Genomic DNA, 54504 nt, shown 5'->3' on the forward strand with positions numbered 1-54504 from the left:
GCCGATATCCACGTCAAAACCGGTGAGTTTGCCGTCAGGGGTTTTCATCGAGAATGGCGGGTAACCGGCTTCGATACCGATGCGGATCGGCTTGGCGTCTTCGGCCACAGCGGTCAGGGACAACATCGACAGTGCCAGGGCACCGAACATCACTAGCTTCTTCATTTATTACTCCTGTGTGCGGAGGTTCTTATTGGCAGCTTTCGACTCAGCGTTCGGTCATGGCCATATAGCGGCAAAAAACCGAAGTGGCCGGCAGTCTATGGCGGCGCGCACAGGGTAAATTGTTTTCAAGCGACAATTACTTACAGAAATTCGGCGCACTGATTGACCAAGGTCAACAGGTGCGCCGTCGTGGTGCAAAGGCTGTAGGACAAGCCCTCAATCGGTACAACAATTATCGTGATAACTGACTCAGCAGTCGCAGCTAATGGGGGTTTTTCCGGTTTGCGTCACGCTCAGTTCAAACCCTTCGTCCAGCCACCCCGTCACGCCGCCGATCATCTCTTTGACCGGGTAACCCAGCGCCGCCAGCTTCACCGCAGCCTTGTTAGCGCCATTGCAATGCGGGCCGGCGCAATAGACCACGAACAGCGTGGTTTTCGGGTAACTCGCCAATCCATCAATCGTCAGCAGCCGCGTTGGAATATTGATCGCGCCCGGTACATGACCTCGCTCGAAGGCCAGTGGCCCGCGCACATCGATCAGGACAAAGTCGACCTCGCCGGCCTCTTGGCTGCTGAACACGTCGGAACAATCGGTTTCGAAGGTCAGACGGTTGCTGAAATGCATCAGGGCAATCGCCGACGGGGCGGCAGGAATTTCGCGAACCAGGCTGGTCATGCGTTGTTGCTCCTACATCTGGGTGGGTATGAACAGACTTTATCCAGCCAGCGCTTATCGCTACAGTGGCGAACAAGACACTCACCGGGAATTTTCCGCCAAATGCCCACATCACCAGGTTTGGTCGCCATTCTGGTCTACGACGGCCTCTGTACTTTCGAGTTCGGCATTGCCGTGGAGATCTTCGGCCTGGCCCGGCCGGAGTTCGATTTCCCGTGGTACGAGCATGCAATTGCGGCAGTCGATCAAGGCCCGATGCGCGCCATGGGCGGAATTCAGGTGCTGGCTGACGGGGGGCTTGAGCTGCTGGCCGAGGCCCGCACCATCATCATCCCCGGCTGGCGCGACCGGAATGCCTCGGTGCCTGCGCCATTGATCGACGCACTGCGTCAGGCCCACGCCCGAGGCGCGCGGCTGCTGTCGATCTGCTCTGGCGTTTTTGTACTGGCAGCCAGCGGCTTGCTCGACGGGCACGGCGCCACCACCCATTGGCGCTACACCAGCGAACTGGCACAGCGCTTTCCGGCGATTGCGGTCGATCCAGACGTGCTCTACGTCGACTCAGGCCAATTGATCACCTCGGCGGGCAGCGCGGCCGGCATCGACGCCTGCCTGCATCTGGTCGCGCGGGACTTCGGCACGCAGGTCGCCAACTCGGTGGCGCGACGCCTGGTGATGTCGCCGCAGCGGACAGGTGGTCAGGCGCAATTCATTCCGACCCCCGTCAGCCAGACACCGCGCAACGATTTATCGCGCGTGATGCAGTGGGCCCGCGAGCGCTTGCATGAGCCGTTGGAGGTGCGTGACCTGGCGAGTGAAGCGGCGATGAGTGAGCGGACGTTTTTGCGGCGCTTCACCGAGGCCAGCGGCCAATCGCCCAAGGCGTGGTTGCAGCATGAACGCCTGGCCCGGGCGCGGGAGTTGCTGGAAAGCACAACGCAAAACACCGAGCAGATCGCCGAGCGCTGCGGTTATCGGTCGGTGGAGAGTTTCCGGGTGGCGTTTCGCGGGGTGGTCGGGGTGCCGCCGTCGGTGTATCGGGAGCGGTTTGGGGGTGGGGTCGGAGCCGATTCTTGAAGAGATTTTGAGAGTTTCTTCGCGAGCGTGCTCACTCCTACAGTGGATCTGCGGCGTGATCGGTTCATGTGGACAACGTTGAAAATCAGCTCACGAAGATATCCCTGTCTGGAGCCGAATATTTGGAAATCCATAAGGGGCTTGATTTATATCGAATCCGATATAACCTGATGATCAGGTGATTTCTGCCATGCCTTGCAACACACCGCCGCATCACGACTCGCGCTGAGCGATTAGGCTTTTCCTGTCAAAACAGGAGAAGTCGATGCCAAGTCACAAGGATGTGGTGTTTGTCGGGACCGAGCTCAAGGATCTGAAAGCTTTCCCGATCGATGCTCGCAGAGCTGCGGGATTTCAGTTGGATCTATGTGCTGCACGCCATGCACAAGACCACCCGCAAAACTGAAACGCGAGATATCGAATTGGCACGCGCCAGATACCAGGAGATCATTTAGCCATGAAGGATCATCAAATCGCTTCCGAGCGCTTCTCCAGCGTCTGGGATGCACTGGAAGATACCCCGCAGGAGGCCGCCAATATGCGTTTGCGGGCCAAACTGATGCGCACACTTTGCGAGACCATTCGCGCCTGGGAGCTTCCACAAAAGGATTCAGCCAGACGACTGGGGATCAGTCAGCCACGCCTGAACGATGTACTCAACGGCAAGATCGACAAGTTCTCTCTGGATGCGTTGGTCAATCTGTCAGCCGCAGCAAAGTTGGAGGTGGACATCTGCTTCCCGCTGAACCCACCGGTGCAGTGGGCCTGACAGTCGCCCGCTCACAGAGGCATTGCATCGAACCAGCGGAAATTGCTCGCGAAGACGTCGACACATTCACCGCCGAAAGTCTGAGAGGATAAACGGCGTATGTGCCCTGAGATAAACCTCCACAGCATCCAGCGAGTTCAGCGGCTCGTTGGATGACTCGATGCTGCCCTTGTCGTCGTGACTAAAAGGGAAAACGAACGCCGACGCCAGCCTCAATCCTCCCGCGTCAAAACCTCCAGCAACTCAATCTCGAACACCAGATTCGAATTCGGCGGAATCTTGCCCATGGTTCGCTCGCCATACCCCAGATGCGCCGGCACCAGCAGTTTGCGTTTACCGCCCACCTGCATGCCCATCAGGCCCTGATCCCAGCCCTTGATCACGCGACCAGTGCCAATCACACACTGAAAAGGTTTGCCTCGGCTGTAGGAAGAATCGAACTCGGTGCCGTCTTCCAGCCAACCGGTATATTGAGTGGTGATCAGCGCGCCTTTAACGGCAGCTTTGCCCTCGCCCACCTGAAGATCGATTACCTGCAGTTCATCATTCATCACATTTCACTCTATGGATCAGCTCGCCGCCGTTCTCCCAAAATTGCCGGTCAATGGCAACCATTAAGCGAAGATCAACGGTTGGGTAATCAGCTCAGTTCATCCCGCAGGCCAAAAACGAAGCCATTGAAGGTGTGGGTGCAGCATTGGCAACTCGGCGTCATCTCTTCACCCTTCAAATCCGGATTGACGATGTTCAGGCGTTTTTGCTCATCGACGTAGAGACCGTTAAAGTAGCTCGACTCACCCAGGCGCACGATGTCCTTACGGTCGTCTTCATGAATGGCAACCATCCAGAAGATCGGTTCCGGCCGATCCAGCCGAGACACCGCTTCGCTGTAAATCTCATCCCAACCGCCACCGACGCGAGATAAAAGAAAGCGAAATAGCGGCGTGTAATCGTAACCATGCAGCTTGGTGCCGTGCATCTTGCCTCGCAAGGCCTCACTTTTTATTTCAGCCTTGGTATTGCGCTCGTGGCGATAATGCCCACCCGCGTTGTTACGCCAAACGTTGTGGGCAGTAGTATTCACTTTGCGATAAAGAGGTTTTTTGTCCAACCCATTGCTCCTGACATCCAGTCATTCAAACACCCCACGCTTTTTACCCTAACGGCGCTCGATTGCAATCCGCCTTCCTTGGCCAATTGTTGCCCGGTGGTTTAACGCTCTACCGGCTGCATCTCGACAATCGTCCCGTTGGTGATCATCACCATCACGTACTTGTCATTGATCTGCACCCACTGCGCCTGTTCGATCGGTGCTTTCAAACCTTTCGCTTTCCAGTTTTTCAGGGCTTTGTCGCTGCGTTGATAAACGTCTGGCGCGCGGTCGTTGACCTTCAATTCACGGTCGCTGACCGGGGATTGGACGGAGGGATCGTTCGAGGTTTGCGCCGCTTGAACAAGTGGGCTGATCCCGGCAATGCCGGCGACAAGGGCCAGGCTGGCGATTAGGGTTTTGCTGTTCATCGGTGAACCTCCTGAGAAATGTGCTACCTGAACTCCGACTGCGTGGCGGTGAAATCATTCCTTGTATTTTGTCTGGACTGGCCGGGAGTTTTTTGTCGCCACACAGGACGTCGCGAGCAGGCTCACTCCTACAGGGGATTTTCTGTGGATCTTGAATCGATTCAACCCTTATCCTTCTCGCCCCCGCCGTACCGTTGTCAGGAGTAACCCCATGCCCCATGAAGGCAATCTGTTGCAAGCCGCCGTTGTCTTTCTGTTCGCGGCAGTGCTCACCGTGCCTCTGGCCAAGCGTCTGCAATTGGGCGCGGTGATTGGTTATCTGCTTGCCGGGGTGATCATCGGCCCGTCGGTGCTGGGTCTGATCGGCAATCCGCAGAGCGTGGCGCACATCTCGGAGCTGGGCGTGGTGTTGCTGCTGTTCATCATTGGCCTTGAGCTGTCGCCGCGACGCTTGTGGGTGATGCGCAAATCGGTGTTCGGTGTCGGTCTGGCGCAGGTGCTGCTGACCGCGTCGGTGATCGGCGTGCTGGCGCTGTTCGTGTTCGGTCAGCCGCTGAACAGCGCGATTGTGCTGGGCCTCGGTCTGGCGCTGTCGTCCACCGCGTTCGGCCTGCAAAGCCTCGCCGAGCGCAAGGAACTGACCAGCCCCCACGGGCGCCTGGCGTTTGCCATTCTGCTGTTTCAGGACATCGCCGCGATCCCGTTGATCGCGCTGGTGCCGATGCTCGCCGGTGTCGATCATCACACCAGCACTGCCGACGATATACGGCACAGTCTGCAGGTGCTCGGCGGAATTGCCGTGGTGGTGATCGGCGGGCGCTATCTACTGCGGCCGGTGTTTCGCGTGGTGGCGAAAACCGGTCTGCCGGAAGTCTCGACCGCTACCGCACTGCTGGTGGTGATCGGCACGGCGTGGCTGATGGATCTGGTCGGCGTGTCGATGGCCCTCGGGGCGTTTCTTGCCGGGTTGCTGCTGGCCGATTCCGAGTATCGCCATGAACTGGAAGCGCAGATCGAACCGTTCAAAGGCCTGTTGCTCGGGCTGTTTTTCATCAGCGTCGGCATGGGTGCCAACCTGAGTCTGCTGCTCAACGCACCGTTTACCGTGCTGGGGTTGACACTGCTGTTGATCGGTTTGAAGTTGCCGCTGCTGTTTGTAGTCGGGCGACTGGCCGGCGGTTTGAACAAGATCAGTGCGATTCGCCTCGGCATCGTGCTCGCGGCGGGCGGTGAGTTCGCGTTTGTGGTGTTCAAGATCGGGCGCGATCAGGGTCTGTTCGAGCCGCGCCTGTATGACCTGCTGGTGCTGACCATCACCCTGTCGATGGCGGTGACGCCATTGTTGCTGTTGATCTGCGCAAGGCTGGTCAGCCCCAAAGTGCAACCGGTGGAAGTGCCCGAGAAATTCCGCGAGATCGACGCGGATACCCCACGCGTGGTGATCGCCGGCATGGGCCGGATGGGGCAGATCGTTGCGCGGATTCTGCGCGCGCAGAACATCAAGTTTGTCGCCCTCGATACCTCGGTGGAAACCATCGAGCTGTCGCGCAGTTTCGGCGGTGTACCGGTTTTCTATGGCGACCCGATGCGCCCGGAAATTCTCAATGCGGCCAAGGTGGGCGAGGCGGAATATTTTGTGATTGCCACGGATGATCCGGAGACGAACATCAAGACCGCCGAGGTGGTACGCAAGCTTTACCCACACATGAAGATCATCGCCCGGGCACGTAACCGTCAGCACGTTCACCGCTTGGTGGATGTCGGCGCCGAGGCAATTCGTGAGACGTACTATTCAAGCCTGGAAATGAGCCGGCGCACGCTGGTTGGTCTAGGGCTGACCCAGGCCCAGGCCGATGCGCGAATCAAGCGCTTCAAGCACCACGACGAACAGGTGCTGGAGGCGCAACACGCGGTGTACGACGACGCAACCAAAGTCCTGCAAACCGCCCAGGAAGCCCGGGCGGAACTGGCTCGGTTGTTTGAGTCGGATCAACTTGAAGAAGAATCGCGCAAGACCTGAGAGATCAGGCGCCGCGCAGACCGCCATCGCTGGCAAGCCAGCTCCCACAGGGTTCGGCGCCGTATAAAGAATTTCGGTACGCCGCAGTCACTGTGTGAGCTGGCTTGCAAGTCCCCTCAGGTTTCAGCGTCGTATATAGAATTTCGGTACGACTCGACCACTGTGGGAGCTGGCTTGCCAGCGATGAGGCCGGCACATTCACCATCAATTTTGCTTGGATCAGGCAGGTTCTAATTCGAGCGCTTACTTGTCCGGCGCAGTCTCAAACCGATCCGCCAGAAACGGCGTGATGTCCAACGGCAGCGGCTCGTCGTTGACCAGTTTGTCCAGCAGCACGCCAGTAATCGCCGAGGTCAGAATCCCGGTGCGGAAGTGTCCGCAGGCATTCAAATACCCGCCTACCCCACGCATCGGCCCCAGAATCGGCAACTCATCCGGCGACCCCGGACGCAAACCGGCCCAGGTGCGTTTGAGGTTGACGTCCGCCAGCTCCGGCAAGCAGCGCACCGCCCCCTGCACCAGCCCGGCAATTTCCGGGTAGGTGGTGGTGACGTCGAAGCCTTTGTCTTCGGTGGTGCTGCCGATCAGGATCTCGCCGTTGTCCTTTTGCGCCACGTAGCAGTCACTGGTGGTGAGGCAGCCGTTGAGGATTTTCGGCATGCGCTCGGTCAGCAGAATCTGACCTTTTACCGGATTGACCGGAATGCGGATGCCGGTGGCCCATTCGCTCAAATCCGCCGCCCAGGCACCGCCGGCGTTGATCAGCGTCTTGCAGTGGAACACGCCCTCCTCGACCGTCTGCACGCCGGTCACCCGTGTGCCGTGGTGCAACACGCCGGTGACGTTAGTGTTGACGAAGATATCGACTCCGTTCTGCCGCGCGCCTTCCATGTAGGCGTCGGCGAGGCGGAACGGGCTGACCTGATGGTCACAGAGGAACTCCAGCGCCCCGCGTGCTTCATGGCTGACGCTGGGTTCGGCTTCGCGCAGTGCAGCTTGATCGAGCCAGCGCACCTGATCGGCCAGATGCGGAATGCAGCCGACGATGTGTTCAGCGTAGAGCCGGTCTTCATCGTCATAAATCACGAACTTCAGTCCGGTCTTTTCGAACTTGAAATCCATGCCGTGGTTGTCTTTCAACTCACGGTGCAGTGCCGGGTACAGCGCGTTGGACTGCAAGGCGAAATCAAAGAACGACTCCGGCAGGATGTGCGGCGTGCTGGCGTCCACCGCCACCGCCGCGCCCTGGGTTTCGCGCTTGCGGTTGGCCGACATCATGCGGAAGAAAATCACCCCGCACCCCAGGCCCACCGACTCGCCGATCGCCCACAAACCACCGGCCGAAGCGCGCGTCGCGTTGCCCGGACGCTTGGCGTCGATCAGGGCAACCTTGAGGTTTTTGCGCTTGGACAGTTGATAGGCGCAGGACGCCCCGATCACACCGCCGCCGGCGATGACCACGTCGTAGAACTTACTCATGGGAAGCGGCCTCCGTGCCGACAGACTGGAACGCGGAAAAAGGAATCGGATCAATCGGGAAACGCGGGCGCAGCCAGCCGACATCCTGGCGTCCGGTGGCCTGGCGCAAGCGGTCGCTGCAATAGCCGACGCACATCCGCCCCTGGCAATCGCCCATGCTCACGCGGGTGCGCATTTTCAGGCTGGCGATGTCTTGCACGCCCTGCTCCAGCGCTCGGTCGATGTCGGCGCGGGTCGCGTGTTCGCAGCGGCAAATCACCGTGTCGGCGTTCGGCAATGCAGTCTGGCCGACGCCGCGTTCGGTGTAGCGATCCACCGCCGCGCGAAAACGCACGATGGCTTTGAGTTTGCCCAGGTATCGGTCGCGGCGAACCTGCGCCAGATCCTCTTCGAGCACACCGCGTTGCAGCAGCATTGACGTCGCCGCGATCTTGCCGGCCAGCATCGCCGCTTCGCCACCGCGAATCCCGCCCATGTCGCCAGCCAGATGGATGTGAGGCTGGTTGCTTTGCTGCCAGATATTAGAATGAGCGCGCAGATAACCGTCGTCGCTGAAGCCGTGATCCAGGCCCATTTGCTGACTGAGTTGCGTGCGCGGAATGAAGCCGTAACCAACCGCCAAAGTCTGCGCCTCGAAGCGCTCGACACGGGACATGTCCGGCGCCCAGGTGTTCGAGTACGGCGCCACACTGACGCTTTTCAGTTCGCCTTCGCCGTGCGCTTCGACCACACCCCAGCCGTAGTTCATCGCGATGCCATGTAGTTTCAGGTACGCGAGCATGCTCAAGCCGTCGAGGAACAATTGCGGCTTGTTGAGCAGCGCCAGGCTTTCGCGGGCGATTTTGCCGAACGCACAGGCCTCATAAACGCCCGCTACTTTGACGCCCGACGCGTGCAGTTGAGTCGCCACCAGCGGCAGCAGTGGGCCAGTCCCCGCGATAATCACCGGGCCTTGCGGCTTGACCACACCACTTTTGATTTGCAGTTGCAGACCGCCGAGCAAAATTACCCCCGGCAGCGTCCAGCCAGGAAACGGCACGCTGCGCTCGTGGCAACCGGCCGACAACAACAATTGTGAATACTCGATCTCGTGCAATTGCTCATCACCGTCCAGCACCACCAGCGCGCGAGTGCCTTCGGCGCCGACCACGCGATGATTCAGGTGCACATCGATCAACCCGGCTTGCTCCTTGAACTCGCCGTGCAGTTTGCCCAGCACTTCGGAGTAACGTGGCCCGAGATAATCCAGCTGCACACCGTCACGCAGCGGCCCGCGATAGACCACACCACCGAGGCGTGAGGCCTCTTCCAGCAAGGTGCAGCGCACGCCGTGGCGCGCCAGTTCGGTGGCCGCTGCCATCCCCGCCGGACCGCCGCCGACGATTACCGGTTGCAGGCTCATACGACCTCCTGCCCGGCGATGCGATTGACCTGGGTTTCGATCTGCATGCCGTCACGCACGACGGTCTGGCAGGCGCGGCGTTTATGCCGGCCGTTGATTTTCACCAGGCAACACTGGCACACGCCCATGCCGCAGTAGGCGCCGCTGACCTGATCGTGATCGTTGCGCGCGATCTGGCGCACGCCCAGGGACTGGATAACGCTGAGGACGGTTTCGCCGATGGCGGCAGTGACCGGTTGACCGTTGATGTGCACGGTCATATCCGCCTGCGCCAAGGGCTGGATATCGAAGGTTCTTTCTAGGCAGTGCATTGCGATGTTCATCCGTGAAAAGGTTCAGGGGATTTTTGCGTCAGCTCCTTGCTGCACTACACCTGTCCGGCTCGTGTGGATTGTTTCTTTATCGGGCCGGCAGGGTTACTTCGTCAGCGGCACAAGGTGCGCGCGCAAGCAATGTAGTCGATCCAGCAGCAAGGGCCGGGTTATTTCACGGTAGGGGATATTGCGCGGTGAAATATTGATCCAGGCCAGTGAAACTGCTGGGGGTTTATCAGTCGGTCAGTTGGAGAACACAAATTGCCCTTTGATCTTCTTCGCACCGATGAAACCAAGGTCGGGGAACAATTTCGTTTTGAGCCAGGCAACGTAGAACACCAGCGCCAGGGTGATGCCGACCGCCACCGCGGTCGACACCGGATCCTCAGCGTAGCCCTTGAACAGCCGCGACATCTGGCTGAGTGTCAGCAGTACATAGACGGTATAAGCCGCTGCGGAGTTTTTGTAGAAACCCCACGCAAACAAAAGCGGGATGCCGCCAGCGATCAGCATGATGCTCAAGACCACGCCGATGCTGAACGAATAGCCAAGCGTCAACGCCGCCAACGCAGTGAGCGCTGCCTGAACGCACATCAGTCCGATGAGGATTTTGATCTTCAGTGAATGGCGCTCGATGAGGACCGGATCCGGACGACCACCGATCCAGGCGGCCAACACCCGATCCTTGACCTTGCCGCCTGACAGCGCCTTGAAGGTTTCGGTCTTGGAGCGCCCGGCTTCGAGCATTTCCACCAACTGCCGTTTGATTTCCTTCTTGTCCAACGCATTCATCCTTAAACATAACCGGATGCGGCCAATCCGCTTCCGGCGCAGATTCTCGCTGTTGAACCCCCAGAAAGCAAAAAGCCGCTTCTACCCGAAGGTAGAAGCGGCTGAGGCATGCGCCTCAATAGAGCAATCGATCAGTGTACGAACAGTGCAATCAGGATGATGATCGGGATCGGAATACCGAGGAAAAACAGCAGTAGTGAGCGCATGGTAAGTCTCCCTTTTTAACGGACTGGAGGCAGTGAGTTGGTAGTGGCGTAGGTGTCGACTTCGACGTATTCGATCGCATCCCGACGACGACCGCCGAAGGTAGCTGCGAAGCTTGCGAAGAACGCACCGGCCAGCAGCGCAACGAACATCCACAGCGAAGTCAGGGCAGCGACTTTCGCAGCGGTGTCAGCGGCTTGCTGAGCTTTGAGCTTGGCGTCGGCAAGGGCTTGCTGAGTGCGGGCGTAAACCTCATCGACACGACGTTCGGCGTCGGCCTGAGTAAGGTTGGTACGTTGCGCGATCAGTTGTGCAAGGTAAGTGCGGTCTTCAGCGCTGAGCTGACCATTGGCCAGGCTCTGAGTGAAGATCCGCGCCACTGCGCCGTGTGCGGCGTCATCGCTGACCGACGCTGGACGGTCATCGCGGAACAGGCTGTCGATGAAGTAACCATACTGATTGCTGTCGGTGTTGGCTGCAGCGGTGCCGGCCGCTTGAGTCATGGCACTCGCTGCACCACCGGCAACACTGGCACCGGCCTGCACGCCGCCGCTGATCACACTGCTGACCGAGCCAACGACCAGCACCGCCGTGACCAAGGTCGCCACACACCAAGCGAGGAAGCCATGGGCGGTGTCGCGGAAATACACTTCGTCACCGTGCATGTTCGCCCACTTCACCCGCAGGCGACCGGCGATGTAGCCACCCAGACCGGAAGCGATGATTTGCGTCAGCGCCAGCCAGACAATCGTTGAAATGCCCAGGCCCTTGGCGCTGACACCCTCCCCGGCCCACGGCGATACGGCAGAGAATCCCAGACCAAAGCCAAGCAGCACCAGAATCATCGACAGTGCAGCGGCCGCCGCAGCACCCGCGAAGATCGCGCCCCAGGACACCCCTGAGACATTGCTCGACTCTCCTTCGTAGGCAGCATAAAACCCTTCAGAGGATCTATTCATTGTTGTAGTGCTCCAGGCATGAAAAATGGTGTTACAACTCGTCGGAAGAGGAATTGCAGTGACCGTGCCAGTTACCAACTTTGAATAAATCGTTTTATTTCAATTAGTTAGAAAGTATGAACTTCTCAATCCATTGCAAATTGCAACAAGCGGCTGAATGCAGCGGGTTTTATGCATTGGCCATGCAAGACCGGTCAGGCGCCAAAATTGTGTTTGTGACAGCCCAACATGAAAGTTAATTTAAAGCGCCACGGAAATTTCTTGGCAAAATGCTGCCATTCCGTTTAAACCGATCAAGGCCAGCCCTATGACGCGTATTTTGACCATCGAAGACGATGCCGTGACTGCCCGGGAAATCGTCGCCGAATTGAGCAGCCACGGCCTTGATGTAGATTGGGTCGACAATGGCCGCGAGGGCCTCGACCGTGCCGTGAGCGGCAACTATGACCTGATCACCCTCGACCGCATGCTGCCGGAGCTCGATGGTCTGGCCATCGTCACCACCCTGCGCACCATGGGCGTGGCCACGCCGATCCTGATGATCAGCGCCCTTTCCGATGTCGACGAGCGCGTGCGCGGCTTGCGCGCCGGTGGCGATGATTATCTGACCAAACCGTTCGCCACCGACGAGATGGCCGCGCGGGTGGAGGTTTTGCTGCGCCGGCAGAACAGCGGCGCCACCCAGGCCACCACGTTGCAGGTCGCCGACCTGCAACTGGACCTGATCAGCCACGAGGCACGCCGCGCCGAACAAGTGCTGACACTTCTGCCGACCGAGTACAAGTTGCTGGAATTCCTGATGCGCAACAGCGGCCAGATTCTCTCGCGGATGATGATTTTCGAAGAGGTCTGGGGCTATCACTTTGACCCCGGGACCAACCTGATCGACGTGCACATCGGCCGTTTGCGCAAAAAGATCGACGCGGCGGGCAATGTGCCGCTGATCCGCACGGTAAGAGGCTCGGGTTATGTCATTGCCGAACCCGTCTGACGGCTGGCGTTCCTCCAGCAGCCGCTTGCTGGCGCTGTACAGTTCGCTGTTCGTGGCTTGGAGCGCGATTCTCATGGGGGTCATGTATTACGAGGTTTCCGGCTACCTGGACAACCTCGCCAAACATTCGCTGATGCAACGTCAGCATCTGTTTTCGCACTTTCGCGGTGAGCAACTGGAAGACGCCCTCGCCGCCAGCATGACCTTCGACATTCGCGGCATCGACGCCTACGGCCTGTTCGATGCGCAAGGCGTCTACCTCGGTGGAGCCTTGCAGCAGATCCCCGAAGGCTTGCCGCTGGATGGCAAGATTCACATGCTCGCCGAATGCGCCGACTCCGACGATCCGACCTTGCCCAGCGACAGCTGCGACGCCGTCGCGACCCAGACCCGCGATGGCCGCTGGCTGGTGTTGCTGCGCGATAACGGTTCGCTGTTCGCGGTAACCAAGATCATTTTGCACGCGTTGTTCTGGGGCGTGTCGCTGACGATTCTGCCGGGGATTGCCGGTTGGCATTTGCTGCGACGGCGGCCGTTGCGGCGCATCCGGGCGATTCAGGTGAGTGCGCAGTCCATCGTCGCCGGAGACTTGACCCATCGCTTACCGCTGTCCAATCGTCGCGATGAACTGGACATGCTCGCCGCCATCGTCAACGCCATGCTTGAGCGCATCGAGCGTTTGATGAACGAAGTCAAAGGCGTCTGCGACAACATCGCCCATGATTTGCGCACGCCGCTGACCCGTTTGCGCGCGCAGTTGTATCGCATGCAACAGCAGGCCGGCGAAGGCTCGCAAGAGGCGGCGCAACTGGATCTGGTGCTGGCCGAGGCGGACACGCTGATGGCGCGGTTTCGCGGGTTGCTGCGGATTTCCGAGCTGGAGGATCGCCAGCGTCGCTCAGGTTTTGTCGAGCTCGATCCGGTGGTGTTGCTGGAGGAACTGCACGCGTTCTACCTGCCACTGGCCGAGGAAGGCGAACTGCGTTTTGAACTGAACATGCCGGAGAACTTGCCGCCGCTCAATGGTGATCGGGCATTGCTGTTCGAGGCCTTGGCGAACCTGCTGAGCAACTCGATCAAGTTCACGCCCCCCGGTGGCACGGTGATTTTGCGCGGGGTCAATGATGCCGGGCACACGCGGATCGAAGTGCACGACTCAGGACCGGGCATTCCGGAGGCCGAGCGTGAAGCGGTGTTCCAGCGTTTTTATCGCGCCGAGGGTGGGCAACCGGACGGCGGGTTTGGTCTGGGGCTGTCGATTGTGGCGGCGATTGTCAGCTTGCATGGCTTCAATCTTGCGGTGGGCAGCAGTGATGTGGGCGGGGCGAAACTGGTGCTCGATTGCCGGCAGAGTTTGATTTCGCAATCCTGAATGCCCGCTGATCTTTCAGATGATGCAACACCTGTGGGAGCTGGCTTGCCAGCGATAGCGGTTTATCAGTCGATATTAATTTGACTGGTCGACCGCCATCGCTGGCAAGCCAGCTCCCACAGGGTTTTGTGTCGGATCAATCAGGCCGGGTAGTTGGCGCGCAGCGCTTCGAGGCCGCCCTGGTAAATGCCTTGGAACAGCGCTTCAACTTCCTCATCGCTCACGCCTTTGGCAGTGAAACGGCCCGACCAGGTCACCCGCGCGCCCTGCCCTAGGGCTTCAACCTTGATCGTCGCCAGGTAATCGGTGGCCGGGAACGGTGCCTGTTCAATCGAATAGCTGTAGGTCTTCGCAGCGTTATCGAACGTTTGCAGACGCTCGATCACCACCGCGCCATCGGCGGTTTTCAAGGTGCGTACGCGCCCGCCGTCGCTCAGTTCGCTGCTGGGAATAAACGGCAGCCAGTCCGGCAGCGTGTCGAAACCGCCGATCAATTGCCAGACCTGATCGGCCGAGGCCGGGATGTCGATGGTTGCTGATGCAGTTGCCATGAATAACGTCTCTCTTCGTGAATTCGAATTTCAGATTGTCAGGCTGTCGACCACACCACCATCGACCCGCAGGGCGGCGCCGGTGGTGGCCGAGGACAGCGGCGAGGCGATGTACGTCACCAGATGCGCGACCTCTTCGACATCAGCCACGCGCTGGATGATCGAAGTCGGACGGGCCTTGCGCACAAACGCGTCAGCCTCATCGCGCAGACTGCGGCCGGACTCGGCGGCGGCATCCTTGAGCATCTCTTCCAGGCCATCAGTGAAGGTCGGCCCCGGCAGGATCGCATTGACCGTCACGCCGGTGCCAGCCAGACGTTTGGCCAGGCCGTGGGACACCGCCAGATTGGCGCTTTTGGTCACGCCATAGTTGATCATGTCGGCCGGCGTCGCCACCCCGGATTCCGAAGACAGGAAGATCACCCGCCCCCAGCCCTGCTCGACCATCGCCGGCACATAATGCCGCGCCAGGCGCACGCCGGAGATCACGTTGACCTCATAGAAGCGTGTCCACTCGCTGTCGGGTGCGTCGAAGAAATCGACGTCATTGAAGATGCCGAGGTTGTTCACCAGAATGTCGGCTTTCGGTTCCGCGGCGAAGAGTTTCTCCGCGCCTTGCGCCGTGCCCAGATCCGCCGTCAAACCGCGCAATTGCGCGCCCGGCACTTTCTGGCGAATGCTCGCCAGTGCCTGTTCGACCTTGGCCGTGTCGCGGCCAATCACCACCACCGTGGCGCCGGATTCGGCCAGCGACTGACTGATGCCCAGGCCAATGCCAGCGGTGCTGCCGCTGACAATCGCCAGTTTTCCGCTCAAATCAATCTTCATGCTTTCACCTCATCGATTGGCAATGGTGCGCGCTCGGACACCAGTTTCGCTTCACGCATGGCCTGCCAGAACCCGGCCGGAATCACCGCCGACAGTGCCGCGACATCTTCAGCAATCCGCCCCGGTTTGCTCGCCCCGGGAATCACTGCGGTGACCGCTGGATTGGCCAGCGAGAATTGCAGGGCCGCGGCTTTTACATCAACGTTGTAAGCAGCAGCAATGCGTTTGATCTGCTCGACTTTGGCGATGACTTGAGGGCTGGCCTTCTGGTATTCGAAGTGCGCGCCGCCCGCCAGAATGCCCGAGCTGTAAGGGCCGCCGACGACGATTTCAACGTTCTGCGCCAGCGCCGATTCCATCAGGCGTTGCAACGGGCGATCATGGTCGAGCAGCGTGTAGCGACCGGCCAACAGGAAGCCATCCGGCTGCGCCTCGGTCAGGTCCAGCGTCAGTTCGCACGGCTCGACCTTGTTCACGCCCAGCCCCCAACCCTTGATCACGCCTTCTTCGCGCAAACGAGTCAGCACTTTGAACGCGCCGGTGCGGGCCTGATTGAAGTATTCCAGCCATTGATCGCCGTAGAAGTCCTGAGCGATGTCGTGGACCCAGACGATGTCGAGGCGATCGGTTTGCAGGCGTTTGAGGCTGTCTTCGATCGACCGCAGGGTCGCGTCGGCGCTGTAGTCGTTGACGATCTTGTTCGGGCGACCGTGCTCGAAGACCCCGCTCTTCTCGCCCAAGTCGCGGGCCGCAGCGTCTTCGACTTCATCAAGAATCACCCGGCCGACTTTACTGCTCAGCACATAGTCGTCGCGGTTGTACCGCTTGAGTGCTTCACCCAAACGCATCTCCGACAGGCCCGAACCATAAAATGGCGCAGTGTCGAAGTAACGCACGCCGGCAGCCCAAGCGGCATGCACGGTGGCTTGCGCTTCTTCTTCGGGGATAGCGCGGAACATATTGCCCAGAGGTGCGGTGCCGAAGCCCAGTTGGCCGGGCAGTTTGTCTTTCAAGCTCATTGGATTGTCCTCATTCGTTCGTGGTCTGCGTGACCGTTGAGCAAATCCTAGATTGCGACGTCGAGACCGTCCAAGACATAATGCGCAGCACTTGAGTCCCTAGAGGTCTGACATGATCGACATTCGCCAATTGCGCTACTTCGTCGCCGTCGCCGAGGAAGAGCACGTCGGCCGCGCAGCGGAACGCCTGCATATTTCCCAGTCGCCACTGAGCCGGCAAATCGCCCAGCTTGAAGAACGCCTGGGCCTGACGTTGTTCGAGCGCAGCCAGCAGCGCATTCGCCTGACCCGCGATGGCCAGACTTTTCTCGCTGAAACCCGCGCGCTGCTGACTCATGCCAATCGCCTGGAATCCCTCGGCAAGCGTCTGGGTCGTGGCGAAGAAGGCGGGTTGTGTATCGGCTACATCGAGAACGCCATGCACGCCGGCGTACTGCCCAACGCCTTGCGCGTGCTGCGGGTCGATCGGCCCAATGTGCATGTCGCGCTGTACAACTTGAGCTCCGCCGAGCAATTGGAAGGACTGCGTCAGCGTAGTCTCGATATTGCCTTGGTGAGCGAACCGCCGACCGATGACGATCCGGATCTGCTTGGGTTTCAGGTGTTGGATGATCCGATGCTGCTGGCATTGCCGGAACAGCATCCGCTGGCCCGCCAGACCACGCTGAACCCGACGGATCTGGCCGATCAGGAATGGATCGGCGTGCAGCCGAGGCAAGATGCGAGCGACGAGTTCGTCAGCGCGTGCATCCGCGCCGGTTTCACTCCGGACGTGCGCATGCAGGCCACCGAGCCGTTCACCGCGCTGGGACTGGTGGCGTCGGGGCTGGGGATTGCGATGATTCAAAAAGGCTTGAGCCACAACGCGCCGCCGGGCGTAGTGCTGCGCGAGCTGCCGTGGCTGGCGTTTACCACACCGCTGTGGGCGGCGTGGCATCGGATCAATCTGCGGCCGTTGGTGGAGACGTTTCGCAAAGTCCTGACTGACACCGTCCCTTGTGGGAGCGAGCTTGCTCGCGAAAGCGTCGGCATGGCTGGCATCGTTGTCGACTGATCCAGCGCTTTCGCGAGCAAGCTCGCTCCCACAGGGACTGTTTGGGACTCAGGAATGGTGTCAGGTTTTTTGCAGGTGGAGTTTGCCGTAGCTGTCGACTTGAACGTTGATGGCATCGTAACTGGCCAAGGTCGCGTGCGAGGTTTCAATTGGATGCTGATGCGTCGTGGTAATGATCATCAGCGGCGCACCTGCGGCTTCGGCGGCCTGGATACCGACGGTGGCGTCTTCGAAGATCAGGCAGTCGCCGGGCTCAAGCCCCAGGCGGCTAGCCGCCAGCAGGTAACCGGCAGGATCGGGTTTGCCGACCTGCACATCCTCGGCAGTGATCATCACGGCAGGCGCGGCAATGCCCGCCGCCGCCATCCGGCGCAAAGCCAGATCCCGCGGGGCCGACGTCACCATGGCCCAGCGCTCGGCGGGCAGGCTGTCGAGAAACGCCCTCGCGCCGGGAATCTCGACGATCCCGTCAACGTCTTCGATTTCCGCTTGCGCGATAAACGCCGCTTGCGCCTCGGCGTCCACACCCGGAAGGTTCAGACGTCGGATGGTGTCGATGGCGCGCGCACCATGAATGGTCGGCAAAAACGTCGCGACATCCACGCCGTGACGCACTGCCCACTCAGCCCAGACACGTTCGGCAGCGGCGATGGAATTGAGGACGGTGCCGTCCATGTCGAACAGGAACGCGCCGAACGCGCGGTCGAAAACACAATTGTGAGCAGACAAAGGGGTCGCATCCTCTGGCAAGGGCTGGCAGGTTGGCCCGGCAATGTAGCACTTGCCCGGCCCTTGCACCCAGCGTGTCAGTGCGGCAGCGGCGGCTTCGGATTCAATGCGCTTTCCACGCAGTCCAGTAACTTGCCAATGGCCCAAGGCTTTTTGATGAACGCCACCGGATGCCTGACCCCTGACGTCTCCGGCGTTTCATAGCCAGACATCACCATCACCGGTTTATCTGGCCAGCGATCGCCGACCAGATTGGCCAGATCCGCACCATTTAGGGTGCCGGGCATGGTGATATCGGTCAGCAACAACGCCACCTGCTGCGCATGCTGCTCCAGATAGATCGATGCCGCGTCAGCGCTGGCTCGCGGCTCGACCTTGAAACCTTCCTCCTGAAGAATTTCGCAAAGAAACTCCAGAATCAACGGATCATCCTCAACCACCAGAATCAATCCGTCAGGAAGGTGCGTGTCCGCCATCGGTGTTGGGCACATGGAACTGCACTCCCTGATTTGCATTAACGATTTAGCGGCTCAAATCCGCTGCTTATCTGGTATGAGCGGCGGCTTTTGCAGAAATTCATTTTTGATACCGGTCTTTTCCAAAAGCTCGTATTGGCCCCTGCGCGACAGTCGTTCGCGAAGGCGCAATTGTGGTTAAAATGCCGACCCTTTTGCTTGCCGACCATGACCGATGAACCCTGAAGCCCTCGCCACCCTCCACGCCCATTTGCTGCCCGCGCTCGCGGCGGCGCCGAGCGAAACCCGTCGCCTGTTCCACGGGCGCGGACGTTGCTGGCCGGCGCTGGAACAGCTGACCGTAGACTGGCTGCAAGGCGTGGTGCTGGTGTCGTTGTTCAAGGAGCCTGCGCCCGAGCAGCTTGAAGATCTCAAGCGTTTGCTGCTGGACATCAGTGGTTCGACCGAGTGGCAGCGATCCGGCGCGCATACCCTGTTGCTCCAGCATCGTTATCTGCCACAAAGCACTGCCGAATGGCTGCTGGGGGATGAGATCGACGAAATGACCATCGTCGAGGGAGGCTTGCAGTACCGCGTCGATCTGGGCCGCAAGCAGAACACCGGGCTGTTTCTCGACATGCGTTACGGGCGTAACTGGGTGCGCGAACACGCCAATGGCAAACGGGTGTTGAACCTGTTCGCCTATACGTGCGGCTTTTCCGTGGCGGCCATCGAAGGCGGCGCCAGCCATGTGGTCAATCTGGACATGTCGCGCGCGGCATTGAGCCGCGGACGCGACAACCATCGGTTGAACGGGCATGACCTGAGCAACGTCAGCTTCCTGGGCCACGATCTGTTCAAGTCCTGGGGCAAGGTGATCAACAGCGGCCCGTACGATCTGGTGATCATCGACCCACCATCGTTCCAGAAAGGCAGTTTCCTGCTGACCAAGGATTACCAACGCGTGCTGCGCCGCTTGCCGGAACTGCTGACCGCGCAAGGCACCGTGCTGGCGTGCATGAATGATCCAGCGTTCGGCTCCGACTTTTTGATCGATGGGGTAACGCAGGAGGCGCCGAGTTTGCGTTTCGAGCAGCGCCTGGAAAATCCGCCGGAGTTTCCAGACATTGACGCCGAAAGCGGCCTCAAAGCCCTTATCTTCCAACGCACCCACTGATCCACCACAAATCCCCTACACGGGGTTATGTGTGCATTTGGCTACCGAGTTCGCGGGCGACCTGGAGCTGCTGCTTGGGATCGCGCATTTCCGACTCCGGCAACAACGTAGAGCTCAGCACCGTCGCGCCGCTGTAATCGAAGATCCCGTGCTCGATCTGCGCCTTCATCGCCGCGCCGTAACCATGACGCTCATACGTGCGCGCATCCGCCCCGGCGAGCTGAACCAGATGCACCCGCATGCGCTGAAGCAGCTTCACGTGCTTTAGATCGCCGCTGAAATCAAACGCCCAGCCATTGCTGAACACTCGGTCGATCCAGCCCTTGAGCAGTGCCGGCATCGACCACCAGTACACCGGATACACCAGCACCAACGTGTCGGCGCGATCAATGCGCGCCTGTTCCGCCAGCACATCCGCCGGCGGCGGCGCCTCACGGTGATGCACGGCGAAATCTGCGGCCCCGAAGCGCGGTTCGAAACCTTCGGCGTGTAGATCGGCAATTTCAAAGGTATTGCCCGAATCAGCCAGCGTCAGACCTTTAGCGATCTGTGTCGCTACGCCATGAGTCAACGAACGAGGATCGTGATGAGCGACAACAATCAATGTGTGCATGGGAAATCTCCAGTTGGTGATTGCTGACCAAGGCTTATATACTCTTGGTAAGTTACGATTCGTAAGTTACGTTTGGTATATAGCCATGTCAACCGAAGAAATTCCCGAACAGGATTCCCCCGCCCAACCACGCCGACGCCTGTCCCGTGAAGACCGCCTGCGCCAGTTGCTCGACGTCGCTTGGCAGATCATCCGCGCCGAAGGCACTGACGCCCTGACCCTCGGCTACCTCGCCGAGCAGGCTGGCGTAACCAAACCGGTGGTCTATGACCACTTCGTCACCCGCGCAGGCTTGCTCGCCGCGCTGTATCGGGATTTCGATACGCGGCAGACGCTGCTCATGGACGCCTCCATCGCCGATTGCGAACCGACATTGACTGGCACCGCAACGGTGATCGCCAAGGCGTACGTCGATTGTGTATTGCTGCAAGGCAACGAGATTCCCGGGGTGATTGCCGCATTGGCCAGCACACCTGAACTTGACAAGATCAAGCGCGAATACGAGGCGATCTTCCTGGAAAAATGTCGCAGCGTGCTGGCGCCTTATGCCAACGGCGGGCAAATCACCCAAGCCGGTTTACGCGCAATGCTTGGCGCCGCTGAAGCGCTGTCCAACGCTGCTGCCAACGGCGAAATCAGCGCTGAACAGGCCAGTGACGAGCTGTATGCGACCATCATGGCGATGATCGAAAGAGCCGCCGCCCGAGGGACTAGCGGTACTTGAGAGCACTCGCGCAGGTTCCCACGATGGAGTTACGCTGCGGCTTTGTTCATCGAGAGGTGCGTAGGCGTGAGTGTTCTGAACCCAGCTCTGGATGCCGATGCCTGATCAGTGAACAGTCAAGCGCTGGCGAACAAATGCTTCGGTATGGCGCATGGTTTGATCAAGATGCCGGTCGCGCTGTTTCTCGGCGTCGAGCATGGCGCGCTTGCTGTTCTTCTGTAGCAGGTAGGTGTGGATCTGCTGCACTTCCAGCGAACGGTAGATGGGCGTGGTGTCGATATATCCGCGCAGGCCGTTACTGCGGTAATGCCGCGTACTCATCAGCACTTGCGTCTCGCGTTGACCGATCACTTCAAAGCCCATTGTCTCGAGATACGGGACCTTACCGACGGTGCACGCCAGTTCGGCGTGAGGATAACGCCCGACCATCTCGCCGATCATCGCCCGCGCCACACCCTGACGCCGATGACCTTCGCGCACTGCCATGTAAGCGACGCTGCACGCTTCCCAATCGCCCTGCACCGGCAGGTACAACAGAAAACCGATCACTTGCTCCGGATCGTTCCCATCGGTGGCCACCAACAACTCCACCTCGGTGCCCTTCTCGCCATTCAACGCTTCCAGATACAGATGCACCTCGTAGCCAACCGCGTACTGATAGACGTTGTACAACAGGTTGCTCGGGCCGAGCCCGACCGCGCTGATGTCGGTCAGGTAGTCGACGACCATCTGCAGAATCTGGCTGTTGACGGCCTCGGGGCAAGGGGATTTGTAGTGGGTGATGCGGTGCATGGCGGCTGAACTCCGGCGGAAAACCGCGACATCATACCTTGTGCGTCGGGCCTGCCTGCATTTGTGCTGACTGAACCTGCCCCTTCGCGAGCAAGCTCGCTCCCACATTTGGATCGTGATTATCCAACTGGGCGCATTCCCCTGTGGGAGCGAGCTTGCTCGCGAAGGGGCCAAAGCGCCCAACATCAATCCGGCAGTTTCCCGCCTGGCTCACTTGATCCGGTAATGAAAGGTATTGCGCACCGCTGGCACCGACACCGCGACACCCTCGACGATCCGCGGCTGATAACGGAAGGTTTGCGCCGCCGCCAGTGACGGGCGGATGAACAGTGGATGGCAGCCGTCCAGCACTTTGGGATTTTCGACTTTGCCTTGCGGGTTGACCGTGTATTCCACGGAGCAATCACCCTCGATATTTTTGTCCAGCGCCCGCTCCGGATACTCCGGCGCCTCTTTGCTCAGCGGTAAATATTGGCGGCTGTCGGCGAGTGCCTGCTGGCGTGCGCGCTCGGCCTGTTGTGCCTGTTGCCGGGCCTGATTCGCTTGTTGCTGTGCTGCTTGCTGTTGCGCCAGGCGTTGCTGCGCGGCGGCATCTGCACGCTTGCGCTCCTCGGTTTGCTGGCGCTGTTGCTCGGCCTGTTGCTCGCGTTTGCGCTCCTCCACCCGCTTGCGTGCGAGGGCCGCTTGCTCGACTTTTGGCGCCTGAGGTATCGGCTCCGCCAGTGGTTTCACCGGTTCGACCGGCGCCGCGACAACCGGCTCGGCAATCGCCGCGGGCGTCGGCGTCGGTTGAGGCGCAGGAGGCTGGACCGCCGGCACGACCATCACCAGTTGCGTGGTCAACACCCGTGGTGGCTTGACCTCGGGTGCCGACGGCGACCAAGTGTTGATCAACAACACCAGCACCCCGGCATGCAATGCCAGCGCCAGTGTCGCCGCGAGGCTGTGTTGCCAGAAGTCGTGGCGCAGCATCGGTGCGCAAAGCGTTGCAGGACTGTGCATGATCATCGCCGTCATTGCGGGGCCTCGGTCACCAGCCCGAGATTGCTGACACCGCCGTGCTGCAACGCGGCCATGGCGGCAACGACGCTGCCGTAACCGGCGTCCTTGTCGGCGCGGATATACACCTGCGTATCAGGGCGCTGCGCGACAATTTGCTCGACCTTGGTGCGCATTTCGTCGAGTGCCACGGCACTGTCGGTCTGATGCTGTGTATCGAGTTCGCCGCCCAGATTCCAGAAATAACCGCCACCGGCCTTCACCGACAGCGTCAGAATCTGCTGGCGTGTGTCGGTGGCCAAGGCCTCACTGGCGATCTTCGGCAGCTCGACTTTCACCCCTTGGGTCAGCATCGGCGCGGTCACCATGAAAATCACCAGCAGCACCAACATCACATCGATGTAAGGCACCACGTTCATTTCAGCCTTGGGCCCATGCTTGCGTTGTGGCCTGACTAGCATCGTGTTTCTCCTGTTCAGGCCGCAGCGGCAAGGTTCATCGGCGTGCCGTGCAACTGGCGATGCAGACGCACTTGCAGCTCGTTGCCGAAGGCGTAGTAACGCGTCAGCAGCGTCTGGCTACGCGCCGCAAAACGGTTGTAAGCGATGACCGCAGGGATCGCCGCAAACAGGCCGATGGCCGTGGCGATCAACGCTTCGGCGATGCCAGGGGCGACAGTCGACAGCGTCGCCTGCTGCACCTGAGACAAGCCGAGGAACGAATTCATGATCCCCCACACGGTGCCGAACAAACCGATGTAAGGGCTGACCGAACCGACGGTGGCGAGAAACTGCAAACCCTTTTCCAGTTGCAGTTCCTGCTCGCTGATGGCGACATGCAGTGCCCGCTCGACACCTTCCTGCACCGCATCGGCCTGGCTGGCGGCGTGCTGATTGAGATGACGAAACTCGGCGAATCCGGCATTGAAGATCGGTTCGATACCTGCCTCGGGGTCTTGCACCTGAGCGGTTTCGCGGTACAGCGGCAACAGTTCGGGCGCCAGGCGAAAGCGCTGGATAAAACCGTTCAACTGCCGGTCGCGCCGTTGCAGTACGCGACTGCGCTGGATGATCAAGTACCAACTGAGCACCGATGCCAGCAGCAGCGTCAGCATCACGGCTTTGACCAAAAGGCTGGCGTCGCTGATCAGCCCCCAGATAGTCATGTGTTCGAGCGTGGCCTGCATGGTGAAGCTCCTTCTTGGCAATGGCCGGCGTTGCCGAGGCAACGACCGTGGCGCTATTCGATGAAAAAGTGATGACCGATTGATGACGACTCAGGGCAACTTCAGTGCTTTGGTCACCTCGGCCCACGGCACGAACTTGAAGTTCTGGCTTTGCTCGGGCATCCGTTTGCGGCCGTCCTGCACCACCAACAGTCCCCGGCTCCAAGGCCCACCGAGGTTGACCGAGGTCACCTCCAGACCATCGGTTTCCGACGCCCCGTCAATACCGGCCGCCGCGTTGAGCCCGACCCGGAATGCGCCGTGAACGGCAAATGGCGGCTCGGCGTCCAGCACCAGATAACTGTCATTGCCCTGGCTGGACACCACCAGATAGTCCCGCGCCGGACTCTGATAGAGCGCCAGACCTTCGACGTCGGCGTGCAACGGCCCACCCACCTTGATCACGCTGGTGAGGGTCGCCGGCTGCTCGGCGCGGGCGTCCACCGCCCAGACCCCAACGTCTTCTTCGCCGATGAACAGACGCTGACGCTGATCGTCGGCGACGCAGCCCTCGGGCTGGCTGTCGACCTTGAAACGGCGCACCAACTCGCCCTGCACCTTGCCGTTCGGGGCACCGAGACGGTATTGCAGAAAGGTGCCGTCCTTGTCGTTGGCAATGGCGTAAATCTCGCCGCTGGCCGGTTGAAAGAGGCACAGGCCGTAGATGTCTTTCAACGGCGTCGGCACTTCGCCGATGTCGCGCAACTCGCCGCTTTTACGGTCGATGGCGAACAGGCTGAGGCTGTTGTGATCGCGATGGCTGGCCACCGCCAGGTCCACGGTCTGCGCGCCGAGTTTGAAGTTGGGCCGCACATCGACGTTGTTCAGGCGACCGACCGGCAACTCCTGCACCTGTTTGCCTTGCAGGTCATACACCATCAGGCCCTGTTTTTTATTGGTGCCGAGCACTCGGCTGAGGGATGGCTGCTGCGGATGCACCCAGATCGCCGGGTCGTCCGCCGCATCGCCCTGCCGCGCGACCGGATCGCTCTGTGCCTGCGCCGCAACACTTGGCAACTTCGGCGGCAACGCAACCGGCGTGGCTTGCCAGTCGAGATTGCCCTGATAGACGCGGCCATCGTCATCGTCGCGGATCAACACTTGCAGGCCTGTGGCGGTTTTGCGCACGGCCAGATTTTCCGGCTCTTTCAAATCCGCCAATGGCAACGTCGCTTTCGCCGTCCAACCCGCGTCGTGTTGCTGGTAGAGGTACAACTGCGCCGCTTTCGGGTCGAGCCCAATAAGGCCGCCCGGCACCAGCGCCACGGCACCGGCCTTGCCTTTGATCTGGCCGAACGGCTCGCGCAAAGCCACCGGCGAGCGTTGCACCTCGGCTTCGGCAGCCGCCGGGTACGCCCACCAGCCGACGTTTTCTTCGTTGACCACCAACTGCTCGGCGGCATCGTCGACCTGGCAAAACTGCGCCGATGGCGGCAGTGGCAAACCCCGCACCCGTTGCGCCTGGGCATTGAGCGTGACGCCGTTGCCGACCAGCCATTGCTCACCCTTGCCCTCCTCGCCGACGAGAAACATAAACAGGTTGTCGGCGCTGTCGCGGTACAGGCACACGCCGTTTACCGCAAAGTCTCGCGTCGGCAGATACAGCGGCACGCCCCATTGCCGCTGCGCCAGATCGAGGCCGACCACCAGTGCTCGCTGACTGGCGTTGTCGACACTGGCAACCCACACGTGACGCTCGTCTGCACGGCTATCAAGCCCGCTGAAAGAACCGGGCAACCGCGCCAGCTGCGCACCCTGGCCATCAAGTAACAGCAAGCCTTCAGCGGCACTGACGCCAAGGCGCGCATCACCGGGTAAAAACACCAGCGCTTCAAATTTCAGCTTCGGCGCCCACGCCGTGAGTGCCAGGCTCGGCGTGTCGGCCAGCGTCTGGCTGGCGGCAAGGGCAATCAGTGCGCCGAGCAGCCAGCGTTTGTGTCGCAAAGAAATACTCATGAACCGGCAGAATCCTTGTCGTGCGTGGATCGACGGCGGCACCCGGCCGCCCTCCGAGGCTTAGAAATGGGTGAAGGTCAGGCCGAGCTTGTAGGTCGGGCCGTATTCTTCGTATTGGCCGTTGTAGGAGCGCTGGCCGGTGTAGACGAAGTACGACTCGTCGGTGAGGTTTTGCGCCTCGAAGCTCAGTTGCAGGTTTTTCGTCATCGAGTAACGCGCGCTGAAATCGACGAAGGTCTGCGCATCGACGTGCAGGTCGTGGGCCTTGTCGCTGATCGAAGCCAGTTCATAGAGGTAGTCGGATTTGTAGTTGGCCGACAGGCGCAGGCTGACCTTGTCGTTCTCCCAGCCGAGCATCAGGTTGCCAACCGTGTCGGACTGGCTCGGCAGATCGATGCTGCGTTTACGGTTGGTGCCACTGGCGGCATCGAAGCCTTTTATTTCCGCGTCGGAACGACTGAACGTGGTGTTGGCCCCCAGCAACAGACCGTTCCACGGTGCCGGCAACCAGTCGAATTTTTGCGAGTACGCCAGCTCCAGGCCGTAGAGTTTGGCGCTGTCGCCGTTGGCAAAAGTGTGCGCTTCGGAGAAGTCCGTCCAGGCGCCCGTGCCGGCCACGTCAGTGTTGTAGACGAAGTTCTTGATGTCTTTGTAGAACACAAACGCCGACACCGTGCCGGCATGGCCCATGAAGTGCTCGATACCGAGGTCGAGGTTGCTCGACTCCAGCGGTTTCAGCTCGGGGTTGCCGAACGTCGCCTCATCACCATCAATGACAAAGCCCGGCGCCAGTTGGCCGAAGGTCGGACGCACCACTGCCTTGGTCCACGCCGCACGTACCTGGGTGTTTTTGTCCAGTTGATAGCGCGCATGCAGGCCCGGCAGCCAGTGGTGATAGCTGCGCTTGGTCTCGGTGGGCTCGAAGTCGCCGTCGGTGGCGCCGGTGCCTTTGGCTTCGAACTCGGTGCCCTCGTAACGCAGGCCGGCAATGAAACGCCAGTCATCGATGTCGACGGTGTTCATCAGGTAACCGGCGTTGATGTCCTCGCTCATCTTGAAGTCGTTGACGGTTGATTCGACCGGGTCATAGAAGTCGTCGCGGTTCAGCCCGCCGATCAGGTTCTTGATCGCACTGCCACTGATACCCGGCCCGAACCGGCCCAGTCGATAATCCACCGAGCCCTTGGCGAAGCGGCTGAGGTTGAGTTGATCGTCGCTGAAACCGAGGTCATCGAAGTCTTCATAGACCCAGGCGTCGAGGTCGTTGTCCTTGTTGCGGCGGCTGACTTTGCCGCCAAACTTGACCTGCGACGCGTAGCCGCTCAAGTCATAGTCACGGGCCAGATCCAGGCGCAGGTTTTTCTCGGTGTCCTGGGTGTTCTGCTTTTCCCAGTCGACCTTGTCGAGGCTGAAGTTATTGGCGTCGTAGAAGCCCTGGCCGATGATCGGACGCGGTTTGTCGTTGCTGTAAAAACCGCTGTCGGCGAAATCGTCATTGCCAGCGAACTCCGCGTTGGCGATGTGCCCGGGACTGTCTTCGCTGGAGCGGCTGTAGCCGGCCTGACCGCTGAGCGTCCACAGACCGATCATGCGTTCGCCACCGAACACGTACGACTGGATTTCCTGGGTTTCTTCGCGCTGCTTGAGTTTGCGTTTGCCTTCAGCGTCGCCCAGTACGCCGGCGGCTTGCGGGTCGGCAAACTCGATGCTGGTCGAATTGCGCGTTTCGCTGTCCTTGTAGCGGCTGTACAGCGTGCGCAGGTAATAGCTGCTGAGATCGTCGGGTTTGTAATCGAAGTTCAGACCGCCGCCAGTGCGTTCGCGACTGATGTCGTAGTCACGTTGTTCGAACTCTTCCAGTTGCGCGCCACGGGCGAAATCCCAGGCGCCACCGGTTTCGACGTTGTCCGAACCGAAATCACGCTTCTGCCAACTCAATGCGGCCGCGACACCGAAGTTGTCGATGCCATCGCCCAGGCTGAACCGGTCGCTGACCGCCCCGGAGAACTTGGGACTGGTCTGATGGGTGTTCTTGTCGTAACTGGCCTCGGTGCCGCCGGTGTAGAACAGCCCTTTGTGATCGAACGCCGACAGGCTTTTGACATCGACCGTACCGCCCAGCGAGTTGGCATCCATGTCCGGGGTCAGGGTCTTGATGACCGACAGCGACTGCACCAGCTCCGAAGGCAACACGTCGAGGGCCACGGCACGGCGTTCGCTTTCCGGCGACGGCACAAGCGTGCCGTTGATGGTCACGCTGTTCAGATCCGGCCCCAGTCCGCGCACGCTGACAAAACGCCCTTCGCCCTGATCGCGTTCTACACTGACACCGGGCATGCGCTGCGCCGCTTCGGCGACGTTCTCATCGGGCAACTGCGCCATGCCGTCGGCATGTACCACGCTTTTGATGCTGTCGGAACGACGCTGCTCCTTGAGCGCCGAGTCGATACTCGCGGCCTGGCCAACCACTTCAACGTGTTCGACATTGGCAGTGGCATCGGCTGCGTGCAGCTGCTCGCTGGCCACCGCAATGGCCAAAGCGGTCAAGGTGAAACTGAAGAGCCCGACGGTGCCGCTGCGCGGATAGCTGCTGCGCTGGTACATGTGTGTCCTCCCCCAAAGAATCGGTCAGACCAGGCAAGTGGCCCGGCAACTGGAAGGGCAAGCTAGGGCTGACGCATGACGCTTCTGTGACAGGGTGAGCGGCTGAGCCCTGTAAACCGGGCATTTGCCGGGATTAGTCAGTGCAAATGAGCTGAAATGACCTCATCGCCCCACCGCCAAACCTGTGGGAGCGAGCTTGCTCGCGAAGACGGCGGCACATTCGACATCAATGCTGACTGAACTATCGCCTTCGCGAGCAGGCTCGCTCCCACAGGGTCGGTGGCGTTTTTTAGATAAAACTCACGCCACGATGAGCTGATTCGACCTCCCCCGACCGTCACCCGGCTGTCACAAACATCTGCTGTGCTGGCGCGCATTGCTTCTTCGCCAAAGGATCGCGGCCATGTTCTCAGTGCTCAAACCCCATCGCTGGAAACTCGCGGCACTGCTGCTGGCAGCCAACCTCGGTTTGCTGTTGCATCTGGCGTGCGGGAATCTCAAACCGGTCAGCGAATGGGTCTGGCTGGACATCATCGGCGAAGGTGGCTCGGCGCTGCTGGCGCTGGTCTGGCTGGGGCTGGTGCTGAAAAGCCGCCCGGCCGGACGGGTCACCAATTACCTGGCGCTGGGGCTGAGTTGCATCTTCTTTTCCTGGTGGATTGACAGCCTCGATGAGTTCATTCGCCTGCCCGACAGCATCACCTGGGATCACTGGCTGGAGTCAGGCCCGATGCCGGTGGGCATGGTGCTGCTGACCATCGGCATCTATCACTGGCACCGTGAGCAACTGGCGATCAGCGCACAAATGGAGAAACGCGAGCGACTGTTCCGCGAGCATCGGCTGTTCGACAAACTCACCCCGCTGGGTGGCGCCGATTATCTGAAACGGCAACTGGCCGACAGCCTCGGCGAGAGTATCGCCCAGCAACAACCGCTGTCTTTGCTGGTGCTGGATCTGGATAACTTCGCCGCGATCAATCAGGCCTACGGGCATGCCGAAGGTGATGCCGTGCTGCAAGCCCTCAGCCATTTGCTGCTGCTCAACCTGCGCCGTCAGGATCTGCTCTGTCGCCTGGCCGGCGACCGCTTTGTGGTGCTGCTGCCCAATACCGGCGAACGTCAGGCGCAACTGCTCGCGCAAGAACTGCAGATCGCCGTGCAAGCGCTGGCGCACAAAACCCGTCAACACGGCGAGCGCCTGCAACTGGCGGCCAGCACGGCGGCCGTCATGGCCCTCGACGAGACGCCCGAAGCGCTGCTCAAGCGCTTGAACCTGGCACTGGCACGCGCCAAGTCGCCCTTGGCCAAAACTGCCTGAGGCCGACCATGACCGTCAAAACCAACTGGTACGAGAGCGACAGCCGTTTCATTCCCGGGCATTACCAGCCGGCGACGCTGATCGACCTGGCGCTGTCGCGTGACATCGACAGCCATCGTTTGCTGCGCGGCACGGGGTTGTTTCATGAAGACATTCTGGCGGGGCAGACTCGCCTCAGCCCGCAGCAGTTTCTCGCTCTGATCGGTAACAGCCGGCGCTTGCTCGACGCCGATGACAGCAGTTTCCTCTTCGGCCAACGCTTGCTGCCCGGCCATTACGGTGCGGCCAGCCATGCCTTGCGCCACGCACAAAACCTGCATCAGGCGCTCGACACACTGGTGCAGCAACAGGCCTTGCTCAGCCCGTTGATGACACCGCGTCTGTTGCTCGATGACAGTTTTGCCTACGTGTACTGGCTGGACAGTTGCGGCGCCGGCGAGCAATGGCGTTTTCTGCTGGAAGCCGGCATGACGTCGCTGATCGCCATGAGTCAGTGGCTCAGCGGACAGCGCCTGCCGTGGGAATGCAGCTTCAGCCACGCCGAGCCGCGTTATGTCGAACAGTATTGGGTGCATCTGGGCGAGCACACGCAGTTCAAACGACCGCTGGACTTGATGCGCATCCCGAGGGAATTTCTCGCCCGACCGTGGCCCGGCGCCTCCGCCACGGCCGGCCAGGTCGCCCGCCAGGAAGCCATGCGACAGATCGAGCAATTGGGATTTGCTGCCAGCTTCACTGATTGCCTCTACCGTCACTTGCAGGATCACGTCCGTCAGCCACCCAGCCTGGAACAGGCTGCGCAGGCATTTGCCATGAGCCCGGCGACCTTCAAACGCAAACTGCAAAAGCACGACAGCGGTTTCCAGCAACAGGTGGATCTGGTGCGCAAACACGTGGCGCTGTACCTGTATCAGGTCAAAGGCATGAGCAACGACGAAGTGGCCGAGTACCTGAGCTTTACCGATGCAGCGAACTTTCGACGTTCGTTCAAACGCTGGACCGGCAGCACCCCGAACCTGATACGTCAGTTGTTCGGCAGTCATTGAGGCGATGGGCCGGCGTCACTGCTGTGGCGCCACAACCTTGAACTTGATGGCGATGTCCTTGGACACCACGGTGTCGGCCCATTCCCCTGCGCCGAGGCCAAACTCGTCGCGTTTGAGCAGCAGTTCTCCGTCGAAAATGCCGATGGCGTTGCCGGTTTTCAACTCCACCGGGGCTTCGACTTCTCGGCTGATGCCCTTGAGGGTCAATCGGCCAGTGATCCGATATTGGTTTTCGGAAACCTGCGTGAAACGACTTGACTCGAACACTGCCACGGGAAATTTAGCGGTGTCGAACCACGCTGGTTTCACCAGTTCGGTATTGGCGTCTTCGCTGCCGGCGTCGATGCTGGTGAGGTCGATGTGCAAGGTGGTATGGGCGCTGGCGAGGTTGTCGGTGTCAAAATCCAGCGTCGCGTCGAACTTGCCGAAGGTGCCATACATCCGCGAGCCCATCTGGTTGTAGGTGAAGCTGATCTGACTCGCGGTGGTGTTGACCCGCGAGTATTCGACCGCCTGCGCCGCAGGGATGGCGCACAGGCAAAACGCGGCAGCGAGCAGCAATCGGACAGACATGGAATTCTCCGGGCAGCGCTTGCCGTCGAGGGACTCGATTGACTTAAGCAAACAACCGGCCGTTACGCCAGTACGCCGCTCAAACGGCCATTTCACAGATTTATCTACCTACCCCGAACCTTCGGCAGCCCCTACAGAGATTAAACCAGTCGTTCAATCTTCTGATGCCGCCAGACCAGTTTGTAATACAGCGTCTGCAACACCAGCATTCCCAGGTAAGCCACCGGAAACGCCATCCACACACCTTGCAAACCAAACTGCCCGTCCAGCCAATAGGCCGCCGGTAATTGCACGCCCACCACACAGACAATAGCGATCACCACCGGCACCAGCACCGTGCCACTGGCGCGCATGATGCCGCCGATGATTGCCTGAAAGCCGAACACCAACAGGCTCCACAACATGATGTGCAACAGATGTTCAGCCATCGCCCGAGTCGAGTCTTCGGTCAGGAACAACCCGAGCAACCAGTGCGACAACAGATAACCCAGCACAATCAAGCCGCCGGTTAAACACACATTGATCAACAGACCGGTACGCAAAATCGGCCCCATTCGTTCCAGCCGTCCCGCGCCGATGGCCTGTGCGCCGAGGATCGAAGCAGTGATCGCAATCGACAACGCCGGGAATTGCACATAGTTGACGATCTGCGTCACCGCGCCATAAGCCGCCGTTGCTTGCGAGCCATGCTGGTTGACCAAGGCCAGGATCACCAATTCCGAAAGCGACAACACAATCATCTGCACGCCGGTCGGCAAACCGATGCGCAGGACTTTGCCAAGAATCACCCCGTCGAACCGCAGTGCCGCAAAAAACTCTCGGTCCGGCGCCAGTGGATGGTTCTTGCGAATCAACCGCCACGCCAGCCACGCCATCGCCGCCAGGTTACCCGCAAGCCCCGCATACGCTGCACTCTGAATCCCCAGTTGCGGCAAGCCGAACCAGCCCCGAATCAACGCTGGCGTCAGCGCCAGCCCGACACAGGTCGACACCACCAGCGCCAGCAACGGCGACACCGTATCGCTGACCCCGCACAACAACTGCGTGAACAGCACGAACACCAGCAGCGGCGGCAGAATCCACATCATTACGTGGGCATACGCCACCGCATCGTCGAGCACATCCGCCGGCGTTCCCAACCCCGTCAGCGCCTGCCGCGCAAACACACTGCCCAATACCGCCGCGACCAAACCAATCAGTACACCTAGAAGCAGCGTCGCCCCGGCAATCGCCTTGACCATATGCGGCTCACGCGCGCCCCACGCCTGGCCGATCAACACCCCCGCGCCCGCGCCGAGACCGATCACCAACGTGATAAAAAAGAACACCACAGGAAACATCCCCGACACCGCCGCCAGCGCCTGAGTGCCGAGCATCTGGCCGATGTAAATGCTGTTGACCGTGCCCGACATCGACTGCAGAAAGTTGGACAGCACCATCGGCGCCAAAAACAGCAGGTAGGTTTGCCAGAGGGGTTTGGTGACGCTGGGGGTTTGCATTGAATGGAGGTCCATCTCGACGACTGGAAGGCTGATGAAGGATAGCTTCGGTGAGTTGCGAGCGGGGCGCAATTAACATTTCAGATCACGTCATTGCTCAAACCGGCGCGATGCTTCGATGATCTGTCGTGATTTTCACCCTGTGGTGTCCAGCGTGTGTCATATCAGGACTCACCGCATCATTATTCGGCATTCTCGATCATCATCAATCATTGTGAAACCGATACACTTCCGACAATGATACTTCCAACGCTTTAGATGTAGTCGGCTCCCTGAGCACCAAGGCAAAATTATAAAAGACCGGGACCGCGGCATCCGTGGATCGCGCTATCTGCTTCATTACATGGTCAATAAGCGGCACCTTGCTCATTCCCGCCACCGAAATAATCAAGCGAAATTCCTCTCCCCTCTTGCATTTAACCCTTAATTCATTATCTATACGTTCAAGCACCTCGACCAATTCGACACCCTTTCCATGCATATCGCCAAACCAGTTCCTCTCAAGTGTGTCCATCTCGCTTTCACGACTGCTCTTTCTCTGCAGGGCAGATAATATTTCTCGCGAAGTAATATTACACTCAGAATCCATATCAATTTTACTGAGAAGATTGACAACCAAATCATTTATATTCTTCGCCGTCGGTATCTCTCCATTCATGTGGTGCGCCAACATACTCACTGCAAGAAACTTTGGCCCTGTACCACTTCCACCCCAAAAAAACGCACCCTGATTAGGAAAGAGATCCCGCCTCATTTCCAGGAGATGACCGTGCGGCCCCGTTGAGCTTCTGCACAAGACTATTCGCACCCCCTCCACAATTCGCAAGGAGTAAACAAAATCCGGTTGTTCTTCATGATGCAAGGTGGGCGTCGAATAAACCTTGAACAACTCCCGTACAAAGCGGGTGTTGCTCGCTATCTCTGTCCTTTGGATGCCCGCCTTCATCACTTGAGAAATATGCTTCCTACCCATATTTTTTTGCTTTTCGTAGAAACATTTCTTTGTCAACTTGAACCGGTAATACTCACCACAGGATGTAACGGCAAGTTCACGAACAATATCTTCCGCGACAAAAAAATAAGAGATATGTTCCCCTGCCAAATCATCGGTATGAAAAAAGCAAAAAAACTCGCTACGCGGCTTGCCTTCCGCGTCTAATACATACTTCTTATGTATGCTGACCCCATTCTTCTTCTCAAAGAATTTCGATTGAACGATGCCGAGCACTTCAATATACCTGGAACGCCCCCTTAGATCTTCAAGTGTAGTAGCGGGTAACTGTATGAGGAAATCAGCACCATCAATATCCACAGGTCTTTTCAAAACCCAAAACTCATCGGCCAGATAAGTTGATGTGCGATATTCGCCTTTATCCCGATTAGCGGACTGCCTTTGAATCTTTGTGCTAGTCATTCCTGACCCTTAATTCCTGAATACCCAGTAAAGCAACAAGCAATACATGAACCTGCGCCGTAGAAAAAGCAATGGAGCGGTGAGGCCTGAATCATGCCCGAGTTTGATAGCTCGATGCCATAATTGTGGAGTATTTCCCCTAGAACCACTCAATCGGCTATTGAGTATCCTGATGTCACAACGCCAACTACCATCAAGTTGTCAGTATTTCCGTAAGGAGAAGAGAATGCCTGCAGCCCCCCGACCACTTGAGTGGCTTGCTTTCACGTTCATCGTTTCAATCGCCAACACCGTCCAGGCGGACACGCCTGCCCATTCGCCAGCGGTAATACGACACTTGCTGGAAACATTGCAAGAACGCCTGAACATCGGCGATCTCGTTGCGTTGACCAAGTGGGACAGTGGCAAGCCGATCCAGGACAGCCCACGTGAAGCGCAGGTCATCGCCAATGCCCGCGCGCTGGCCAGCGAGCGCAAGCTCGATCCTGAAGAGGTGGCGCAGTTGCTTGCGGCGCAGATGGAGGCGAACAAACTCGTGCAGTACGGATTACTGGCGCAATGGCAAGCGGCCGGGGCTGCGCCGGATACGCCGCGGCCTGATCTGGGTAAACAGATTCGTCCGCGTCTGGATGAGCTGCAGAACCGGTTGCTGCAGCAGTACGCGGACTTCGCGCCTTATCGTCAGGATGCGAATTGCTCGGTGTGGTTGGCCAGGGCGCGCAGCGGTCTGGCCCATGATGCGTTGCATGAGTTGGCGCTGGTGCGTGCCACTGGCGAGTTGTGTGTTCGGGCGGTCAGCGTGCCTTGACCGGGGGGAAGGTCAAAAGATCGCAGCCTGCGGCAGCTCCTACATTGGATTTGTGTTGGGTTTGGTAACCATCAGTGGCGTCGATGTTCACCATCACGGCAATGAAGTTCTCATAAAAACTGCGCGGCGTAAGATCGGCTCCATACCCACCAACAACACCCCGGAGCACACGATCATGAAACGCCAAACCCTTCTCAGCATCGCTTTCTCGGTTTTCGCAGTTAACGCTTTTGCCGCAACCCCGACACACAGCACGGTCGCTGAAGGCGGCTCGGATCGGTTGATTGAAAGTCGTGTGGCCGAAGGTGGCTCCGATCGTCTGATCGATCGCCGTGTTGCTGAAGGTGGTTCCGATCGTCTGATCGAACGCCGTGTTGCCGAAGGTGGTTCCGATCGTCTGATCGAACGCCGTGTGGCTGAAGGTGGCTCCGATCGTCTGATCGATCGCCGTGTTGCTGAAGGTGGTTCCGATCGCCTGATCGATCGCCGCGTTGCATGAATCAATAGCCCTACGCAGTCCCCATAAAAAGCCCGGCCTGATCAGCCGGGCTTTTTTGCATTCAGCCGTCGCTTACTGCGCGGTTTTCAGCTTGACCACGTCACCGGAAATCTTGGTGGTGTAGCCAGTCAGGACCCATGCCCAGAACCAGTTTTCCTGGACTTGGGTGTTGATCATGGCGTCGCCGCCCTTGGCTTTGATCGCAGCGGTCTGCGCGCGGACGAAGCGGTTGTTCTGCTGAATCGGGATGACGCCGAACAGCAGCAGGCCGGTGGCGGTTGCTTCACTGTGGCCAACCACGGTGTATTGGCTGCTGTCGTATTGTTGGGTCTTCATCGGGGTGCCGGTGCAACCTGCCAGAACCACACCGAACAGTGCGGCGGCGACTACTTTGCTGAGGTATTTCACTGTAAAACTCCATATAGAAACGCCCGGGATCCATCTCTCGGACGGCGCACACTTTACCCAAGCAAGTGGCACTTTGGTATCAATCTGGACAAGTTTCATCGCGCGCTTCGCTGGCAACCGGTTGACGATGTCGCCTACCATTGCGCATCGCCAATAAAGACAGACATCGCCCATGCTCAAAGCCAGTCTGCGTATCCATCTCACCCTGTGGTTTGCCGGTCTATCCCTGTTGACGCTGTTGAGCGTGGGGTTTTATGTCGGCCATATCGCCACGCAACAGATGAAACAGGCCAGCGGTAATGCGCTGTTGAATACCGCCAGGTCGGCGGCGACCCTGCTGGGCGAGCAGTTGCGCGAACGCCAGCTTGAGGTTTATCTGCTCAGCCAGGCACCGCATCTGGAGCGCGGCGATCTGGACAACCCGGCGATTCTGAGGTCGATGCAACTGCGCGCCGAGGCCCGCACCGAGTATGCCTGGATGGGCGTGACCGATGCCGCGGGCCAAGTCCATCAAGCGGTGAATGGTTTGCTGGTGGGCCAATCGGTGCAGCAACGACCATGGTTTCAGGCTGGGTTGCGAGGTCAATACACCGGCGACCCACATGAAGCCGTACTGCTGGCCAAGATGTTACCGGCCCTGCCAAACGGCGAACCGCTGCGTTTCATCGATTTCGCCGCGCCGATCCACAATGCCGAAGGCCAGGTAATTGGTGTGCTGGGCGCCCATGCACACTGGAACTGGGTGACCCACATCGTTGAATCAGCGGCGTTTTCGCATAAAAACACGGCGCCGGACATCGAGGCGCTGATCATCGATCACGACGGCAAAGTGTTGTACCCCGAGGCCCTGATGGGCCAGCAATTGGCCACGAACGAATCAAAGGCGCCGGATTGGTCAGTCGGCAACGGTTACCTGACGGGCATGGTCACCGTGCCAACGCCATCGGGTACAGCTCTGTCGTGGTCAATTGCCTTGCGTCAACCACTGGAAACCGCGCTGCAACCGGCCCGCCTGCTGCTCTATGAATTGCTCATGCTGGGGGTGTTTGCGGCAGTGGTATTTGCCTTGGTGGCGTATTATCTGGCGCTGTACCTGAGCCGTCCGATCGAGCAGCTCGCCCGCTCGGCCAAGCAGGTTCAGGACAACCAGCCCGGCGCGCACTTCCCTCTTCAGCATCCGGTGCAGGAAATTGCCCAACTCGGCCAGTCAATTGATGCAATGACGCAATCGCTGCTCGGCAAGGAGCGCGAACTGCAGGAAGCCAATGCCTCGCTCGAAGCCACCGTGGCGCAACGCACCGCCGACCTCATGCAGGCCAACGCCGAACTGCTGAGCCTCGCGACTCACGATGCCCTGACCGGCGTTCACAACCGCCGCCGCTTCGACGAAAAACTCACTGAATACAGCCTGCTGTCGCGCCGCACCGGCCGCTCGTTTGCGCTGCTGTTGATCGACGCCGATCATTTCAAACGCATCAATGACACTCACGGCCATGCGGTGGGCGACGAAGTGCTGCAACAGTTGGCTCAATTGATTCAGAGTAGCCTGCGCACCACCGACTTCGTGGCACGTTACGGCGGTGAGGAGTTCGCCGTGTTGCTGCCGGAAATCAGCACGCCAGACACCCCGGAGGTGGTCGCCGAAAAGATTCGCGCAGCCGTCGCCGGCGCCGATTTTGCAAACGCCGGCCAAGTGACGGTCAGCATCGGTGTAGGCCTGGCAGATCCTGCGGACAACAAGCCCGGCAACCTGATCAAACGCGCCGATCAACTGCTTTATCAGGCAAAAGCGGCGGGTCGTAATCAGGTGGCCTGTAACCCAGGCGTTTCGGCGATTGCCCATCTGTAGAAGCTGTCGGCAACTTCTACAGTTAATCCGCAGACGCCGGATTATCGGCTCAGGTGTTGGTTTTGAGTTTGGTCCACAACCGCGTCGTCAACCGTGCAATCTTCGCCGGTAGTTCTTCCACGGTGAACAACTTTTCCATCACGCTCTTCGGCGGGTAGATCGCCGCATCTTGTTTCACGTCCGGATTGAGGAATTCATTGGCCGCTGCATTCGGGTTGGCGTAATGGATGCTGTTGCTGATGTTGGCGATCACTTTGGGTTCGAGCAGGTAGTTCATGTAGGCGTAGCCATTCTTTGCGTGCGGTGCGCTTTTGGGCATGACCATCATGTCGAACCACAATGTCGTGCCTTCGTCCGGGATCGAATAAGCGATGTTGATGCCGTTTTTCGCTTCCCGGGCACTGGCCGCTGCCTGGACGATGTCGCCGTTGAAACCGATCACCACGCAAATATCGCCGTTGGCCAGGTCACTGATGTACTTGGAGGCGTGGAAGTAGCGAATGTACGGGCGGATTTTCAATAAAGCCTGCTCAGCCTTTTTGTAATCGGCCGGTTCGTGGCTGTGCGACGGCAGGCCCAAGTAGTTGAGGGTGATCGGCAGCACCTGAGTCGGGTTATCAATGAACGCAACGCCGCACTGGCTCAACTTCTTGATGTTGTCTTCTTCAAACAACATCTTCCATGAGCGAGTGATATCGGTGTTGCCGAAGATCGCCTTGATCTTCTCGACGTTGTAACCAATGCCGGCGGTGCCCCACATGTAGGGATAGCCGTACTGGTTGCCGGGGTCGTTGACTTCAAGTTTGTGCATCAACAGCGGGTCGAGGTTTTTCCAGTTCGGCAGTTGCGACTTGTCCAGTTTCTGAATCGCCCCGGCCTTGATCAGGCGCGACAGAAAGTGGTTCGACGGGCTGACCACGTCATAACCGGTATTGCCGGTCATTAACTTCGACTCCAGCACCTCGTTACTGTCATGGATGTCGTAAGTGGTCTTGATGCCAGTGGACTGGGTGAAGTTGGCCAGAGTGTCCGGCGCGATGTAGCTGTTCCAGTTGGAGATGTTGACGGTTTCGTCGCCGTAAGTGGTCGTCGAACCGGCAGCGAGTACGATCGCTAGAGAAAGTGGCTGGATGCGCATGGTCTATCACCTGAGTTGAGTGGCTTTTGTTCTTGTTTGATAGGCGTAATTTCAGATCTCTGTTCTGGCCCTGACCGCCTCCACGCGCATGCGCAGCATGGCACCGATGTCGAAGAAGGGTCGCGGCGGCAACCAACCGGGCTCGGCCCGTTGCATGACCGATTGCAGCAGCAGTGAGTCAACGCCCGACGCCAATTCCGCCAGCAACCGACCCCACAATGTTCCGCGCGCCACGCCGGAACCATTGCAGCCGGCTACGGCAAACACGCCCTCTTCGACCCGATCAAAAAACGCCTGACCGCTGCGGCTCGCGCTCAAGTGACCGGTCCAGGTGTATTGAATGTCTTGCTCGCCGAGGAACGGAAAGCGCCGCTGCAAGCCACGAACGTGGTGCTGCCGGCGTAAAGCCAGTTCGCTGTTGGAAAGATCGCGCGTGCGGTATTCGGCGGTGTTGCGGATCATCACCCGGCGGTCCGGGGTCAGCCGCACCGTGGCGCCGAGCGGCCTCGTCGACAGCACGCCCCACGGCTCCACTGCGCCGATTGCCTGAAACTCCTGATCGCTGAGCGGCCGCGTGAGACTCGCACTGAGTTCCATCGGGAAGGTGGCGCTGTCGGCGATCCCGACCCGGGGAATAAACGCGTTCAGGCAGACCAGAATCTGCTTGGCATTGATGCTGCCATCAACGGTATTGGCTCGCAGCCGTCCCTGACTCAGGCGCTCGATACCGGTGATGTCAGTGTTCTCGTAAACCGTGATATTGCCCGGCAGTGCGTCGAGCAAACCTTTGACGTATTTGGCCGGTTGCAGCAACGCGTTGCCGTGTCCGCACCAGATCGCGGCTTGGTAGTGGCGAGTGCCAAGTTTTTGCGCCAGTGCCGCGCCTTGCAAAAACTCTGCGCGAGCACCGAGGGCGTGCAGTGTTGCCAGTTTGGCGTCGACGTGGTCGAGCTTGGCCCGGTCGCTGACGGCAAAGTAGTAGCCACTGTCACGAAAGTCGCAATCAATGGCATGGCGGGCAATGCGCTGACGCACTTCTTCGCTGGCCGCACGGGAAATCATCGTGTCGACTTCAAACCCGGCGAAGCCCGGAGCACCGATCAACTCGCTGTGCGCCGGATGCTCGTGCGCCACAACAAAACCCGAGTTGCGCGCCGAAGCACCCTGCGCCGCCCGTTGCCGATCGACCACCACGATGCGTGCCTGCGGGTGCATTTCAGCGAGGGTATGCGCGGCGCTGAGGCCGGTGATCCCGGCGCCAATCACCAGCCAATCGGCGCTTTGCGCGCCACGCAGGCGAGCGCGCTCCGGTGAGCTACCGGCTTGCGCGATCCAGCCACATACGTTTTCCATGCACCACCTCATTCGACTGTCGTACTGCGGCTTGCTTCTAAACAGAGGTCATGCGTGAATCGCATGCGCCGATGGAAAAATCTGCCGCCAGAGCTAGAATCTATAAGGTCTTTGCTTGACCGACCAACGCTATAAAATCATCGAAGCATTCTGAAAACGCATGGATAAAATTCGCCACGTTCCCTCGCTGCAAGCCATGCAGGCCTTGGTCGAAGTCGCCGATCGCGGCAGCTTCACCTTGGCGGCGCAGACGCTGTGCCTGACGCAAAGCGCGGTGAGCCGGCAAATCCAGCAGCTTGAAAGTCATTTCAATGTTGCGCTGTTCATCAGAACCAGCCGCAGCCTGCGCCTGACCCCGGAAGGTGAACACGTACTGGCCACCGCCCGCAGCATGCTTGAACAACTGAAAACCCTCGAAGAGCGCCTCGCCCCGCAGCAGCGTCCGTTTCGCATCCGCATGCATGTTTCATTGGCAGTGCGCTGGTTGCTGCCGAAACTCAGCGACTTCTATCTGAACCATCCCGAGGTGTCGCTGGCGATCGAAACGGTTGCCACCGAAGTAGTCGAACCGGGCAATGACTGCGACGCCTTCATCCTCTATCTGCCGCAGCCGTCCGACGATACGGATTGCCTGACGTTGTTTGAGGAAACACTGGTGCCGGTGTGTTCGCCTAATCTGGCAAATGCGCCCCGCTCGGTAGAAGAGTTGCTGCGTTTTGCCATGCTGCATCGCTCGGCGGATCGGCAGGCATGGATCGAATGGCTGGCGGCGAATGACGGAAAACCACTGGAAGATTACCGGCATATCCCGTTCAACCTGGATGAATTGGCACTGGACGCGGCGGCACGGGGGTTGGGTGTGGCGGTGACGGACATGACGCTGGCGGCGGAATCGATCGAGCGCGGGGTGTTGGTGGTGCCGTTTGGGGAGCCGCTTAAAACCGGCGGACTTTATGCGTTGTGTTTACAGCCAGCGGCGGCCTCGCATCCTGCAACCACGCTGATCATGCAATGGTTCATCACACAGGCCATCAACCCGATCTCCGTCTAGGCGCTCCCTACTTCGGGAAGGTCTGCAGGTACGCCAGCAGATTCTCGAGCTTCTCCTCATCACTCAGCCCCCAGAAAATCATCCGCGTACCGGGCACCACGCCCTTCGGATCTTTCAGATAAGCCTTCAGCGTTTCGTGATCCCAGGTCACCCCCGAACTCTTCATCGCATCCGAATACACATAGTTCGCCGAAGTCCCGGCCGGGCGGCCGATGATGCCGTTGAGTTCCGGGCCGAACCCCGGGCGGGCGGATTCGCCGACTTGATGGCAGCCACCGCACAGGCGCGGGAAGATTTTTGCGCCGGCCTCGGGATCGCCTGCTGCGTGGGCGGGTGCGCTGAGCAGGCCAGCGGTGAGTATCAAGGCGAGGGACAGTGAAGCGGTGTTTTTCATCGGGCGATCCAAAGCGATTTGATGCGATTGCGTCAAGGCTAACATTTTGTGGCGAGGGAGCTTGCTCCCTCGCCAACGGTTCTACAGGTAAGCGCCGACGACTTTTCTGACGGTAATCAAGGCTTGGCGCAACACGCTCATATCCACCGAACCCAACGCCAACCGAATCGCATGCGGTGTGTGCGTCGACACCGAAAACGGTTCGGCACTGGTGACAGATATCTGTTCGTGCATCAACTCCACGACAATCTGATCGGCGCGCACATCTTCCGGCAGCGGCAACCACAAGAAGTATGAGGATGGATGGGTGATGTAAGGCAGTCCCTTGAGCAACTCGGCGGCCAGTGCCTGCCGAGCCTTGGCGTCGTTGCGTTTTTGCTCTTCAAGCAGCGTGACCGTGCCGTCGTCGAGCCAGCTGCAAGCAATGGCCGTCATCACGCCGGGGGTGTTCCAAGTGGTGGCGCGGATGATGCGTTCCAGCGCCGGCACCTTGGCCACAGGCGCAGCGATGAAACCTACGCGCAAACCGGTGGCGATATTCTTGGAAAGTCCCGACACGTAAACGGTGCGCTCCGGCGCCATGTCGACCAACGCTGGTGGTGGGTTTTCCACCAGAAAGGCGTAGGCCGCGTCTTCAATGATCGTCAGATCATGCTGTCGAGCAATTGACACAAGTTGCTCGCGTTGTTCCGTCGGCATCACCCAACCCAGCGGATTGTGCAGGGTCGGCATGCTGTACACAGCGCGCACCGAGCGGCTGCGACAGAGTTTGTCCAGTGCCGCCAGATCCGGCCCGTGGTCACCCATCGGGATCGCCACCACTTCCAGATGCAGGGCTTCGGCCAGCACCTTGAACCCGGAATAGGTCAGCGCATCTGCCGCGATCACATCGCCCGGTTTGAGCAGCGCCATCAGCGTCACCGCCAGCCCTTGCTGGGCGCCGTTGACGATCAACACCTGCTCGGCCTCGACGCTCACACCGCGACTTAGCAGATGCCGCGCGACCGAGACCCGCTCATGTTGGCGGCCGGCGTGCGGTTGATAACGCAGCAGCGATTCCAGGTCACCGGACAACGCCAATTGCCGCAAGGCATTGCGCAACAGGTCAGCCTGACCGGGCAATGACGGATAGTTGAAATTGAGGTCGATCATGCCGACCGCCACATCCTTCTGATCAATGCCCTGCCCCGGCGCCAACGAGGTTTCGCGCACAAACGTGCCGCGTCCGGTTTCGCCACTGACCAGGCCCATCGCCTCAAGCTCCGCGTACACCCGCGAGGCTGTAACCAGCGCCAGCCCTTCGCTCGCGGCCAGTTGCCGGTGGGCCGGCAGTCGCGTGCCGGGCGCCAGACGTCCCGAGCGGATGTCCGCGGCATAAGTATCAACGAGGGTTTTGTAGCGGGAGCGCGGCATGTCCGGATGTATCCATGACAATTTTTTGATTGTGCTGATTCTGGCCCCTAGGATTCAACCAACGCAACCCCAATTCTGAGCGTGACTGTGTATGGAACGGACTTCAAATCTGGCTAAGCCGGCACTGGAAAAAACCAGTGGCTGGATCAACGGTTTTATCGGCGTGGTGATCTTCAGCGGCTCGCTGCCAGCCACGCGCCTGGCGGTGCTGGAGTTCGACCCGGTGTTTCTCACCGTGGCACGGGCGGCCATCGCCGGGGTATTGGCGGTGGGTCTGTTGTGGCTTTTTCGCGAGCGACGTCCGGCGCGGAGTCAGTGGCTCTCGCTGTTCATTGTCGCGATGGGCGTGGTGTTGGGTTTCCCGCTGCTGACCGCGTTGGCGTTGCAACACGTGACGTCGGCGCATTCGATTGTTTTCGTAGGATTGCTGCCACTGGCCACAGCGATCTTCGGTGTGCTGCGCGGCGGTGAGCGTCCGCGACCGGTGTTCTGGTTTTTCTCGATTCTTGGCAGCGCTCTGGTGGTTGGGTTCGCGCTATCCCAGGGACTGACCGCTTCGCCCACCGGTGACTTGTTGATGCTCGCGGCAATTCTGGCCTGCGGCCTCGGTTACGCCGAAGGCGCGAAGCTGTCGCGCACCCTCGGCGGCTGGCAGGTGATCTGCTGGGCGCTGGTGTTGTCCCTGCCGCTGATGGCGTTGCTGAGCCTGTCGCTGGCGCCCGCCTCGTTCAGCAACATCAGCCTCTCGGCATGGCTGTCTCTGGCCTACGTGTCGCTATTCAGCATGTTGATCGGATTCGTGTTCTGGTATCGCGGACTGGCGCAGGGCGGGATCGCGGCGGTTGGGCAGTTGCAGTTGCTGCAACCGTTTTTCGGCCTGGCGCTGGCGGCGACGTTGCTGCATGAACAAGTCAGCATCAGCATGCTTGCGGTGACATTGGGGGTGATTTTGTGTGTCGCCGGGGCGAAGAAGTTCGCCAAATAACGTTCAGATTCCGGCCTTCCACTCCCGAGGGCTGAGCCCGGTCTTGCGGCGAAAAGCCCGGGCCAGCGCCGAAGGGCTTTCGTAGCCAACCTCTTCGGCAATCAACGCAATCGGCCGGCCCTCGCGCAGACGTTTCTGCGCCAGACTGACCCGCCAGCTCAGCAGATAATCACCCGGTGTCTGCCCGACAACACGGTGAAACTGCTCGGCAAATCCGGCGCGAGACAGGTTGGCAGCCGCCGCCAGATCGGCCACGCTCCAAGGCTTTTCGGGCTGCTCATGCATGAGATTCAAGGCGCGGGACAGGCGCGGATCGGCCAGCCCGGCCATCATTCCAGGTGCTTGATCACGACTGCTGATGAGGTGGCGCAACAGCAGAATCACCAATAATTCGAACAACCGATCCATCACCGCCACGCGTCCGCAATGACCTTCGTAGGCTTCTTTGAACAGCCATTCCAGTTTGCTGGCCAACTCTGGAATCTCGGTGAGTTTGAGCACCAGATAATCCGGCAGCGCCGCCGCCAATGCATTGCCCGAACCGCCGTCAAACGTCAGCGTCGCGCAGACCAGTTTCGTCTCCATGGACGTGTCGGCCACCATGCGGTGGGCAAAGGGGCCGGGAAAGAAAATCAGCGACGGCTGATCGAGTCGGATCTCGGGTTCATTGCCCGGTTTGAGCAGCAACTCACCCGACTGCAACAGATGCACGTACCCACTCGGCTCGCCCTCATGAACACCGACGCCGCAAAAGTCGCCGCTGTGAAAGGTACCGGCATGTACACCGAAATGGCTGAGCAACGTGGAAAGGCGATCCATGGACGACTCCCGAGCGAATATCTGGACGATCTGCCGCATATCCTCGACGATTTGACGCCAAAGCACCACAAGCGCTGATTAACATCATCTCCATCGCCGGTGCACTTCGCACCGGATCTTCGGAGAATCACTATGAGCCGCATCAACGCCATCAGCCTCGAATCCGCCACCGACACCACCCGCCCGGTACTGGAAGGCGTGAAAAAGAAAATCGGCTTCCTGCCCAATCTTTTCACCACCCTGGCCAAGGCGCCGGTAGCGCTTGAGACCTACGTACAAGCCTCGGCGATCCTCGGTAAAACCTCGCTGAGCGCCAAGGAGAAAGAAGCGGTTTACCTCGCAACGTCGCAGGTCAACGGTTGCGATTATTGCCTGGCGGCGCACACCCTGTTTGCCGGTAAGGCCGGGCTGTCGGCACAAGACATCGTCGCGGCACGTGAGGGCGAACTCAACGCCTACGCCGCCCTCGCCCAGCAACTCACGCAAAGCCGTGGCCACTTAAACGACGAACAAATCGCCGCCGCCCGCGCTGCCGGAATCGACGACGTGAAAATCATTGAAGTGATTGCCCTGGTCGCCGTGCAAACGCTGACCAACTACCTGAACAACGTGGCGCTGACCGAAATCGATTTCCCGGCGATCTAAACCTTGGCCGCACACAAAATCCTGTGAGAGCTGGCTTGCCAGCGATAGCGGTGGGTCAGTCGACATCAATATCGAATGCACCCACCTCATCGCTGGCAAGCCAGCTTCCACAGGGTATCGCGGGTGGGCCGCGAGCTTGAGTCGCTCACTCCTAAAGCAAAGCAAAGCAAAACAACACACCGACCCGCTTCGCTTCTCACCACTCAACACAATGAGCGTTAGCTCGAGTGCAGCTCTTGATCTAGAAGGCCCGTCGGCAGCCTTCGTTCCGGGATTTATCCGGGGGTGGGAGTGTAGCGACCGTTCGACGAAGACGAACACATCGAGAGGAGGTGCAGCGAAGCAAACCGCAGGCGACTGCGCCTGGATCGATCACGGAGCGAAGGAACCCGAGCCACAGCGAGGGCCGTACGTCAGGGTAAAGCCTTTTGGGTTACCTTTTCGGCGTTTGGAAAAGGTGACCCGCCGTAAGGGCGGAACCCTAATCAGCCCTACCCGCAGCAACGGATATGCCCCCCTCAATCGTGATCAACGCCACCGCGCTTAAGCAACTTCTTACAGCGCTCCGACAAATGAAACACCTGCAAATGCTTACCCGCCTTCGCATAACGCTCGCGCAAAGTTTTCAGCGCGGCGATGGCGGAATAATCAACAAAACTCAAATGCTGGCAATCAAGCGTAACCCGCGCCGGATCATTGGCCGGATCAAACCTGTTGAGGAACGGCGTGGTCGAAGCGAAAAAAAGCGTCCCGTGCAATCGATAAAGTTTGCTGCCGTCGGCCTCCAGATGCTCATCGGCATACAACTCGCGAGCCTGCTGCCAGGCAAAATTCAGCGCGGCGATGATAATGCCGCACAGCACGGCAGTGGCCAGGTCGGTGAACACGGTAATAGTGGTCACGGCGATAATCACCAACACATCGTTGAGCGGCACTTTATTCACCACCCGTAACGAAGCCCATGCGAAGGTCTGCTGCGACACCACAAACATCACGCCGACCAGCGCCGCCAACGGAATACGCTCGATCAGTGGCGACAGAAACAGGATAAACAGCAGAATAAGCACGCCGGCCACCACACCGGACAAACGCCCGCGACCGCCGGAACTGAGGTTGATCACGGTCTGGCCGATCATCGCGCAACCGCCCATACCGCCGAATGCGCCCGAGACCATGTTCGCCGCGCCGAGCGCCACGCACTCGCGATCCGGGTAGCCACGGGTTTCGGTGATTTCGTCGGTAAGGTTCAGCGTCAGCAGGGTTTCCAGCAAACCGACCAGCGCCATCAGAATCGCGTACGGCGCGATGATGCCCAGGGTTTGCAGGTTCCACGGAATGTCCGGCAAGGCAAAGGTCGGCAGGCCGCCGGCAATGTGCGCCATGTCGCCGAGGGTGCGGGTCGGCAGGCCGAACAGATAAACCAGCAGACCCACGCCAAGAATCGCCACCAGCGCCGGCGGCACTGCGCGGGTCAGGCGCGGCAGGATGTAGACGATGGCCATGGTCAGCGCCACCAGCCCGGTCATCAGGTACAGCGGCGTACCGCTGAGCCAGTTTTCACCGCTTTTGAAATGTTCCAGTTGCGCCAGCGCAATGATGATCGCCAGGCCGTTGACGAAGCCGAGCATCACCGGGTGCGGCACCATGCGTACCAGTTTGCCCAGGCGCAGCAGCCCGAACGCCATCATGATCAAACCGCCCAGTAACACGGTCGCCAGCAGATATTGCACGCCGTGCTGCACCACCAGCGCCACGATCACCACCGCCATCGAACCCGCCGCACCGGAGACCATCCCCGGGCGACCGCCAAACAATGCCGTCAGCGTACAAATGATGAAAGCGCCATACAGGCCTATCAACGGATTGAGGTGGGCCACCAGCGCGAACGCAATGCATTCGGGCAACAGGGCAAACGAGGTGGTGAGTCCGGCCAGGACATCGGCGCGCAGACGGATCGGTTTCATGGCTTACCTGACTGAGCGGCCGCCGGGCACGGCCGCGGATTTACTGAAAAGAGTGCAGCGGATAAAGAGGGTTGCGGATGTTACGGAATTGTCCGGCGTCGAGCCAGCAATACGCTGACACATGTTGACCCGCGATTTATGCTGGTGCGCTCTTTTACGCAACGAGTCCAAACATGTCTGCATTTCTGACCGCCCGCAAGGTTTGCCAGCGACTGCGCGAGGCGGCGCTGGGCGTACTGTCGCTCAGTTGCGAGGCACGCACCGAGGCCGGGCTGGTCACGGTCGATATCGACGGCTGGCGCCTTGTGCTGGATTCTGAAGGTGAACGGTTGCACCACTGTGAATACGCCTGCAATGCCGATGGCGATGAAGGCGCGCTCGATAGCTGGCGGCGCTTCGGCACCGATCCGGTGAGCCTGCTCAGTACCTGGGAATTGGCGCAGCTCGAACGGTTGCTGATCGAATAGCCCTGCGTTTCAAACAAATGATCGATCCAGCGTCGCGCTGGCCGAAAAAAGTCAGGGCATAAAATCCACGGGGAGATCCTGGTGGCTTTTCATGCGTTCATTCCAGGCTTGCAGGGCGTCAGGCAAGCGCGATTTCCACTGCGGCGCGTTGGTGTAATAGCGCAGGCGCGCTTGGCCTTTGGCATCGTAAACCTGCAGCAATATCCAGAAACGAGCCTCGGTTGAACGCATCACGATGCCTGTACCGCCCAGGCCGCGCATCCACATTTCCATGACCTGACTGCCTGGCACATCGGTTGATGGCTCAGCGGTCATCAATGAGCCGGATAATTCCACCAGCTTTTGGTAATCGTCCTTGAGCAGTGTGCGCAGGGCCTGATTTTCCTTCGGCGTACGCGCCAGGCCAAGGCTGAGCATGTCGTAGTCCAGCGTCAACGGCTGCTGCGAGGCGACAAAACGACCGGTGTAATACACGCCCATCCCAGCGCTGCAATAGCCGCCCGCCTCGACTTGCGAAATATCCAGCACGCCGTTGATGGGCGTGAAGCTCAGGGTGCATTCGTCTTCTGCGTATAGGGCGTTACCGTCCTTAAGTGTGGCGACGCCATCCAGATCACCGGAGTTCGCCCCCTCACCCGCTGTGATACCGAAGCTGATGTGCGTGGCATCAAGCTGTTTGGTGATCACCGTCGCGGATGTGGAAGTGCCGGGCGGAATGAGTTGCCAGGTCGCGTCCCAACTGAAGGGCTGAACGGCGTGTTCGAGTTCGGCCAGGCGCATCACGTACTGTCGGCGCAAACAGGCCGCCGAGTCGCCACAGGCGTTGCGACTCTTTAGCCATTGACGTTGATCTGTCTTGAGGGCTTTGGGGTCGGCGACTTTGGCCAGCGTCGACCGCCAGCGCTCCGCCAGTTTCTCGTCGAGCCCTGAAAGGTAAGGGTCTGCACAAATGGCTTTCTCAGTTTTGCTGCTGGCGCTGGCGCAATCAAAACTGCTGGCGTGGACGACAGGCGTAAATGCGAAATATGTCAGCAATAAAGCGTGACGGGGTGTGAAAGACAACATCGAGAGATTCCATTCTTCAGGCGGCGGGCAGTATGCCAGCGCTGTACCCGGAAATCCTCGAAATGGACTGCGGTCATGGGCATCCGCACGTCACAGTGGGAGCGAGCTTGCTCGCGAAGGCGTCCAGTCAGGCGATAATATTCTGGATGACACTCCGCTTTCGCGAGCAAGCTCGCTCCCACAGTAAAACGGGCTAAAACTGGATTTCTGCGGCAGGTTTTACATCGATCCGCGCCACCGAGCCGGTCAGGTGCGCCAGATCCTTGTTGTGTTCGCCGATGATGTCTTCGGCGCTCATGTTGCCGTTATCGACGGTGGAATGGGCGTCGGCCGCAAGTACCACGTCGTAACCCAATTGATGGGCCTGGCGCACGGTGGCGTTGACGCAATAATCGGTTTGCAGGCCGCAGATCACCAAGCGCTCGAAATCTTCGCTCGGCAGCAGTTTGCGCAGGTCGGTCTGGTAGAACGAATCCCGGGTGGTTTTGCGAACGCGCAGATCTTTCGGGGCAGTCTCAAGCGATTCTGCCAATTGCCAGCCTTCGGCACCGTGGGCCAGCGGGCTGTCATTTTCTTCATGCTGAATCAACACCACCGGCACGCCGGCCTTGCGCGCGCGGTTGCTGAGGTTGTTGATGGTGTCGATTACGCGGTGGATGTCGTGGCATTGGTATTCACCCGAGCACAGGGCGCGCTGGACGTCGATGATCAGTAATGCGGTGGTCATGATGAGCCTTCCTTGATCAGTCCTTGAAACAGAGGCGGACGTGAGCCCGCCCCCTTTTTACGCCTCTCAGTAACCCAATGACAACCCGGTATTGCGCCGTGGATCGTTGGCGCCGTAGAAGCGGTTTTTGCCGACCGGTTTACCGCCCAGCGACGGTGCGCCAACCAGAATTGCGGCGATATGGTTGGCATCCTGCGGCCCGGCGAACTTGTGTCCCCAACTCTCGAGAATCTTCCTCGTGTCGGGGCTGGCGGCGAAGTCTTCGAGGTTGGTTTCTTCCGGCATCCATTGCTGATGGAAACGCGGCGCATCGACCGCTTCCTGCAAGCCCATGCCGTAGTCGATGACGTTGAGCATGGTCAGCAAGGTCGCCGTGATGATGCGGCTGCCGCCCGGCGTGCCGACCACCATGACCACTTTGCCATCTTTGGTGACGATGGTCGGACTCATCGACGACAGCGGCGCTTTGCCCGGAGCGATGGCGTTGGCTTCGCCCTGCACCAGACCGTACATGTTCGGCACACCGACTTTCGACGTGAAGTCGTCCATCTCGTCATTGAGGATCACCCCGGTCTTGCTCGCCATCACACCGGCACCGAACCAGTCGTTGAGCGTGTAGGTGACCGAGACCGCGTTGCCCCACTTGTCGACGATCGAGTAGTGAGTGGTGTTGCTGCCTTCATGGGGCGCTGTGCCTGGTTTCAGTTCGGCGGAAACACCGGCCTTTTGCGGCTGGATGGCGTCACGCAGTTTGGTCGCGTAATTCTTGTCCAGCAGGTGCTCGATCGGGTTCTTGACGAAATCCGGATCGCCCAGATAGCTGTTGCGATCAACATACGCGTGACGCATCGCTTCGATCTGGTAGTGCATGCCCTGGGCAGAATGGAAGCCCAGATCCTTCATCGGATAGCCTTCAAGAATGTTCATGATCTGGCAGATCACCACGCCGCCAGAGCTTGGCGGCGGCGCCGATACCACGTGATAGCCACGGTAATCGCACTCCACCGGGGCCAGTTCGCGGGTCTTGTATTTGTCGAGGTCGGCTTGAGTGATGATGCCCTTGTTCGCCTGACTGGACGTGACGATGGCGTCGGCCACCCAGCCTTTATAGAAGCCGTCAGCGCCCTTTTCGGAAATGGTTCGCAGGGTTTTGCCGAGGTCTTTCTGCACCAGTTTCTGCCCGACCTGCATCGGCTCGCCGTTGCTGAGGAAGATCGAGCCGGAATCGCGCATGTCCTTTTTGAACACGTCGGTGGCGTACTCCAGCAGCTCGACGTCGCCTTGCTCCAGCTCAAAACCGTCTTCAGCCAATTTGATCGCCGGGGCAATCATGTCCTTGCGCTGCCTCGTGCCGTACTTGCTCAGCGCCAGTTCCATACCGGACACCGTGCCCGGCACGCCGACGGCCAAATGGCCACGGGTACTCAGTTCCGGGATGACGTTGCCTTCCTTGTCCAGATACATATTGGCGGTCGCCGCCAGCGGGGCTTTTTCGCGGAAGTCGAGGAAGGTCTTGCGCCCGTCCGCCAGTTGAATGGTCATGAAACCGCCGCCACCGAGGTTGCCCGCGGCGGGATAGACCACCGCCAGCGCATAACCCACCGCGACGGCTGCATCTACGGCGTTACCACCATCCTTCAACACGTCGACGCCGACATGCGTAGCCAGATGTTGCGCGGTGACCACCATGCCGTTTTCGGCGGCAACCGGCGCCACCGAGGCGGCGTGAGCCATGAGGCAACTGAGTGCCAGGGAGGTCGCTATCAGCGATTTGGCCAAAGGTTCGTACTTCATGAGTCGATCTCTTTTTTGTTTTCAGGGTCTGTGCAAAACAGAGGGGGAACGCGTCAAGAGCAACAAGCAGTATGGTCGGATTTGCGTATTGCGCCTCCCCGATCAGCCAGTATGCTGGGCGCTATTGCCGCACCGATTCGGAGTTTGCTCGCATGTCTTTTACCTTCATCACCCTGCCCTCGCCGGTCGGCGAGCTGAAGCTGGTCGCGAACGGCTCGCGACTGGCGGCCATCCTCTGGGAAAACGACCGTCCGAACCGCGTGCGTCTTGGGCCGATGACGCAAGCACCGGACAATCCGGTCCTGCTGAAAACCGCTCGACAACTAGAAGAATATTTTGCCGGGACGCGCAATTGCTTCGATCTGGAGCTGGATTTTGTCGGCACCGATTTTCAGAAACAGGTCTGGGCCGCGCTGCTGACCATTCCGTTCGGGGAGACCCGCACCTATAGCCAGATTGCTCAGCAGATCGGCAATCCCGCAGCGGTACGCGCGGTGGGCGCCGCGAATGGGCGCAACCCGATTTCGATTGTCGCGCCGTGCCATCGGGTGATTGGCGCGTCAGGGAAATTGACGGGGTTTGCCGGGGGTCTTGAGGCGAAGGAGCGGTTATTGAGGCTGGAGGGTTTCTGCCAGACGGGTCACACGGGAAATTTGTTTTGATCTGCTTAGGCTGGGAGCGAGCGTGCTCGCGAAGGCGTTCGGTCAGTTACTGATGCTCTGGGTGACCTACCGCTTTCGCGAGCAAGCTCGCTCCCACAGGGATTAGTGTGATGCTTAAGCGTTGAACAGGTTATTCATCGCCGCGTATTGCAACAGCATGATGGTCTTGGCATCGCAGATCTCGCCGCGATGGAAGGCTGTCAGAGCTTCATCGAATGACCACTCCAGCACTTCCAGCTCTTCGGTTTCTTCTTCCAGACCGCCGCCGTCGCTGACCTTCGACGCCGAGTCATACTCGGCAATAAAAAAGTGCAGTTTCTCGGTCACCGAACCGGGACTCATGTAGGCCTCGAATACCTTCTTCACGTCATGCACGCGATAGCCGGTTTCTTCCTCGGCCTCGTCGCGAATCCGCTGTTCCGGGGCGGCGCCTTCCAGCAAGCCTGCCGCCACTTCGATCAGCAGACCGTCATGACCGTTGACGAACACCGGCAAGCGGAACTGTCGGGTCAGCACCACGGAACGCTTCTCGCGGTTGAACAGCAGAATGGCCGCGCCATTGCCGCGGTCATACACCTCGCGGGTCTGACGCTGCCACTCACCGTTATTGCGGTGGTAGTCGAAGGTGATTTTCTTCAGCAAATACCAATCGTGGGACAACACCTGAGTGTCGACAATGTTGACCCGCTCGGCTGTGTCGGTCATGACGTCTGATCCTTTTTCCATCGTTAGGCCGCCATGGTCGAATAATCGCGCCAACAAAAAAAGCCCGGCAGCGCTACCGGGCTTGTTTATTTGCAGCTAAAGAGCAGAGTGCGAGATCGATTCTTCGGCCTCCTGCCCGGACAATCGGGTGCCATGAATCAACGGCCCGTAACGCTGACTGAACTCCCAGTTATACGGCACGCGATCCTTGCTGGTGCCGTTGTCCCAGTTTACCGACCAGGTCATCAACCCCTTGATCGGATGCCCCATGATCGCCAGCCGTTTAAGCACATTGCCCACCACAGTCTTGTCGATGACATATCCGGTGGCGGCAGCATCGACGTTGGCCGGTAGACCGATGACGAATTTATCCGCAGCGATCTTTGTGAAACCACGGGTACCGGTCACCAGGCTTTCGGTCAGGTAATAGAGAAAGTCCTCTTTCATTACATCGTTGTTCTGCGCGATCCACGCACCGGTACCGCCGTTGGCCTCAGGCACCCAGACCCCGTCACCGCCCTGGTTGTAGAACTGCGGGGCGATGAAATCGTAGTAGCCTTCCAGTGCCTGCAAATAGCCGACGTACTTGCCGTTGGTGGTCAGGTACGGAAACTCGGGGGCCATGCTGATGATGAAATGCTTGCCCTGGCCTGCATAGTGATCCTTGACCCGTTTCAGCGCGGCCGGCAGAACGGTCTTGTTGGCAGCGAAATCAATCGCGCTCTGTTCAAGATCGATGTCCAGTCCATCGAAGCCATAGGTTTCCACCAAGCGGATGATTTCATTGGCCAGCGGTTGCTCCTGACCGCTATGCAGCTCGATGTGCGCATCGGCCCCACCGAGAGAAATCAGCACCGCCCGCCCCTGACTGTTAAGCACGCCGACCTGACGGCGGAACTCGGCATCGGAAACGTTAAAGGGCTTGAAGGTCGGAATTCCACTGCCCTTCATGAAGGCGACAGCGACCACGTTGTATTCCTTGGGCACATCCTCCAGAGCGATGCTGGCAAACCGGCCTTGCCGATAACCGTCGCTCGGCCCCGCCGGCCAGTTGTGCCAAAAGCCCATGAGGATTTTTTTGCCGGCAATGCCCGGCATCAGCGAAGCCGCATCACTCGTTGCGTTTTGCATCAATGAGAAGTCGATGTTGGACATTGTTCTATTCCTTCAGAACCTGTGGGTTTGACGACGCTGCGCCGTTATTTGAAGTCGACGTCGAAAGCCTGGTAGAAAGCGTTGCCGGTATTGGCAACGATCCACATCAGGACGATAACGTGATGACCTTTCTTGTTCGCCGGCAGTTCCACAGAGTGGTTGACCTTGGCCTTCAGCTCCGGCGAATGACTGTAGTAAGGAACCTGAGTGTAGAAGTCCTCAAAGAACGGTTGTGCGTCCAGCTGCGCACGAGTGATGCGTTGTTTCGGGTCCCAGCCATCCTT

55 protein-coding genes and 2 pseudogenes (2 of these 57 running past the window's edge) are annotated in these 54504 nt (G+C 59.4%); 19 read left to right on the forward strand and 38 right to left on the reverse strand.

All coding sequences use genetic code 11. From position 1 onward, the window contains the following. Both ACIQVE_RS02945 and ACIQVE_RS02950 read right to left on the reverse strand, forming a co-directional pair. A protein-coding gene (locus ACIQVE_RS02945) for an ABC transporter substrate-binding protein (RefSeq protein ID WP_402804353.1) crosses the window boundary here: on the reverse strand, positions 1 to 165 show its start. It extends 615 nt beyond the left edge of the window; only the first 165 of its 780 coding nucleotides appear in the window; its start codon is at positions 163 to 165; its stop codon lies beyond the left edge, outside the window. A gap of 249 nt (positions 166 to 414) precedes the next feature. After that, positions 415 to 843, reverse strand: coding sequence for a rhodanese-like domain-containing protein (locus ACIQVE_RS02950; protein ID WP_402804355.1), 429 nt, complete (start codon positions 841 to 843; stop codon positions 415 to 417). Positions 844 to 945: 102 nt separating this feature from the next. On the opposite strand from ACIQVE_RS02950, the gene ftrA reads away from it, so the two are divergent. From ftrA to ACIQVE_RS02965, 3 genes and pseudogenes are all read left to right on the forward strand, one after another. Next, a complete protein-coding gene (gene ftrA / locus ACIQVE_RS02955) occupies positions 946 to 1920 on the forward strand; it encodes a transcriptional regulator FtrA (RefSeq protein ID WP_402804357.1) in 975 nt (324 codons plus the stop codon). A 265-nt stretch (positions 1921 to 2185) separates the two neighbouring features. Further along, a pseudogene (locus ACIQVE_RS02960) lies at positions 2186 to 2375 on the forward strand (hypothetical protein). A 2-nt stretch (positions 2376 to 2377) separates the two neighbouring features. Then, entirely contained in the window at positions 2378 to 2689 is a 312-nt protein-coding gene (locus ACIQVE_RS02965) for a helix-turn-helix domain-containing protein (protein ID WP_402804359.1), read from the forward strand. A gap of 212 nt (positions 2690 to 2901) precedes the next feature. Here ACIQVE_RS02965 and ACIQVE_RS02970 read toward each other — a convergent pair whose 3' ends face one another. The 3 genes from ACIQVE_RS02970 to ACIQVE_RS02980 all read right to left on the reverse strand — a co-directional run bounded on the left by ACIQVE_RS02970 (position 2902) and on the right by ACIQVE_RS02980 (position 4210). Next, the gene (locus tag ACIQVE_RS02970) at positions 2902 to 3240 is read right to left on the reverse strand and encodes an FKBP-type peptidyl-prolyl cis-trans isomerase (protein ID WP_402804361.1); all 339 of its coding nucleotides are present in this window, start codon (positions 3238 to 3240) and stop codon (positions 2902 to 2904) included. Positions 3241 to 3329: 89 nt separating this feature from the next. Further along, positions 3330 to 3800: a hypothetical protein gene (locus ACIQVE_RS02975; RefSeq protein ID WP_402804362.1), complete on the reverse strand. Its 471-nt coding sequence runs from the start codon at positions 3798 to 3800 to the stop codon at positions 3330 to 3332. 101 nt (positions 3801 to 3901) lie between these two features. Beyond that, the gene (locus ACIQVE_RS02980) at positions 3902 to 4210 is read right to left on the reverse strand and encodes an RcnB family protein (protein WP_402804364.1); all 309 of its coding nucleotides are present in this window, start codon (positions 4208 to 4210) and stop codon (positions 3902 to 3904) included. 211 nt (positions 4211 to 4421) lie between these two features. Between ACIQVE_RS02980 and ACIQVE_RS02985 the strand changes: the two genes are divergently transcribed. Further along, on the forward strand, positions 4422 to 6230 hold the full coding sequence (locus tag ACIQVE_RS02985; RefSeq protein WP_402804366.1) for a monovalent cation:proton antiporter-2 (CPA2) family protein: 1809 nt from the start codon (positions 4422 to 4424) through the stop codon (positions 6228 to 6230). A gap of 243 nt (positions 6231 to 6473) precedes the next feature. On the opposite strand, the gene hcnC is transcribed toward ACIQVE_RS02985, so the two are convergent. The 5 genes from hcnC to ACIQVE_RS03010 all read right to left on the reverse strand — a co-directional run bounded on the left by hcnC (position 6474) and on the right by ACIQVE_RS03010 (position 11380). Beyond that, the gene (gene hcnC, locus ACIQVE_RS02990; RefSeq protein WP_402804367.1) at positions 6474 to 7709 is read right to left on the reverse strand and encodes a cyanide-forming glycine dehydrogenase subunit HcnC; all 1236 of its coding nucleotides are present in this window, start codon (positions 7707 to 7709) and stop codon (positions 6474 to 6476) included. Then, positions 7702 to 9111, reverse strand: coding sequence for a cyanide-forming glycine dehydrogenase subunit HcnB (gene hcnB / locus ACIQVE_RS02995; RefSeq protein WP_402804370.1), 1410 nt, complete (start codon positions 9109 to 9111; stop codon positions 7702 to 7704). Before hcnB ends, hcnC begins: the two co-directional genes overlap by 8 nt. Further along, positions 9108 to 9422, reverse strand: coding sequence for a (2Fe-2S)-binding protein (locus ACIQVE_RS03000; protein WP_339479572.1), 315 nt, complete (start codon positions 9420 to 9422; stop codon positions 9108 to 9110). Before ACIQVE_RS03000 ends, hcnB begins: the two co-directional genes overlap by 4 nt. Positions 9423 to 9668: 246 nt before the next feature. Continuing rightward, positions 9669 to 10208, reverse strand: coding sequence for a hypothetical protein (locus ACIQVE_RS03005; RefSeq protein WP_402804374.1), 540 nt, complete (start codon positions 10206 to 10208; stop codon positions 9669 to 9671). A 230-nt stretch (positions 10209 to 10438) separates the two neighbouring features. Continuing rightward, a complete protein-coding gene (locus ACIQVE_RS03010; RefSeq protein ID WP_402804376.1) occupies positions 10439 to 11380 on the reverse strand; it encodes a hypothetical protein in 942 nt (313 codons plus the stop codon). 307 nt (positions 11381 to 11687) lie between these two features. Between ACIQVE_RS03010 and ACIQVE_RS03015 the strand changes: the two genes are divergently transcribed. Both ACIQVE_RS03015 and ACIQVE_RS03020 read left to right on the forward strand, forming a co-directional pair. Further along, positions 11688 to 12371, forward strand: coding sequence for a response regulator transcription factor (locus ACIQVE_RS03015; protein WP_042559723.1), 684 nt, complete (start codon positions 11688 to 11690; stop codon positions 12369 to 12371). Further along, entirely contained in the window at positions 12349 to 13743 is a 1395-nt protein-coding gene (locus tag ACIQVE_RS03020; RefSeq protein WP_402804379.1) for a sensor histidine kinase, read from the forward strand. Before ACIQVE_RS03015 ends, ACIQVE_RS03020 begins: the two co-directional genes overlap by 23 nt. Before the next feature lie 140 nt (positions 13744 to 13883). Here ACIQVE_RS03020 and ACIQVE_RS03025 read toward each other — a convergent pair whose 3' ends face one another. The 3 genes from ACIQVE_RS03025 to ACIQVE_RS03035 are packed head-to-tail and all read right to left on the reverse strand — an operon-like array spanning position 13884 to position 16141. Beyond that, the gene (locus ACIQVE_RS03025; protein WP_402804381.1) at positions 13884 to 14294 is read right to left on the reverse strand and encodes an SRPBCC family protein; all 411 of its coding nucleotides are present in this window, start codon (positions 14292 to 14294) and stop codon (positions 13884 to 13886) included. Positions 14295 to 14324: 30 nt separating this feature from the next. Beyond that, a complete protein-coding gene (locus ACIQVE_RS03030) occupies positions 14325 to 15122 on the reverse strand; it encodes an SDR family NAD(P)-dependent oxidoreductase (protein ID WP_042559726.1) in 798 nt (265 codons plus the stop codon). Continuing rightward, positions 15119 to 16141, reverse strand: a complete 1023-nt coding sequence (locus ACIQVE_RS03035) for an aldo/keto reductase (RefSeq protein ID WP_402804383.1) — start codon at positions 16139 to 16141, stop codon at positions 15119 to 15121. The genes ACIQVE_RS03030 and ACIQVE_RS03035 overlap by 4 nt, the downstream gene beginning before the upstream one ends. Before the next feature lie 112 nt (positions 16142 to 16253). Here ACIQVE_RS03035 and ACIQVE_RS03040 point away from each other — a divergent pair, with 112 nt between their 5' ends. Beyond that, a complete protein-coding gene (locus ACIQVE_RS03040) occupies positions 16254 to 17195 on the forward strand; it encodes a LysR substrate-binding domain-containing protein (protein ID WP_402804385.1) in 942 nt (313 codons plus the stop codon). 60 nt (positions 17196 to 17255) lie between these two features. Here ACIQVE_RS03040 and ACIQVE_RS03045 read toward each other — a convergent pair whose 3' ends face one another. Beyond that, the gene (locus ACIQVE_RS03045) at positions 17256 to 17924 is read right to left on the reverse strand and encodes an HAD-IA family hydrolase (RefSeq protein ID WP_402804387.1); all 669 of its coding nucleotides are present in this window, start codon (positions 17922 to 17924) and stop codon (positions 17256 to 17258) included. A 77-nt stretch (positions 17925 to 18001) separates the two neighbouring features. Next, on the reverse strand, positions 18002 to 18415 hold the full coding sequence (locus ACIQVE_RS03050; protein WP_402804388.1) for a response regulator: 414 nt from the start codon (positions 18413 to 18415) through the stop codon (positions 18002 to 18004). Between the two features lie 199 nt (positions 18416 to 18614). On the opposite strand from ACIQVE_RS03050, the gene ACIQVE_RS03055 reads away from it, so the two are divergent. Next, entirely contained in the window at positions 18615 to 19556 is a 942-nt protein-coding gene (locus ACIQVE_RS03055) for a class I SAM-dependent methyltransferase (protein ID WP_402804390.1), read from the forward strand. A 25-nt stretch (positions 19557 to 19581) separates the two neighbouring features. Here the strand turns inward: ACIQVE_RS03055 and ACIQVE_RS03060 are convergent, their stop codons facing one another. Further along, positions 19582 to 20169 (reverse strand): NAD(P)H-dependent oxidoreductase, encoded by a 588-nt coding sequence (locus ACIQVE_RS03060; protein ID WP_402804392.1) that lies wholly within the window; start codon positions 20167 to 20169, stop codon positions 19582 to 19584. Positions 20170 to 20254: 85 nt separating this feature from the next. Here ACIQVE_RS03060 and ACIQVE_RS03065 point away from each other — a divergent pair, with 85 nt between their 5' ends. After that, positions 20255 to 20893, forward strand: a complete 639-nt coding sequence (locus ACIQVE_RS03065) for a TetR/AcrR family transcriptional regulator (RefSeq protein WP_402804393.1) — start codon at positions 20255 to 20257, stop codon at positions 20891 to 20893. A 105-nt stretch (positions 20894 to 20998) separates the two neighbouring features. On the opposite strand, the gene ACIQVE_RS03070 is transcribed toward ACIQVE_RS03065, so the two are convergent. The 6 genes from ACIQVE_RS03070 to ACIQVE_RS03095 form a co-directional block, all read right to left on the reverse strand. After that, a complete protein-coding gene (locus ACIQVE_RS03070; RefSeq protein WP_402804395.1) occupies positions 20999 to 21685 on the reverse strand; it encodes a GNAT family N-acetyltransferase in 687 nt (228 codons plus the stop codon). A gap of 210 nt (positions 21686 to 21895) precedes the next feature. After that, a complete protein-coding gene (locus ACIQVE_RS03075; protein WP_402804397.1) occupies positions 21896 to 22702 on the reverse strand; it encodes a TonB family protein in 807 nt (268 codons plus the stop codon). Beyond that, entirely contained in the window at positions 22699 to 23145 is a 447-nt protein-coding gene (gene tolR, locus ACIQVE_RS03080; protein ID WP_402804399.1) for a protein TolR, read from the reverse strand. The genes ACIQVE_RS03075 and tolR overlap by 4 nt, the downstream gene beginning before the upstream one ends. Positions 23146 to 23159: 14 nt before the next feature. Beyond that, positions 23160 to 23870 (reverse strand): protein TolQ, encoded by a 711-nt coding sequence (tolQ, locus tag ACIQVE_RS03085; protein WP_402804402.1) that lies wholly within the window; start codon positions 23868 to 23870, stop codon positions 23160 to 23162. A gap of 90 nt (positions 23871 to 23960) precedes the next feature. After that, entirely contained in the window at positions 23961 to 25865 is a 1905-nt protein-coding gene (locus ACIQVE_RS03090) for a phytase (protein ID WP_402804404.1), read from the reverse strand. Positions 25866 to 25925: 60 nt separating this feature from the next. Continuing rightward, positions 25926 to 28469 (reverse strand): TonB-dependent receptor, encoded by a 2544-nt coding sequence (locus ACIQVE_RS03095; RefSeq protein WP_402804407.1) that lies wholly within the window; start codon positions 28467 to 28469, stop codon positions 25926 to 25928. A gap of 403 nt (positions 28470 to 28872) precedes the next feature. Here ACIQVE_RS03095 and ACIQVE_RS03100 point away from each other — a divergent pair, with 403 nt between their 5' ends. Further along, positions 28873 to 29787: a GGDEF domain-containing protein gene (locus ACIQVE_RS03100; RefSeq protein WP_402804409.1), complete on the forward strand. Its 915-nt coding sequence runs from the start codon at positions 28873 to 28875 to the stop codon at positions 29785 to 29787. An 8-nt stretch (positions 29788 to 29795) separates the two neighbouring features. Then, positions 29796 to 30833 (forward strand): AraC family transcriptional regulator ligand-binding domain-containing protein, encoded by a 1038-nt coding sequence (locus ACIQVE_RS03105; protein ID WP_402804411.1) that lies wholly within the window; start codon positions 29796 to 29798, stop codon positions 30831 to 30833. Between the two features lie 15 nt (positions 30834 to 30848). Here ACIQVE_RS03105 and ACIQVE_RS03110 read toward each other — a convergent pair whose 3' ends face one another. The 3 genes from ACIQVE_RS03110 to ACIQVE_RS03120 all read right to left on the reverse strand — a co-directional run bounded on the left by ACIQVE_RS03110 (position 30849) and on the right by ACIQVE_RS03120 (position 34319). Continuing rightward, a complete protein-coding gene (locus tag ACIQVE_RS03110) occupies positions 30849 to 31406 on the reverse strand; it encodes a YceI family protein (RefSeq protein WP_402804413.1) in 558 nt (185 codons plus the stop codon). A gap of 140 nt (positions 31407 to 31546) precedes the next feature. Beyond that, positions 31547 to 32905 (reverse strand): MATE family efflux transporter, encoded by a 1359-nt coding sequence (locus tag ACIQVE_RS03115; protein WP_402804415.1) that lies wholly within the window; start codon positions 32903 to 32905, stop codon positions 31547 to 31549. A gap of 205 nt (positions 32906 to 33110) precedes the next feature. After that, entirely contained in the window at positions 33111 to 34319 is a 1209-nt protein-coding gene (locus tag ACIQVE_RS03120; protein ID WP_402804417.1) for a hypothetical protein, read from the reverse strand. A gap of 226 nt (positions 34320 to 34545) precedes the next feature. On the opposite strand from ACIQVE_RS03120, the gene ACIQVE_RS03125 reads away from it, so the two are divergent. Together ACIQVE_RS03125 and ACIQVE_RS03130 are read left to right on the forward strand one after the other, a co-directional pair. Then, entirely contained in the window at positions 34546 to 35127 is a 582-nt protein-coding gene (locus ACIQVE_RS03125; RefSeq protein ID WP_402804419.1) for a chorismate mutase, read from the forward strand. A gap of 175 nt (positions 35128 to 35302) precedes the next feature. Next, positions 35303 to 35626 (forward strand): hypothetical protein, encoded by a 324-nt coding sequence (locus ACIQVE_RS03130; RefSeq protein ID WP_402804421.1) that lies wholly within the window; start codon positions 35303 to 35305, stop codon positions 35624 to 35626. Positions 35627 to 35698: 72 nt separating this feature from the next. Here the strand turns inward: ACIQVE_RS03130 and ACIQVE_RS03135 are convergent, their stop codons facing one another. Then, on the reverse strand, positions 35699 to 36034 hold the full coding sequence (locus ACIQVE_RS03135; protein WP_402804424.1) for a hypothetical protein: 336 nt from the start codon (positions 36032 to 36034) through the stop codon (positions 35699 to 35701). A gap of 172 nt (positions 36035 to 36206) precedes the next feature. Here ACIQVE_RS03135 and ACIQVE_RS03140 point away from each other — a divergent pair, with 172 nt between their 5' ends. Further along, positions 36207 to 37883 (forward strand): diguanylate cyclase, encoded by a 1677-nt coding sequence (locus ACIQVE_RS03140; protein ID WP_402804427.1) that lies wholly within the window; start codon positions 36207 to 36209, stop codon positions 37881 to 37883. A 49-nt stretch (positions 37884 to 37932) separates the two neighbouring features. Here the strand turns inward: ACIQVE_RS03140 and ACIQVE_RS03145 are convergent, their stop codons facing one another. Both ACIQVE_RS03145 and ACIQVE_RS03150 read right to left on the reverse strand, forming a co-directional pair. Further along, positions 37933 to 39021 carry a polyamine ABC transporter substrate-binding protein gene (locus tag ACIQVE_RS03145; RefSeq protein ID WP_402804430.1) on the reverse strand — a complete coding sequence of 363 codons (1089 nt, stop codon included), beginning with the start codon at positions 39019 to 39021 and terminating at the stop codon, positions 37933 to 37935. A gap of 51 nt (positions 39022 to 39072) precedes the next feature. Next, positions 39073 to 40374: an NAD(P)/FAD-dependent oxidoreductase gene (locus ACIQVE_RS03150; protein ID WP_402804432.1), complete on the reverse strand. Its 1302-nt coding sequence runs from the start codon at positions 40372 to 40374 to the stop codon at positions 39073 to 39075. Positions 40375 to 40534: 160 nt separating this feature from the next. Between ACIQVE_RS03150 and ACIQVE_RS03155 the strand changes: the two genes are divergently transcribed. Continuing rightward, positions 40535 to 41425 (forward strand): LysR family transcriptional regulator, encoded by an 891-nt coding sequence (locus ACIQVE_RS03155; protein WP_402804433.1) that lies wholly within the window; start codon positions 40535 to 40537, stop codon positions 41423 to 41425. Positions 41426 to 41432: 7 nt separating this feature from the next. On the opposite strand, the gene ACIQVE_RS03160 is transcribed toward ACIQVE_RS03155, so the two are convergent. Together ACIQVE_RS03160 and ACIQVE_RS03165 are read right to left on the reverse strand one after the other, a co-directional pair. Then, positions 41433 to 41819 carry a c-type cytochrome gene (locus tag ACIQVE_RS03160; protein ID WP_402804436.1) on the reverse strand — a complete coding sequence of 129 codons (387 nt, stop codon included), beginning with the start codon at positions 41817 to 41819 and terminating at the stop codon, positions 41433 to 41435. Positions 41820 to 41900: 81 nt separating this feature from the next. Then, entirely contained in the window at positions 41901 to 43232 is a 1332-nt protein-coding gene (locus ACIQVE_RS03165) for a PLP-dependent aminotransferase family protein (protein ID WP_402804439.1), read from the reverse strand. 91 nt (positions 43233 to 43323) lie between these two features. Between ACIQVE_RS03165 and ACIQVE_RS03170 the strand changes: the two genes are divergently transcribed. Beyond that, on the forward strand, positions 43324 to 44217 hold the full coding sequence (locus tag ACIQVE_RS03170) for a DMT family transporter (protein ID WP_402804441.1): 894 nt from the start codon (positions 43324 to 43326) through the stop codon (positions 44215 to 44217). A 3-nt stretch (positions 44218 to 44220) separates the two neighbouring features. Here the strand turns inward: ACIQVE_RS03170 and ACIQVE_RS03175 are convergent, their stop codons facing one another. Beyond that, positions 44221 to 45036 (reverse strand): cupin domain-containing protein, encoded by an 816-nt coding sequence (locus ACIQVE_RS03175; RefSeq protein WP_402804444.1) that lies wholly within the window; start codon positions 45034 to 45036, stop codon positions 44221 to 44223. Positions 45037 to 45168: 132 nt separating this feature from the next. On the opposite strand from ACIQVE_RS03175, the gene ACIQVE_RS03180 reads away from it, so the two are divergent. Further along, the gene (locus tag ACIQVE_RS03180; protein ID WP_402804447.1) at positions 45169 to 45681 is read left to right on the forward strand and encodes a carboxymuconolactone decarboxylase family protein; all 513 of its coding nucleotides are present in this window, start codon (positions 45169 to 45171) and stop codon (positions 45679 to 45681) included. Between the two features lie 518 nt (positions 45682 to 46199). Here the strand turns inward: ACIQVE_RS03180 and ACIQVE_RS03185 are convergent. Then, the gene (locus ACIQVE_RS03185) at positions 46200 to 47645 is read right to left on the reverse strand and encodes a SulP family inorganic anion transporter (RefSeq protein ID WP_402804450.1); all 1446 of its coding nucleotides are present in this window, start codon (positions 47643 to 47645) and stop codon (positions 46200 to 46202) included. 173 nt (positions 47646 to 47818) lie between these two features. Here ACIQVE_RS03185 and ACIQVE_RS03190 point away from each other — a divergent pair, with 173 nt between their 5' ends. Then, the gene (locus ACIQVE_RS03190; protein WP_402804452.1) at positions 47819 to 48112 is read left to right on the forward strand and encodes a hypothetical protein; all 294 of its coding nucleotides are present in this window, start codon (positions 47819 to 47821) and stop codon (positions 48110 to 48112) included. A gap of 51 nt (positions 48113 to 48163) precedes the next feature. Here ACIQVE_RS03190 and ACIQVE_RS03195 read toward each other — a convergent pair whose 3' ends face one another. From ACIQVE_RS03195 to ggt, 3 genes are all read right to left on the reverse strand, one after another. Further along, complete coding sequence (locus tag ACIQVE_RS03195) at positions 48164 to 49177, reverse strand: lysozyme inhibitor LprI family protein (RefSeq protein ID WP_402804453.1); 1014 nt, start codon at positions 49175 to 49177, stop codon at positions 48164 to 48166. 193 nt (positions 49178 to 49370) lie between these two features. After that, entirely contained in the window at positions 49371 to 49904 is a 534-nt protein-coding gene (locus tag ACIQVE_RS03200; protein WP_402804455.1) for a cysteine hydrolase family protein, read from the reverse strand. A 66-nt stretch (positions 49905 to 49970) separates the two neighbouring features. Further along, positions 49971 to 51698, reverse strand: coding sequence for a gamma-glutamyltransferase (ggt, locus tag ACIQVE_RS03205; protein ID WP_402804457.1), 1728 nt, complete (start codon positions 51696 to 51698; stop codon positions 49971 to 49973). A gap of 152 nt (positions 51699 to 51850) precedes the next feature. Here ggt and ACIQVE_RS03210 point away from each other — a divergent pair, with 152 nt between their 5' ends. Next, positions 51851 to 52360, forward strand: coding sequence for a methylated-DNA--[protein]-cysteine S-methyltransferase (locus ACIQVE_RS03210; RefSeq protein ID WP_402804459.1), 510 nt, complete (start codon positions 51851 to 51853; stop codon positions 52358 to 52360). A 114-nt stretch (positions 52361 to 52474) separates the two neighbouring features. Here ACIQVE_RS03210 and ACIQVE_RS03215 read toward each other — a convergent pair whose 3' ends face one another. From ACIQVE_RS03215 to ACIQVE_RS03225, 3 genes and pseudogenes are all read right to left on the reverse strand, one after another. Further along, entirely contained in the window at positions 52475 to 53065 is a 591-nt protein-coding gene (locus ACIQVE_RS03215; RefSeq protein ID WP_402804461.1) for an NUDIX domain-containing protein, read from the reverse strand. Positions 53066 to 53218: 153 nt separating this feature from the next. Then, positions 53219 to 54220: pseudogene (locus ACIQVE_RS03220) on the reverse strand (chitinase); the annotation flags it as partial. A 44-nt stretch (positions 54221 to 54264) separates the two neighbouring features. After that, on the reverse strand, positions 54265 to 54504 hold the end of the coding sequence (locus ACIQVE_RS03225; RefSeq protein ID WP_402804463.1) for a lytic polysaccharide monooxygenase auxiliary activity family 9 protein. It continues 396 nt past the right edge of the window; the window shows 240 of its 636 coding nt (coding positions 397-636); the start codon falls outside the window, past its right edge — the gene reads right to left on this strand; its stop codon occupies positions 54265 to 54267.

This window comes from Pseudomonas sp. NPDC098747, from assembly GCF_044760045.1.
GTDB lineage: Bacteria > Pseudomonadota > Gammaproteobacteria > Pseudomonadales > Pseudomonadaceae > Aquipseudomonas.

What these genes read in the sequence shown, in the direction of transcription:
- ACIQVE_RS02950 (WP_402804355.1), bottom strand. Translation starts at nt 843, where the DNA reads ATGACCAGCCTGGTTCGCGAAATTCCTGCCGCCCCGTCGGCGATTGCC.
- ftrA (WP_402804357.1), top strand. Translation starts at nt 946, where the DNA reads ATGCCCACATCACCAGGTTTGGTCGCCATTCTGGTCTACGACGGCCTC.
- ACIQVE_RS02965 (WP_402804359.1), top strand. Translation starts at nt 2,378, where the DNA reads ATGAAGGATCATCAAATCGCTTCCGAGCGCTTCTCCAGCGTCTGGGAT.
- ACIQVE_RS02970 (WP_402804361.1), bottom strand. Translation starts at nt 3,240, where the DNA reads ATGAATGATGAACTGCAGGTAATCGATCTTCAGGTGGGCGAGGGCAAA.
- ACIQVE_RS02980 (WP_402804364.1), bottom strand. Translation starts at nt 4,210, where the DNA reads ATGAACAGCAAAACCCTAATCGCCAGCCTGGCCCTTGTCGCCGGCATT.
- ACIQVE_RS02985 (WP_402804366.1), top strand. Translation starts at nt 4,422, where the DNA reads ATGCCCCATGAAGGCAATCTGTTGCAAGCCGCCGTTGTCTTTCTGTTC.
- hcnC (WP_402804367.1), bottom strand. Translation starts at nt 7,709, where the DNA reads ATGAGTAAGTTCTACGACGTGGTCATCGCCGGCGGCGGTGTGATCGGG.
- hcnB (WP_402804370.1), bottom strand. Translation starts at nt 9,111, where the DNA reads ATGAGCCTGCAACCGGTAATCGTCGGCGGCGGTCCGGCGGGGATGGCA.
- ACIQVE_RS03000 (WP_339479572.1), bottom strand. Translation starts at nt 9,422, where the DNA reads ATGCACTGCCTAGAAAGAACCTTCGATATCCAGCCCTTGGCGCAGGCG.
- ACIQVE_RS03010 (WP_402804376.1), bottom strand. Translation starts at nt 11,380, where the DNA reads ATGAATAGATCCTCTGAAGGGTTTTATGCTGCCTACGAAGGAGAGTCG.
- ACIQVE_RS03015 (WP_042559723.1), top strand. Translation starts at nt 11,688, where the DNA reads ATGACGCGTATTTTGACCATCGAAGACGATGCCGTGACTGCCCGGGAA.
- ACIQVE_RS03020 (WP_402804379.1), top strand. Translation starts at nt 12,349, where the DNA reads ATGTCATTGCCGAACCCGTCTGACGGCTGGCGTTCCTCCAGCAGCCGC.
- ACIQVE_RS03025 (WP_402804381.1), bottom strand. Translation starts at nt 14,294, where the DNA reads ATGGCAACTGCATCAGCAACCATCGACATCCCGGCCTCGGCCGATCAG.
- ACIQVE_RS03030 (WP_042559726.1), bottom strand. Translation starts at nt 15,122, where the DNA reads ATGAAGATTGATTTGAGCGGAAAACTGGCGATTGTCAGCGGCAGCACC.
- ACIQVE_RS03035 (WP_402804383.1), bottom strand. Translation starts at nt 16,141, where the DNA reads ATGAGCTTGAAAGACAAACTGCCCGGCCAACTGGGCTTCGGCACCGCA.
- ACIQVE_RS03040 (WP_402804385.1), top strand. Translation starts at nt 16,254, where the DNA reads ATGATCGACATTCGCCAATTGCGCTACTTCGTCGCCGTCGCCGAGGAA.
- ACIQVE_RS03050 (WP_402804388.1), bottom strand. Translation starts at nt 18,415, where the DNA reads ATGTGCCCAACACCGATGGCGGACACGCACCTTCCTGACGGATTGATT.
- ACIQVE_RS03055 (WP_402804390.1), top strand. Translation starts at nt 18,615, where the DNA reads ATGAACCCTGAAGCCCTCGCCACCCTCCACGCCCATTTGCTGCCCGCG.
- ACIQVE_RS03060 (WP_402804392.1), bottom strand. Translation starts at nt 20,169, where the DNA reads ATGCACACATTGATTGTTGTCGCTCATCACGATCCTCGTTCGTTGACT.
- ACIQVE_RS03065 (WP_402804393.1), top strand. Translation starts at nt 20,255, where the DNA reads ATGTCAACCGAAGAAATTCCCGAACAGGATTCCCCCGCCCAACCACGC.
- ACIQVE_RS03070 (WP_402804395.1), bottom strand. Translation starts at nt 21,685, where the DNA reads ATGCACCGCATCACCCACTACAAATCCCCTTGCCCCGAGGCCGTCAAC.
- ACIQVE_RS03075 (WP_402804397.1), bottom strand. Translation starts at nt 22,702, where the DNA reads ATGACGGCGATGATCATGCACAGTCCTGCAACGCTTTGCGCACCGATG.
- tolR (WP_402804399.1), bottom strand. Translation starts at nt 23,145, where the DNA reads ATGCTAGTCAGGCCACAACGCAAGCATGGGCCCAAGGCTGAAATGAAC.
- tolQ (WP_402804402.1), bottom strand. Translation starts at nt 23,870, where the DNA reads ATGCAGGCCACGCTCGAACACATGACTATCTGGGGGCTGATCAGCGAC.
- ACIQVE_RS03090 (WP_402804404.1), bottom strand. Translation starts at nt 25,865, where the DNA reads ATGAGTATTTCTTTGCGACACAAACGCTGGCTGCTCGGCGCACTGATT.
- ACIQVE_RS03095 (WP_402804407.1), bottom strand. Translation starts at nt 28,469, where the DNA reads ATGTACCAGCGCAGCAGCTATCCGCGCAGCGGCACCGTCGGGCTCTTC.
- ACIQVE_RS03100 (WP_402804409.1), top strand. Translation starts at nt 28,873, where the DNA reads ATGTTCTCAGTGCTCAAACCCCATCGCTGGAAACTCGCGGCACTGCTG.
- ACIQVE_RS03105 (WP_402804411.1), top strand. Translation starts at nt 29,796, where the DNA reads ATGACCGTCAAAACCAACTGGTACGAGAGCGACAGCCGTTTCATTCCC.
- ACIQVE_RS03110 (WP_402804413.1), bottom strand. Translation starts at nt 31,406, where the DNA reads ATGTCTGTCCGATTGCTGCTCGCTGCCGCGTTTTGCCTGTGCGCCATC.
- ACIQVE_RS03115 (WP_402804415.1), bottom strand. Translation starts at nt 32,905, where the DNA reads ATGCAAACCCCCAGCGTCACCAAACCCCTCTGGCAAACCTACCTGCTG.
- ACIQVE_RS03120 (WP_402804417.1), bottom strand. Translation starts at nt 34,319, where the DNA reads ATGACTAGCACAAAGATTCAAAGGCAGTCCGCTAATCGGGATAAAGGC.
- ACIQVE_RS03125 (WP_402804419.1), top strand. Translation starts at nt 34,546, where the DNA reads ATGCCTGCAGCCCCCCGACCACTTGAGTGGCTTGCTTTCACGTTCATC.
- ACIQVE_RS03130 (WP_402804421.1), top strand. Translation starts at nt 35,303, where the DNA reads ATGAAACGCCAAACCCTTCTCAGCATCGCTTTCTCGGTTTTCGCAGTT.
- ACIQVE_RS03140 (WP_402804427.1), top strand. Translation starts at nt 36,207, where the DNA reads ATGCTCAAAGCCAGTCTGCGTATCCATCTCACCCTGTGGTTTGCCGGT.
- ACIQVE_RS03145 (WP_402804430.1), bottom strand. Translation starts at nt 39,021, where the DNA reads ATGCGCATCCAGCCACTTTCTCTAGCGATCGTACTCGCTGCCGGTTCG.
- ACIQVE_RS03150 (WP_402804432.1), bottom strand. Translation starts at nt 40,374, where the DNA reads ATGGAAAACGTATGTGGCTGGATCGCGCAAGCCGGTAGCTCACCGGAG.
- ACIQVE_RS03155 (WP_402804433.1), top strand. Translation starts at nt 40,535, where the DNA reads ATGGATAAAATTCGCCACGTTCCCTCGCTGCAAGCCATGCAGGCCTTG.
- ACIQVE_RS03160 (WP_402804436.1), bottom strand. Translation starts at nt 41,819, where the DNA reads ATGAAAAACACCGCTTCACTGTCCCTCGCCTTGATACTCACCGCTGGC.
- ACIQVE_RS03165 (WP_402804439.1), bottom strand. Translation starts at nt 43,232, where the DNA reads ATGCCGCGCTCCCGCTACAAAACCCTCGTTGATACTTATGCCGCGGAC.
- ACIQVE_RS03170 (WP_402804441.1), top strand. Translation starts at nt 43,324, where the DNA reads ATGGAACGGACTTCAAATCTGGCTAAGCCGGCACTGGAAAAAACCAGT.
- ACIQVE_RS03175 (WP_402804444.1), bottom strand. Translation starts at nt 45,036, where the DNA reads ATGGATCGCCTTTCCACGTTGCTCAGCCATTTCGGTGTACATGCCGGT.
- ACIQVE_RS03180 (WP_402804447.1), top strand. Translation starts at nt 45,169, where the DNA reads ATGAGCCGCATCAACGCCATCAGCCTCGAATCCGCCACCGACACCACC.
- ACIQVE_RS03185 (WP_402804450.1), bottom strand. Translation starts at nt 47,645, where the DNA reads ATGAAACCGATCCGTCTGCGCGCCGATGTCCTGGCCGGACTCACCACC.
- ACIQVE_RS03190 (WP_402804452.1), top strand. Translation starts at nt 47,819, where the DNA reads ATGTCTGCATTTCTGACCGCCCGCAAGGTTTGCCAGCGACTGCGCGAG.
- ACIQVE_RS03195 (WP_402804453.1), bottom strand. Translation starts at nt 49,177, where the DNA reads ATGTTGTCTTTCACACCCCGTCACGCTTTATTGCTGACATATTTCGCA.
- ACIQVE_RS03200 (WP_402804455.1), bottom strand. Translation starts at nt 49,904, where the DNA reads ATGACCACCGCATTACTGATCATCGACGTCCAGCGCGCCCTGTGCTCG.
- ggt (WP_402804457.1), bottom strand. Translation starts at nt 51,698, where the DNA reads ATGAAGTACGAACCTTTGGCCAAATCGCTGATAGCGACCTCCCTGGCA.
- ACIQVE_RS03210 (WP_402804459.1), top strand. Translation starts at nt 51,851, where the DNA reads ATGTCTTTTACCTTCATCACCCTGCCCTCGCCGGTCGGCGAGCTGAAG.
- ACIQVE_RS03215 (WP_402804461.1), bottom strand. Translation starts at nt 53,065, where the DNA reads ATGACCGACACAGCCGAGCGGGTCAACATTGTCGACACTCAGGTGTTG.